Raw genomic sequence first — 57,671 nt, forward strand, 5'->3', positions numbered from 1 at the left:
GGTTAATTTTTAGAAAAAATTAGATAAAGATAGGTTCGAATCCGGATGATATCTCTAAGACCTTCAAAGCATTTTGAGGGTTTTTTTTATGATTAATTTTTAGAAAAATTAGATAAAGATTCACGTTCGAATCCGGACGATTTCTCTAAACCTTTAAAGCAATTTGAAGGTTTTTTTATGGTTAATTTTTAGAAAAAATTAGATAAAGATAGGTTCGAATCCGGATGATATCTCTAAGACCTTCAAAGCATTTTGAAGGTTTTTTTTTATGATTAATTTTTAGAAAAAATTAGATAAAGCTTCACGTTCGACTCCGGACGATTTCTCAAGACCTTTTCTAATAATTTTTAGATATTACAATTTCAAACATAGCCCGAGGTTTCAACCGTGGGGACGCACAGAATATGGCAATTCGTAACCCACGGTTGAAACCTTGGCTATGTTTTCTACAATAATTATCCCCATTTTTGTCATTTCGACGAAGGAGAAATCTCCACGAGCAGCTCTACAATCTGAATCAAACTTTGCAGAGTTTCTTGCGGGGATTTCTCCTTCGTCGAAATGACAAAATATACGTAAAACTGCACGTTAACTTTGTCAAAGTTTCAAACTTTGACAAAGTTCGATAATCAATAAACACAAAAAAACCTCTGAAATTCAAAGGTTTAATTTTATATTTTCAAGTTTTTAACAACTACTTCTTTTCAATTCTTTCAAAAGCATTTTTCATCATTTCTTTTTCTTTAGGAAACCATCCCTGAGTTATTAACACCAACCCAAAAATCATTAAAACAATACTAATAGCTTTTTTAATTTTGATAATATTAGTGGGTGTCATTTTTGATTTTAATTGTTTGGCTAAAACTATTTTAATGCAGTCGACTAATAAATAAGCAATGATAACAGAAGTAAAAAAAGTGAACATTCTGCTATTCTGCATTTCTAATTTTGGTCCGACAGAAATGATTACTGCAAGCCAGAAACCTAAAACTCCAATGTTAATAACATTGAGCAGGAAACCTTTTATAAATAAGCTTCCGTAATTTCTTTTAATAATATCCCGGTCTATTTCTTCATCATCCATTTTTTCATTATTCTTTAATTTTAAAAAAGAGATAATGCCGTAAGCGAGCATAATAATACCGCCAAAAATAAATAATGCCGGTTTATCTTTTAAACTCTGGATAAGTCTGTAACTGCCTAAGTATGCTATTCCTATAAAAAAAATATCACCTAATACTACACCAAAATCAAAAGCCATTGCAGCTCTGAATCCTTTTGTAATACTGGTTTCTATTAGTATAAAAAATACTGGTCCTACCATGAAACTTAAAAAAAGTCCCCATGGCAGTCCAGCTAGAATATCATTTATCATTCAAAATCATTATTTATTTAACCTGTTCGATTTTACCTCCAAAAACTTTCTTCTCATTAATCTGTTTCGGATTACCATAGATGTAAATAGAGCCTCCTGCGTTAACTTTTGCATCTACAAGGGTTGATGCATTCACATCGGCTTTTCCTCCCGCAGAAACGCTTACATTCGTTTGAGACGTTGCTAATTTACTTCCAAGGAAATATCCTCCGGCTCCTAAACCTGCATCCAGATTTGTTGCAGTTCCTGTTGCAGTAATTTCTCCTCCGGAAACTGAACTTACTTTTAGTTTATCAACATTCAAATCTACTTTTATTTTTCCACCTTCCTGCGCACTAACTTTAAAAGATGTTGCTTTTACGGTTTCTTTACTTGTAACTTCAGCACCTTCATTAACATCTATAAGTTCTAAATGCTTGTAATATAAAGTTATATCCAAATCATTTCCCGACAAAAGTTTCGGAAAAGGCATTCTCAATTTTAAAATACCATTTTTATTTACAGCTTCAACTTCTGCTTCTCTGGTACCTTTTATTACAATTTTATTTTCTGTCGACTGTACTAATTTTACACTCAGTTTATCGAATACTTTTACCGAATCAAAATCTCCTAATTGTTTGGTTACCTGACCAAAAGATAATTGTGCTACTAATATTGCAGCGCCTATAATTAATTTTTTCATGTTTCTTTTTTTATTTATTAACCTATTCAGCTCTTCGTAAAAAATGAAAATCTAATTGTTTTTTAACTAAATCTGCATTTTTTACTTTAACGTAAATTTCATCTCCTAATTGTAAAATACTGTCTGATGTAGCACCAACTAAGGCATATTGCTTTTCATCAAAAGTATAATAATCGTCTTTTATATCTCTGATTCTAACCATACCTTCGCATTTGTTAGAAACAATTTCTACATAAATTCCCCATTCGGTAACACCAGAAATAACACCCAGGAATTCTTCGTCCTGATGATCCTGCATGTATTTAACCTGCATGTATTTGATACTGTCACGTTCGGCGTTTGTTGCCAGACTTTCCATGTTAGAACAATGCTGGGATTTGGTTTCGTAGGTTTCTTCGTCAACAGATTTGCCTCCATCCAAGTAAAATTGTAACAAACGATGTACCATAACATCCGGATAACGACGGATTGGCGAAGTAAAATGACTGTAATAATCAAAAGCTAAACCATAATGACCAATATTTTCTGTCGAATATTTGGCTTTACTCATACTTCTAATCGCAAGAGTATCTATTAAGTTTTGCTCTTTTTTACCATTTACTTCTTCCATCAAAGCATTTAAAGATTTGGAAATATTTCCTTTTTCTCTAAAATCAATTTTATAACCAAATTTTGCAATTACTTGCTGCATTGCAATAAGTTTATCTTCATTTGGTTCGTCGTGAATCCTGTAAATAAAGGTTTTCTTTTGTTTTCCGATGTATTCGGCTACTTTTCTGTTGGCTAAAAGCATGAATTCTTCAATAAGATGATTGGCATCTTTAGAGACTTTAAAATAAACACCTTCAGGTTCTCCTTCTGCATCCAAATTGAACTTTACTTCTACTTTATCAAAAGAAATCGCACCATTCTGCATTCTTTTCTTTCTCAAAATTTTAGCTAATTCATCGAGTTTTAAAGTCGCTTCTACAATTTCATCCGGCACAACATACGATTCTCCGGTAATTGAAATATCGACGGGAATAGTATTGTCTTTTGTTTCAATAATATATTGCGCTTCTTCATAAGCAAAACGCTGATCCGAATAGATTACTGTTCTTCCAAACCATTGATTGATAACCTGTGCTGTCGGAGATACTTCAAAAACAGCAGAGAAAGTATATTTTTCTTCGTGTGGACGCAGCGAACAAGCAAAATTAGACAAAACTTCCGGAAGCATCGGCACTACTCTATCTACTAAATAAACCGAGGTAGCACGCTGATAGGCCTCATCATCCAGAATAGTTCCTTCTTCCAGATAATACGAAACATCGGCAATGTGAATACCGATTTCGTAATTTCCATTTTCTAACTTTTTGAAAGACAGTGCATCATCAAAATCTTTTGCATCTTTTGGATCTATCGTATACGTAAGTGTATCACGCATATCACGTCGATTTGCAATTTCAGATTCCTGTATTGAAGTATCTATTTTTTGTGCATATACCTCTACTTCTACCGGAAAATCTGATGGTAAACCATATTCTGCAAGAATAGCATGAATTTCTGTATTGTGTTCTCCGGGTTTTCCTAAAACTTTAATTACAGAACCAAACGGACTATCGGCTCTTTTTGGCCAGTCTTCAATGTTGACCAGAACCACATCGCCGTTTTCTGCTTCTCCCATTTTTTCTTTCGGAATAAAAATATCCGTATACATTTTGGGATTCGCAGTAGAAACGAAAGCAAAATTGGGCTGAATATCAATAACCCCAACAAACTCGGTTTTGTTTCTTTCTACAACTTCAATGACTTCACCCTCAGGTCTTTTACCTTTTCTTCTGTTATAAACATAAACTTTTACTTTGTCTTTGTCCAAAGCCCTGTTCAAGTTATTTGTCGGGATAAAAACATCTTCTGTAAAATCCGGACAGATAAAATAAGCGGTTTTACGGCTTGTCATATCTATGGTTCCTTCGTAATAATCCTGACTTTCGGCTTTAACTAAATATTTTCCAGGTTCCGATTCAATAATTTTTTTTGAACCTGCCATTATCTTTAAATCCTTAATAATCTGATTTCTGCTTTTTGTATCGTCAAGTTCTAGTTTGTCTGCTATCTGTTTGTAATTAAATCCTTTATTAGGATTTTGCGATAAAATCTTCAATATTTTTCCGGAGAAATCCTTGTCGTTTTTTATCGGCTTTCTAATTTTCTTACTCATATATCTTTTCTTATAAAGTTTAAAATTACAAATAAGATATCGAATAACAGATTTTAACAAATAGATTTATTAAAATTATAACTTTCAAATACTGATTTTCAATCCTTTTAAACAATAAAAAAACAATTCACCCATTTTAAATATTGCTTTTTCAACTTAAATGCGGGCCATTTCGTATCTTTATAAAAACACCCTTATGGAAAGCTTCAAGACGATCGCCATATTCAACTATGACTACGAAACAGTCATTCTCAAACACTTATTAGAGCAGGAAGGAATACCCTATTTTTTTGAAAACGAAATCACACTATCAGTCGTTCCAATGTATTCTGCAGCGCTGGGTGGCATCAGACTCAAAATTCACCCTGGCGATTTCGAACAAGTTCAGGAGATTCTCGACAATCTTAACAATCCGCTTAAAATTGTCTGAAACAAATTCAAATTCAAAATAGATTCGATTCAAAACTAAAATTTTTCAATTTTAAACTTTAATAGTTTTCAACATATATTAAATACAACAAAAAAGATTTTTTAAAATTTAAATAAAATTGTTGGTTATTATAGTGTGTTAATATGTCGAACAAATTTATTTTTAAAAGTATTGAAATGAAGTTTCTTTTAGTTATTCGGAGTTATCAACATACTTATTTTGGGTTAAAAGTTTAGTTTTGAAGCTTTTTTCAATTTTAATTAACAACGGTTGACAACCAAAATTGAATTGAAATTGTAGATAAGTTGATATGTTGATTTCTGTTGAAAATAGCATTTTTGATATTGATAACTTTTCTAAAAATTCCTGAAACTTTATTAGGATTTTTAATTCCGGTTTTGGATTAAGCATTTTTATCAAACAACCAAAAAAAACTTCTAATTTTCTTTTCTAACTTATTAACAGTTTTTGTTAATTTAAGGTTAACTGAATATCAATGAATTACGATATGCTATTAACAGCTCTAAAATTTAACAAATTTATTGCTTTTTATTTATTGAAAATCAGTTAGTTATAGAGTTATTAAAATTGTTAATAAGTGATAAGAGTTTGAACGTAAGAGAGTTGTAGTTTTATATTTTTAGACATGAATTACGCCAATTTTGAAAATATCATTTATAATATAGAAATTTTGAAAACTGTTTATCAAAAAATAAATTGGCATCTTGCAGTGTAATTTTAGGGACAGCTTCCCAATTATAAATAGGCTCCTGTTTATTATTTCAAATAATGAATGTTTAAAACTAAAGTATTAAAAAGAAATTAGTGAAAATTGCTGTAAATCGTGGCCAAAAGGTAATAATTAAGTAAATTTGTAGTAGCACAACTTAATAGTATTTAAAATGAAAATTTCGATAGGAAACGACCACGCGGGACCAGAATATAAAAAAGCAATTGTAAAAATGCTGGAAGAAAAAGGATATGAAGTAACCAATTACGGAACAGATACAGATGCCTCTGTAGATTATCCGGATTTTGGACATCCGGTAGCTAATGATGTTTCGGAAGGAAAAGCAGATTTTGGAATTGTTATCTGCGGAAGCGGAAATGGAATCGCGATGACGGTTAACAAACATCCAAAAGTAAGAGCCGGATTATGCTGGACCAAAGAAATCGCATATTTAACACGTTTACATAATGATGCAAACATTGTAAGTATTCCGGCGCGTTTTACGTCAATTCATCAGGCGGTAGAAATTGTGGAAACTTTTTTAACAACTGCTTTTGAAGGTGGAAGACATCAGACAAGAGTCAATAAAATTGCCTGTTCTTAAAATGTAAAAAAAAAATCGGTGCTTCGCACCATATAAATACAAAACAAACCGGCGGATTCTATAATTTCTAGCGGTTTTTTTATTTTAAATAATTGATTTTAATAGTATTATATACTTTTTTACAGTTATTAACAATGTGGATAACTATCATTTATAAGTATAAATCAGGTAGCCAATTCCTCCCTGAATCAAAATTATTCCGGCAAATTTTGCAATAAAGGAAAATTTACTCGTTTTGTGAGTAAATAGAAACATGGCCGATAATAAACCAATTGTTCCGCCAATAAAGGCGAGAAAAAATAAGGTGTTTTCCGGAATTCGGCGTTTTTGTTTAATTGCCAGTGATTTATCATAACCGGCAATACTAAACTCAAGAACATTTACAACTAAAAAATATATTAATAAAACTTCCATTGGCTAAAATTAGCAACAAATATAGTATTTTAGCTACATATTTAAAATAGAAATAATCTAACTTACATTATAAGATGAGTCCAGTCCAATTATTTGAACAGAAAAAAGTAAGAAGTTATTATGATGCTGAAAATGAAGTTTGGTATTTTTCGGTTATTGATGTGATCGAAATTTTAACAGGAAGTACAATCCCTAAAAGGTATTGGACCGATTTAAAAAAGAAGCTAAAAGCTGAAGGCAGTGAAGCGTACGATAAAATCGTACAGTTGAAAATGCTTGCTGACGACGGGAAAAATAGACTTACAGATACCGCAGATACCGAAACTCTTCTACGTTTAATTCAATCTATTCCTTCTCCAAAGGCAGAACCTTTTAAACAATGGCTGGCTAAAGTAGGTTACGAAAGAATTCAGGAGCTGGCAGATCCCTCTCAAAGTTTAGACAGGGCTCGTGAAAATTGGCAAAATTTGGGACGAAGTGAGAAATGGATTCAGCAACGAATGACGGGGCAGGAAACACGAAATAAGTTAACAGATTATTGGAAAGATTCCGGAGTTGAAAAACAGGATGAATTTGCAATGCTGACCAATATTATTCATCAGGAATGGACTGGTTTGTCTGTAAAAGAACATAAAGAAGCAAAAGGATTGGAATCTCATAATTTGAGGGATCATATGTCTGAAGCAGAATTAATTTTTACTGCTCTCGCTGAACTTTCCACACGACAAATTGCAGAAAGTGTGGAAGCAAAAGGATTGGCAGAAAATGCGGACTCTGGTAAAAAAGGCGGCGCAATTGCAAAAAATGCAAGAACAGCTTTGGAAGAAAAAACAGGAAAAAGTGTAGTAACAGGAGAAAATTTTCTACCTCCAGATAAAAAGAAATTACTTTAAATCAAAAAAATAATATACTGAAATCTTTTCAATTTTAGCAAAACACTTTGCATCTTTGTGATCAAAATAAATAAGAATGACTAATATTCAATTCATTGCCAAAACTGTACAAACAGCGGCGGTTAACATTCAAAACACAGTTAAACTTTTAGAAGAAGATTGTACAATACCGTTTATTTCCCGTTACCGAAAAGATTCGACCGGAAATCTTGATGAAGTTGTAATTGAACAGATTGCAAAGCTTCATAAAGAGTATGAGGTAATTGTAAAACGTAAGGAAGCGGTTCTAAAATCTATTGAAGAACAAAAAGCACTTACTCCCGAATTGAAGAAAAAAATAGAAGATAGTTTTGATTTGCAGGAAATTGAAGATTTCTATCTTCCATACAAAAAGAAGAAAAAAACAAAAGCAGATGTTGCCCGCGAATTTGGTCTTGAACCTTTGGCAAAATTAATTATGTCTGAAAGTGATGTCGACTTTGATTTTATTTCAACACAGTATTTAAATGATAATGTTATAAATGAAGAATCGGCAATTCAGGGCGCCAGAGATATTGTAGCCGAATGGATCAACGAAAATATTTACGTGCGTAAACAACTTAGAAGATTGTATCAGCGTAAAGCGACAATTGCGACTAAAGTGGTAAAAAAGAAATCGGAAGAAGAAGGAGCACAGAAATTTAGCCAGTATTTTGACTGGGAAGAAAATCTGGCGAAAGCACCTTCGCACCGTTTACTGGCAATGCTTCGTGCCGAAAATGAAGGTTTTGTAAAAATGAAAATTGATGTAGATCTCGATGAAGCGTATGACGTTATTGACGAAATTATTATAAAAAAACAAAATAATTCGACAGCGCATTTACAGCTGGCGATTGAAGACAGTTTTAAAAGATTACTAAATCCGGCGATTGGGAATGAGACTTTGCAGGAAGCCAAAGCAAAGGCCGACGCCAACTCAATTCAGGTTTTTGCTAATAATCTCGGACAGCTATTATTGGCGCCGCCGTTGGGAGAAAAAAGAATTTTGGCTATAGATCCGGGTTTCAGAAGCGGCTGTAAAGTAGTTTGCCTGGACGAAAAAGGTGATTTACTATACAACGAAACTATTTATCCGCATGCGCCTCAAAATGAGGAAACAATGGCAATTAAAAAAATCCGTTCGATGGTGAATGCGTATCAGATTGATGCCATTTCTATCGGAAACGGAACAGCGTCTAGGGAAACTGAATTTTTCATTAAAAAAATTGCGTTCGACAAGCCAATTCAGGTTTTTATCGTTTCTGAGGCTGGAGCTTCGGTATACTCTGCATCAAAAATTGCGCGAGAGGAATTTCCTAATTATGATGTAACAGTTCGTGGTTCGGTTTCGATTGGACGACGACTTTCAGATCCGTTGGCCGAATTGGTAAAAATCGATCCGAAAGCCATTGGAGTAGGGCAGTACCAACACGATGTGGATCAGAATAAATTAAAAGAAGAATTGGACAATACCGTAATTCGCTGCGTAAACTCGGTTGGAATTAACATTAACACCGCAAGTAAACATTTGCTAAGTTATGTAAGTGGAATAGGGGAGAAACTTGCCGAAAACATTGTACAATATCGTTCTGAAAATGGTCCGTTTGAAGACAGAAAGCAATTGAAAAAGGTGCCTCGTTTAGGAGATAAGGCCTACCAGCAGGGGGCAGCATTTATCAGAATTTCGAATGCGAAGAATCCGCTGGATAATTCAGCAGTACATCCGGAGGCGTATCCGGTTGTAGAAAAGATGGCAAAGGATCTGAAAATTTCTGTAAATGATCTAATTGCGAATAAAGAAAAAACAGCGCTTATTAAAGCCGAAAATTATATAACACCTGAAATTGGTTTACTTACGCTGAAAGACATCATTAAAGAGCTGGAAAAACCCGGATTAGATCCAAGGAAATCGGCGAAGGTTTTTGAGTTTGACGCCAACGTAAAATCGATTAAAGATTTAAAAACGGGAATGATTTTGCCGGGAATTGTAAACAACATTACCAACTTCGGTTGTTTTGTTGACATCGGAATCAAAGAAAGTGGTTTAGTACATATCTCGCAGCTTAAAGCAGGATTTGTAAGTGATGTGAACGAAGTGGTAAAATTACATCAGCATGTTGATGTAAAGGTTACTGAGGTTGATGAAGACAGAAAGAGAATTCAGTTAACGATGATTCTTTAAATTCAGAAAGTTGAAAATATTTTTTTAAAAAAACTCCCAAATTACAATTGTAGTTTGGGAGTTTTTTATTTTGAAATTTTAGTATATCAATAAAAGCCCCAAATTGTCTTTACAATTTGAGGCTTTTGGAGAACTTAAGGAAGTTATTTTTTTAGAATGAATTTCTGAGTCTTAATTGATTGATTATTGGTATTCTTAATTAAATAAACGCCATCTGCGAGATCTTCTATATGAATTGTATTGAGAACATCTGCGTTTAGATTCACTGATTTTACAAGTTTTCCTGCTGAATCTACAATGATGTATTTTCCATCATATTTGGTAAGGATATTTAAAATTCCTTTACTTGGAACAGGATACATTTTAAAATTAGAAACTTTAAAATCATCGACGCCCAAATTAGTTACAGTAATACAATCTGAAACAACTGTACATTCGCCAACAGTAATAGCAACTTTGTAATCTCCTGGTAATGTAGGCGTAAAAGATTGATTAGTTTCATTGCTCAATGCTGTATCAGGACACTTGTACCACTGATAAGAAGCTCCTGAATAATCTGCTGTTACTATTCCTGAATTTAAGCTTACTGTTTTCTGAATTGCTGAAGGATCATTAATTGTTAATATTAATGTTTTAGTATCACAACCGACAGTATGACTATAAACTCCTGAAGTTGAAAAAGTTGTTCCATTTACCGGCCACACATACATTTTGCAGGCTGTTACTGTCTCTGTAGTAGTAGTAGAATCAGTAATTATTAAACTTAAAGTTTTGGTCTCACATCCTAAAGTATGAGTAAATGTTCCAGATGATGTATACGTTATTCCATTTACCGGCCAGGTATAACTATCACATGCATTTTGTACCTCTGTATTAGTAGAAGTATTAGTAATTGTTAATACTAAATTTTTAGTATCACATCCGTTAGTATGTGTGTATGTTCCGGAAGAGGTATACGTAACTCCATTTACTGGCCAGGTATAGCTGCTACAAGCATTTTCTGTTTGTGTAGAATTTGTTGAGTTCGTAATTGTCAATACTAAAAGTTTAGTATCACAATCAGCTGTATATGTATAGGTACCAGATGTTGTATACGTTATTCCATTTACCGGCCAGGTATAACTATCACATGCATTTTGTACCTCTGTATTAGTAGAAGTATTAGTAATTGTTAATATTAAATTTTTAGTATCACATCCGTCAGTATATGTGTATGTTCCGGAAGAGGTATACGTAACTCCATTTACTGACCAGGTATAGCTGCTACAAGCAGTTTCTGTTTGTGTAGAATTTGTTGAGTTTGTAATTGTTAATACTAAAGTTTTAGTATCACAACCAACTGTATGTGTATAGGTTCCAGATGTTGTGTATCGGGTTCCATTTACGGACCAGATATAGCTGCTACAAGCATTTTCTGTTTGTGACGAACTGGTGTAAGGAGTGATTGTAAGTTTCAACGTTCTGGTCACGCACCCAACTTTGTTGGTATATGTTCCGGAGCTGGTATATTGAGTTCCATTCGCGGTCCAGATATACGAATCGCAAGCTTCTACCACTTCATCCGGCAGAGAAGTAGAAGGAGTTATGGTAAGTTTTAAAGTCCTTGTTTGACAATCAACAACAGTTGTATAAGTTCCCGAGGTGGTATATTTAATACCATTAGCAGCCCAGGTATAAGAATCACATGCGTTCACCACTTCATCAGCAGCGATAGTAGAAGGTGTTACAGTAAGTTTCAACGTTCTGGTCACGCATCCAACTTTGTTGGTATAAGTACCAGAGCTGGTATATTTAGTTCCATTTGCAATCCAGGTGTACGAATCGCAGGCTTCTACCACTTCATCCGGCAGGGAAGTAGATGGAGTGATGGTAAGTTTTAAAGTCCTTGTCTGACAATTAACAACAGTTGTATATGTTCCGGAACTGGTATATTGAGTTCCATTCGCAGTCCAGATATATGAATCGCAGGCTTCTACCACTTCATCCGGCAGGGAAGTAGAAGGAGTGATGGTAAGTTTTAAAGTTCTTGTCTGACAATTAACAACAGTTGTATACGTTCCGGAGCTGGTGTATTTAGTACCATTCGCAGCCCAGATGTAAGAATCACATGCTTTCACCACTTCATCTGCAGCGCTATCAGAAGGAGTGATGGTAAGTTTTAATGTTTTAGTCTCACATCCGACGACAACACTATAAGTTCCGGAGCTGGTATATTTTGTACCATTTACCGACCAGGTATACGAATCACATGCTGTTACCACTTGATCAGGAGCGATAGTGGAAGGTGTACCGGTTACAGTTTTTACCAACACTCTGTCACTTGAACAGTAAGCAGCTTCGCAAGCTACACAATAAGTTGTATTATTTGCAACAGGAGTTGCTGAAACAGAAGCCCCAGTTGCAAAACTTGTTCCTCCCGTCAAGGAAGTATACCAAGTTGCAGTGGTAGCCAAAGGACAAGTAGCATTTAAAGTAACAGCCGTACTACCTAGACAAGTAATATTTTGTGTATCTGTTGTAACGGTAGCGTTTGTTGGTTTTATTGATGTTGTAGTAATATTTGAATTTACAGTTGCAAAATTTGAACCACTTACAGTTGCCTGGTTTGTTACAGCACAGGTGTTTTGAGGCAATGTTCCTGCAGCGTTAATTGTTGCACTAAAGGTTATTACAGTACTTTTTCCGGCTGGTAAAGTAAATGGACCTGCAGAAAGTGTTGTTGCTGTGGTGGCTTGTACCGAATTATTTTTTGCAGTCTGAGTACTTTCAGGTTGTATATTTTTCGTTGATTCTTCTTGTACGGCCGCACTTTGGAGATCTTCTTGTACTGTAACCATTTTAGAAGCTGAGATATTTGAAGGTGGTGTAACATTACCTGATATAATTGTCCCAGTACCATTTTGTCCCGCCATTTCATCTATTGCAGTACCCGGAGTTGGATTATTAGCATCCCAAAATAATTTTAATGCAGCAGATCTGTCGCCGACGCCAGAGTTTAAAGCCGTTGCACCTTGTAAAATTACCTGAGAGCTTGCCCCGTAAGAAAGAACATCAAAGTTTACCAGTATACCACTAGGATTATTAATCGTATTTCCGCCAATATTCGCGGCATTTTTAATGCTGCTTGAAGCAGTTGCTACTGCTACAATTCCAACATTTGCATATGAGTTCGCGACAGCATTAACTGTGTTATTTTTAATAGTAGCATCCATTCTAGCTGTACCAGCCAAGTTATTATCATTTACTTCAGATTGAATACCGTAATTAGAAGCGTTGTTAATGGTGTTGTTTAAGATTTCTGTAATATGTTTGCTGTTTCCTAAAGCGGCTACAGAAATTCCATTAGAAACTGTTCCTATACCTGATCCTTCGACAATATTATTGTTGATTCTTCCGGTCATTGATCCATTATCCTGATGTCCTACATTGCAAGCAAAGGATCCGTTAAAACTTGATTTTAAAGTATTATAAATAATATTATAATTTACCACAGCAGATCCCACAGCCTGCAAAGACAAACCATTACCTCCTGGACTTACTGAAGGTGCATTTATGATATTTCCATCAGTTGGAACTGGTCCGCCAACCTGAACACTGTTAGTAGAAGTACCTCCAAAATTTAAGGTTAAGCCATCGGTTTTAGAATTAGAGAAATCATTTTTCTTTAGTATTAAAGTATTATTTGAAGATCCATAACCTTCAAAAGCAAAATTACTACCACCATTTGCTCTATTAAATGAGTTTTTAAATTGTGAAGAGGTCACAGTTAAAACAACGCTGGGGTTTTGAGAAAGAATACCATTATAACCATAAAAACCACGACCCCAGGAATCATTTACATTGGTATTAGTTATAGAACATGTTCCTTTTAAGTTAAGAGCCATAATCCCGCCAACTTCCGAATTTCCGCCATTAAAACTTCCGCAACCAGTTAATGTACTGTTTGTAAGGGATAAGTTGTTAACGTCATTAATATTAATACCAACTGAATTTGTAATTCCGGTAATAGAGATATTATCTAGATCTACTTTTGTCGAAATTCCTTTAAGATGTATCGCACCATTGCATCCGGAATTATCATTTACTGCATTGTTGCAAATTGCCGATGAAGTATTGGCATTAATAAAGGTCATGTTTTTTAACGATACAACGGTGCAAGAAATAAATTCGGCACCTCTGTTTTGTATATTCTGAATTGTACCTCCCGATCCAGCAGTTGTTCCTGTTCCCGTAACGTAAATACTACCTGTCGCATTAACAGATATTCCCTTTACTCCTCCGTTTGCAGAAATAGTTTTAAAAATACAATCGACAATTCCTCCTGAAATAATATTTAATGCAGTTGCTGTACCTCCCAAAATACTTGCATCGCGAACTTTCAAGGCGCCAACATTGCTACCCGTCATTGTTGCTGATGAACCGCTTAGTATAATTCCCTGAATATCATTATTTGTGTTAAGATTCAGAACAGAAAATGTTGGACTTGTTCCACCTGTAGCAGGAAGTGCATTGCTGTAAGATGGTGGTGTTAAATTTAGAATGGATACTAAAGAACTTGTAGCACCCTGTCCAATAACTTTTTGGTTATTACCTAATGTAAGCGCGTTTCCACTAGCACCTGAATAAATAAAAATTGGATTTGATCCAGTTCCTGTCGCATTATCAACTGTTTTAAAAGGACTTGCAAGGGTCCCGTTTCCATTTACAGTGGCAGCGCTATTTACAAAAAAGATTGGGGTTGTAACATTTATGTTTACAGTTCCAGTACTTGTTTTTCCACTTGCTGTGGTCAGAGTATAAGTAAAACTGTCTAAACCCGAATATCCTGCTGCAGAATTGTAAGTAAAAGATCCGTTAGAAGACAAATTAACAGTACCATGAGAAGGATTTACTAATACAGTAGATGTTAACAATGTTCCGTCGGGACTTATGTCATTAGCCAAAACTCCCTGAGCAGCATTTAATACAATACCAACATTACCAATACAATTATAGGTATCATCTACGGAAATTGGCGTAGCTTTTAATGAACCCGGAACTAATGTTAAGTTAGAGTCTAATATATCCTGAAAAGCAGTTCCTAAGGCAGAATCAATTCCATTATTTGTAATCGTAATTGTAAAATCAAGTTGTGAACCTGGTACGGCTGTGCCTCCACCATTGACAGCTACAGAATTAAGAACAGAAATACTTGGTGCAAACGCAGCTTTTTTATGCATTTGACCTCTACTAGTAATAACCTTTTGATCTTTACCTTTTTTGTTCACAAAGCTTTCTTCTACTTTATGAATCTTCTTGATTATTGATCCGACAATATTTTCCTTAATGACATTATTGTAAGACATTCCAAAGGTTAGGAAACCAAACAGTATTAGTATGATTAATAGTTTGTTATTTTTCATATTTTCACTTTAAAAGTTTATAAATCAAGAAAACACAGCTTCGTATTTCATTCCAACATTATCAAAACCTAATGGAGAAAGAAATAAGTCAAAGTTTCCTTTTTGAGGGTGTATTACAGTAAAAATTCCTTGTTCATAATATTCGTTTTTCTGTTCTGTACGAAAAACAACAGAAAAAGGAGTTCGTGCCATTTGAGAATAGTTTTTTAACTCAGTTACTTCAATCAATTGAGCATTTAACTGAAGTTCTGGCGAAATCTGAATTTTAAAAAATTGATTAAGTTGTGATTCAAAATCTTTTATAGAAAGTAAAGTTATATCCATGCATTAATTTTTAATTTTATACCTATTTAGGGCTCCATTCCATTAAATGGTAAATACCATTTGTTTCACTTATTTTTATAAATCCCAATCTTTTGTATAATTCCTTAGCAGGATTAAAACTTTCAACATGAATGGTCACTTTTAAGTTTGTATTTCTTGCTTTATTTATAATTTCTTTGAAAATTAAACTTCCGATGCCTTTGTTTCTCCATTCGGGAAGTATTGTGATGTCAATAATCCTGATTTCTTTATTTTCGAAAAAATAGTCTATATATAATCTACCTATAGCTATATCTTGTTTCTCAATTAAATAAAAGTCAGCTCCCAGAAACTTTTTTTGATAATAATCGTGCTGAGCAAAAAACTGATGTTCTATAAATTTTTTTTTCTGTTCATTATCCCAATTTGTTCCATTATCTAACTCTTCTGTTCGCGTACTGCCATATATTTTACACAATATTGGCAAATCAATGTTTTGAATCTTTCGAAGATTAAGATCTGTTAATTCTAATTTCAATGACAATTAAGTTTTAAGGTCTTTGAGGAAAAATTCCCTGAAGTGCTATACAAAAATTGACCGTCAAGTAAGGCATCATGTTATTATGCGGATTGTTTCCACCAGTAGATGCAATTGAATTTTCATCCATAAAAGCTGAAGTTCCTGTAGTGGTATAGATTTTCACGGGATTTCCGCGTCCAAAACTATTTCCTGCAGGAGAAGTAACCTGAGCATTAAAGCTGGCGGCTAACAACGTATGGTTATGAGCTGGAATTTCAGATTCTAATAATGTCACCGTTTCAGTTCCACTCATTTCTCCTAAATCATGTAATGATAAGCCTTGACCTTGCCTCGGTTGCATCGGTGATCTTCCTTGTAAATCTGGTAAAGCAAAAGTAGTTTTTCCATCACCACCATATGTTGTCCCAAGCAAAGAGAAAAGGGCGGTGTTTTGAGAAATAGGCAAAAGCTGTCCATTACAAAATGCCCAGCCTGTAGGTGCAAAATTGAATGGAAATATGCGTATTTCAGCCACAAATTGGTCCATAATATTTTTATTTTTAAAAAAAGGTTACTATCTAATTTAGGCACTAGCTAACAGGTGGATAGATGCCATACAAGGATATAATAAAGTTTACGCACAAATAAGGTTGCATATTTGTATGAGGCTGACTACCGCCCGTAATTGTAATTGTTTGAGAATTTAGAGCTACCGATGGAGCTGTTGGAGAATAAATCTTATTACCTGTTGCAGTGGCACTTGCATATGCACCAGCTGGACTTGCAGTATCTGCTGTATTGCTGGTTGCGATTACACTATGATTATGATTTGGAATCTGCCCTGTTATAAGGGTTACTTCCTCGACGCCGGCACTTTCTGCGAAATTGATATTATTTCCGTAATGAACAGGAAGGCGACCTCGCATATCGGGCAATGCAAATGTTTCCTGGCCATCTCCGCCATAGGTAGTGCCAATTAATTGAAATAAAACTTCATTTTCTGAAATTGACATCATTTGTCCATCACAAAACATCCATCCGTTAGGAGCAAAATTTCCTGCAAAAATTCTTATTTCACCAACACATACCATATATAATATACTTTTTAATTTAATTAATTTTGAGATGGAAACACACCTTGTAGAGCTATACAAAAATTTAAAGCAAGGTAGGGTTGCATATTTAAATGTGCCTGACTTCCTCCAATACTGGATAAGGAAGTATTATTCATTGAAACTAGATTTTCTCCAGTCCCATTGTATACCTGATTGGGTGCAGTATTACCAAATATAGTTTGATTGGAAGGAATATTTGTACTTACTGCATCAGTTTTAACCTGAACTAAATGCCTGTGTTGAGGCAGTTCGCTAATGTTTATAGTGTGAGCCTGCTCTCCTGCTCTTTCGCCTATATTATGACCATTTCCAAAATGTATTGGAGTCCGTGCCCTAAAATCGGGTAACGCAAAGTTAGTCTGCCCATTACCTCCATATGTCGTTCCTAATAAAGCAAACAACGCCTGATTTTGATTAATAGGGATAAACTGTCCATTACAAAGAGCCCATCCTTTTGGGGCAAAATTAAAAGAGAAAATTTTTATTTCGGCTAAAAATGGTTCCATATGCGAATTTTTTAAACTACTAAAGAAGTAATGGAAAGGGTATGTGAAGAAATAATTTTTCTGTCGTATACAATTCTATTTCCTTCTGTAATAATAATTTTTGTTATAGTTTGATTGGAAGATAAGATTGTGGCAAGCTGAACATTTCCTTTTTCTGTTGCAAAACCGTAAGGATTAAAGGGCTGTTCAGCTGCCGGAAATAAATATTTTGATAAATCAACATTTGTATTATTTTTTCTAAGCTCATTAACAGCAACAGTAATAGCTTCAATATCAAATCCAGAGAGTGATTTTATAGATTGCCATTTACCATTTGAATTTTTTCCTAAACACAATAAAACATTGTCAATTTTTCCAGTTGTTTCGGTATGAAGATGCATTGGAAACATTTTTAAAAGTCCGTCTGCAGAACTATAACAGTTATCTGAAGAAGCTTCATATCCATTTTTTTGCCAGGTTTTGATGGCATTATTATAGCATTCTTGCAAAGAGCTATCCGATTTGAAAGCATTTGTAGCAATTGATTTTGAAAATTTTGATAAAATATTTTCCTCATCTGCATGGTTTAAATCCCAAAAATCGTTTAGGGAATTTTGAGCAATTAACGAACTGCTAAATAAGGTTGCAGCTCCAGCTATACTCACGTTTTTAATAAAACTTCTACGTGTAGAATCAATCATAATTCCCTGCTTTTCAGTTAAAATTCGGAGTAAAAATAATGAAAGGAAGTATTAAATGATAATATTTTGTTAAAAGATACAATAAATACCGTATAACTACGTTATTTTTATTTTTTTTTGAGAAAACACTTATAAGAATGAACTGGTGTTTTTTAAAGCTTAGTGTAAGGCAAAAAAAATCCCAAACTACAATTATTATAATTGTAATTTGGGATTTAATAAAGAAGTTAAAAAATTATAATTTTGACTCTTCCTCTTGTTTTTTAGCAGCAGGTTGATCGTCTTTAGCAGCGTTTTTAAATTCCTTTATTCCGCTTCCTAAACCTTTCATTAATTCTGGAATTTTTTTACCTCCAAAAAGTAAAATCACAATACCTACTATTACAAGGATTTCTGTAAGACCTAATCTTCCCATGATTGTATATTTAATGCCGAAGCAAGTTGTTTTTCTTAATTATCCCGCAAAGGTATATAGAAATATACGAAGAAGAAGTGTTTTTGGTTTAAAATATTTGTAATAGACCACGTTAAATATTTTATAAAATCGTAAATTAAGTAAATTCATAAAACTTTTCCGCACATTATCCTTACGATTTATTACTATATTTGCTCGTTTAAAGAACTAAAATGTCTGGTAAAAAGAAAAGAAATCTGCGTAAAAAATTATTCATCAAAAACCGTCTGGTTATTTTGAATGAGAATACTTTTGAGGAAATCTTTTCTCTCAGATTAACATTAATGAATGTTTTTGTAACATTTACTTTAGGAGGTATTTTTCTAATTTTGGTTACTACGTTCATAATTGCATTTACACCGCTTCGCGAATTTATTCCGGGATATTCTTCGACAGAATTAAAAAGAAATGCTACCAGACTGGCCATTAAATCTGATTCGCTGGAAACTGCTTTGAGAAAAAACGAGCTTTATATTAAAGGTATCCAAAAAGTTTTAAAAGGAGAATTAGAATATGCAAAATTCAACAAAGATTCTATCTTAACAGAGACAGCCGAAGATGCTTCAGCTTTAAACATGAAAGCATCAGATGCCGAAATAAAATTGAGAGAAGAAGTATCTAAAACCGAAAAAGAGCAGTTAAAATCTCAGGGCAAAAAGAAAAGCGACAAAAAAAATACCACAAAAAATGTCAATTAAGTCAATTGCGGCAAAAATATTCGCCAGAAAAATATACAAGCAAACTCTTAAATGGTCTCAAAAACCCGTTGAGACTCAAAACGCAGTTTTTAAAAATCTGATTAAAAATGCAGAAAAAACACAATTTGGAAAAGACCATAATTTTGATTCTGTAAACTCGGTTTCAGATTTTCAGAAAAAAGTTCCTGTAAGAGATTATGAAGATTTAAAACCCTATATCGAAAAAGTAGTAAAGGGAGAAGAGAACATTCTCTGGAAAGGAAAGCCAATTTATTTTGCCAAAACTTCTGGAACTACTTCGGGTGCAAAATATATTCCACTTACAAAAGAATCTATGCCTTCGCATATTAATGCGGCGAGAAATGCTATTTTACATTATGTACACGAAACCGGCAATGCCGATTTTGTTGACGGAAAAATGATCTTTTTGCAGGGAAGTCCCATTTTAACAGAAAAATATGGAATTAAATTCGGCCGTCTCTCCGGAATTGTAGCGCACTTTGTTCCTAAATATTTGCAAAGAAACCGAATGCCTTCCTGGGAAACCAACTGCATTGAAGACTGGGAAACCAAAGTAGATGCCATTGTACACGAAACTATTAGCGAAGATATGTCGGTAATTTCAGGAATTCCGTCCTGGGTTCAGATGTATTTTGAACGTCTTGTACAAAAAAGCGGCGGAAAAAAGATTGGAGATATTTTCAAAAATTTCAATCTCTTTATTTACGGAGGGGTTAATTATGAACCGTACAGAGCCAAATTTGAAAACATGATTGGCAGAAAAGTAGACAGCATTGAATTGTTTCCTGCTTCTGAAGGTTTTTTTGCTTACCAGGATTCACAAAAAGAAAAAGGAATGCTCTTATTATTAAATTCAGGTATTTTCTATGAATTTATAAAAGCAGAAGAATTTTTTACCGAAAACCCAAAAGCGCTGACAATTGGCGAAGTTGAGGTTGGCGTAAATTACGTGTTGATTATTTCTACGAATGCAGGACTTTGGCGTTATAATATTGGAGATACAGTTCAGTTTACTTCTACAGCTCCATATCGTGTAATCGTTTCAGGTCGTATCAAACATTATATTTCGGCATTTGGAGAACATGTAATTGCCAATGAAGTCGAAAATGCTATGAAAGAAGCTCTTGCAGAAACCAATATCGTAATCAACGAATTTACGGTGGCGCCTCAGATTAATCCGTCAAGCGGATTGCCGTTTCACGAATGGTTTATAGAATTTGAAAAAGAACCCGAAAACATGGAAGTTTTTGCCGAAACAATTGATAATTCGATGCGAAAACAAAACATTTATTACGATGATTTAATCACAGGAAATGTTTTAAGAAAAGTAGTTGTAACTAAAGTTTCCAAAAACGGTTTTCAGGATTATATGAAATCTCAGGGAAAACTGGGTGGTCAGAATAAAATTCCGAGATTGTCAAATGACAGGAAAATTGCTGATAATTTGATAAAATTATAGATAATATTTCTAAGATTAAACAGTATTTGTCCATATAAATTAGATGGATAAATAAATGAAAATGAATGAGTAAAGAAAGGTGTCAGAATAAATACCGTATTTCTTCAGTAAGAGCTCAATGGTGGGATTATGGTTGGAGCGGAGCATATTTTATAACAATTTGTACACAGGACAGAGAACATTATTTTGGAGAAATTCAAAATAATAAAATGGTTTTATCCAAAGTTGGAATAATTGCTGATTTATTGTGGTATCAAATTCCTATACATCATAAAAATATTGAATTGGGGGATTTTGTGGTTATGCCAAATCATATTCACGGAATTTTGATTATTGATAAACAATTGAATAATAATGTGAATATTGCGAATGACGCGAATTACACGAATGATGTAGAGACAGGGCATGCCCTGTCTCTACCGGCGACATCACCCTCGTCAACATCACCATTATTATCAACCGTCAAATCGCAAAACCCAGGTTCACAACGTTTTCAAAACATTGGAAAAAATACCATTTCGTCTATTGTTGGATCCTATAAATCTGCTGTAACAAAACATGCCAATAGATTAGGATATCCACATCAATTGCAAAAATTGTTTTATGATAATATCATTAGAGACAATAATCAATATCAAAAAATTTCTGATTATATTGTTTCAAATCCGGAAAATTGGGCAAAAGGATAAATTTAAAATCGAAGATAAATCAAAATAAAACAGAATTTGGATCGTCACATACCGTATGAACAAGTTAGACAGAGAGACTGTGATTTTATAGTCCAATATCGTTTTTATTCTCCTGAAGAAGGAGGAAGAAAAATAGGAAATCCGATGCAGGGATATCGTTCAGATTTTATGTATTCTGGTGATGAAAATAAAAAGCAGTTATGGATGATTTGGCCTGAATTTTTAGATGAAGAAAATAATATTATTTTAGATAAATCACTTAGAGTTCCTGATTTTGGAAAAGCCCAAATGTGGTTAGTAAATGAATATCTTTTGGAACTTCATAGAGGACGAATTAAAATTGGATTAAAAGCTTTTTTCATGGAAGGCCCACATAAAATTGCAGAATGTGAAGTCATTCAAATTGTCAATCCTAATTTGAAATAAACATTATAAATTAACTCACATTTTTAGTTTTCAATTGAAATAATAGTAATATTTCCTAATTTCGTTTATCGAAACACTCGAATCATCTTCCCTTATAGAAGATTATTAAAATAAAAATACATGAAAGAAACCAAACATATATCAAGATCAAGAGCGCAGGAATCTTCTGCGGCGATAGAAAAAATGTACATTACCATGCGCCATTTATTCAACCGTGGTTTTTATAAACCAATGGGAGTTTCGGGCGATAGTTTAAGAGAATCATTATTGGCATTGCGTCCGGAAATTTACGGGAATATTGCCGAAGAAAAAGTAGAACTAAACGGACTTTTGTATGTTATAGAACGTCTTCCAATCGGAATTGAGCAGTGCCGTTTTATCAATTTAACATCCGATGAAGGTTATTCGAGATCTCATTTCCAGGCGATTGTTCCTCCAAAAAGAAGAAGAAACTGTTATAGAATCGACGAAGAACAAATGAACGTGGAAATCACACGTGGTCGTTCGGACATTTATGATATCCTGACCCATTTGACATTCATTTTCATTGAATCTCATAAAATCAAAAACAGAGTTTTAATTGATGATGGAGGAGAAGTTTCCCGCGATTGGCTGAAGCTGGAACAAGCTGTAACAAGCACCAAAAAATTAAGTCAGATCGAGAAAGAAAAAGCGATTTCTCATGTTGCCAATATCGTAGCGAGAACATTTGAGGAGGTTTTGGACATTTACGATGCCTTTGGCTCTGAAAATGCTCCAGATCGATTTCTGCATGTAATTTACTGGTTGGGAAAACTGGCTATTGAAGAGATTGTAGAAAACAATAAACGTACAATTACTTTTAGTCCGGTTTTGCGCGAACGTTTAGGACACCACATTCACGGAGAAGTCTGGGCAACAAATATCAAGGAAGTCTTAAAAGCCAACGATTTATTAAAACGGCCAATTCATGTCATTAGTGCCAATATGCACAGTGTAATGAATTCGATTTTTGCAACGCCTTTACTAAAAAACAAATTTAAAGGGAAATCAGATTTCTTTATTTACGAAGAACTAAGCAGTTCAGGATCTAAAGAAATCAGAGCACAGGTTGAAGAACTGGCACAAAAAAACGGAATGATTTCGTTACCGGATACATCGGGAACTAATATTGATGTTCAGATTTTTGATACGGCGAAAATTGACTGGTCAAAAACGGCATTTTCATACGCAAATATCGACGAAGAAAAACCGGTGATCATCGTAATGGATTATGCTTTTGGAGAACAGGCGTACGAAACAATTGATGAACTTTTGAAACCTTATAAAAAAGAAACCTTACTAAATGTAAAATCGGTTTCTATAATGGGTAAAGCCGGAATTCTGGAAGGCGGAAAAGGCGATATCATGATTCCAACAGCGCATATTAATGAAGGAACGGCCGATAATTATTTTTTCGAAAATGAATTGACAGGCGCCATGTTCGAAGGAAACGACATAGATATTTATGAAGGTGCAATGGTTACCGTTTTAGGAACTTCGTTGCAGAACCGTGATTTATTAAAGTTTTTCCACGAATCTACCTGGGGCGTAATTGGTCTGGAAATGGAAGGTTCCTATTATCAGAAAGCCATTCAGTCAGCGTCAAAAATCAGAAAAAGCGTTCCCCATGATATTAAAGTAAGATATGCGTATTATGCTTCAGATAATCCATTAGAAACCGGAAGCACCTTAGCTTCAGGCGGACTGGGAACAACAGGCGTAAAACCTACTTATCTGATTACCATTAAAATTTTAGAACAAATTTTCAACATAAAAGAACCTGTATAAATGAGTACAAAATTACCCCATAATTCAGAAGATCAGGAGATTGATTTAGTTCAGATTTCAAAAAAGATAGGTAATTTTTTTGATAGAGTAAATACTTCTATTTTTAGAAGTATTCAGTTCTTTATGAAGAATTGGGTTGTAGTTTTGGTTTTAGTTGTGGCCGGGTTTGCAATAGGCTGGTATATGGACGCTACAAGAAAAGTCTATAATAATCAAATCATTGTTCAGCCCAATTTTGAAAGTGTTGATTATCTGTATTCTAAAATCAATTTACTGCAGTCAAAGGTAAATTCGAAAGACACTGTTTTTTTAAAGGATGTGGTTGGAATTAAAAAGCCGAACCTTATTAAACGCATTCAAATCAGACCTGTTGTAGAAGCGTATAAATTTGTTGACACAAAGGAGCGAAATTTTCAGTTATTAGAACTAATGGCTGAGAATGGCGATATCAACAAAATTTTGTTAGATACCATAACAAGCAAAAATTACAGATACCACACTATTTCTTTTACAGCAAGTAAGGTATTAACAGATAAGGATCTTGTGACTCCAATTTTAAATTTTTTAAATTCATCGGAATATTTTAATACAATTCAGAAAATAGAATTAAAAAACCTGCAAATTAATATAGCTCAAAATGATTCGATTGTAAAACAGATTAATAATGTTTTGAGTAGTTTTTCAAATGCTACAAAAGGAGCTCAGAAAAACGATAAATTGGTGTATTATAATGAAAATACCCAGCTAAACGATATTATAAAGACAAAACAATCCCTGATTGATGAACAAGGCAGAAACAGATTGAAAGTAATAGATTTCGAAAAAACTATTAAAGAGATTACTTTTACTATAAATATTGAGAACAGGACAACTATAATTGGAAAGTGGAAAATACTACTTCCTGTTTTATTTGTATTCTTTTTTATCATCTTGCATCGATTTAAGATTTTTTATAAAAAACAAAGTTTAATAGCAGAAAAACAAAACAATTAAAAATATTAAAAAAATGAAGTTAAAGGTCATTTCTATCTGTCTCCTTTTTAGCTTATTTATAGCTTCCTGTGACAAAAAAGAAAATGTAAAAAAGAGGGATTTTTTTGAAATCACAATTGAAGGGGTTTTCGCAAAAAATGATAAAATACAGGTTTTTTACTTAGTTGAAGGACAGGAGTGGAAAGATGAAAATTCGATTTTAAGACCGGTTTATGCATCTGAGGAAATGCAGAAAATTGTATTAAATGTTCCAGATAACGTTTTTCCGGAAAATATCAGAGTAGATTTAGGAATTAATACAACCCAGCAGTACGTTACAATAAAAAACATTTCTGTAAAACATAATGCAAAAATTATTAACGGAGATTTGGAAGCTTATAAAAAGTACTTTTATGGCAATGAATTTGTAAGCTGGGATCCCAATTATTTTGGATATAAATTAAGTACCGTAAATGATAATTATGATCCTTTTCTAATGGGTAATAATGAATTGATGGATGAACTCCAGAGAATTAAATACTAATTTTAAAGCTATTACCAAAAATAAAATAAAAGATGCGTTTTAATTTTAAACTTATTTTAAGTAACAAAAAAATTAGAGAGTATCTTTTTTTTATTGGATTACTATTTTTGGTTTATTTACCAAAGGGAGGGTTCAAAATTATAGGAATACCATTTACATGGGGATATTTATATTTAGGATTTCTATTTGTTTTGTCTGTATTTATCTTATTTGAAAAAAGGGCATTTTTGATTCAGACAAAGCATTTTATTTGCTATTTGGCCACATTGCCATTTGTGGTTTATTTTTCTCTGAATATTTTTTTTAGAGGCTATGATGGCTCGTTGGGAAATCTTGTTGCTTTTTATGTAAGTTTTGTATTTCTGCCCTTATTATTTTACCTCTTTTTAAGTCCTTTTTTTAAGAAAATGGATTTTGTATATCTTGAGAAAAGAATTGCTCAGGCTGTTTTTTTGGTTTCGCTGTACGGAATTATACTTTTTGCTTTTAAGCAGCTGACAGGACATTATATCGAAATTCCTTATGTTACTGTAAATGCAGGAGATTTGGGGACTTTAGAAGGAAAATATAACATGCGCGGATCACTCTATAAGCTAATTTCTACTTATAACAATGGAAATATTTTTGGAGTTTGTATCTTGATGTTGTTTCCAATTTTTCATAAAAAAAACATTTCAAAAATAAAGCTCGGTATAGTAATCCTGGCATTAATCCTTACTTTGTCAAGAACGGTATGGCTGGGCTTATTGTTTTATTTCATACTTATTTATAAAGACAGCATTTTTAGGTTAATCAAAATTTACGCCCTTTTAGGGTTAATTTTGATCCTGATTGGAGCGTTTTTAATGAATCGTTATTTCCAGTACGGGTCGCTGTCCGGTTTTATTTTAGATTCAAATCTTGGTGGAAGAATACATCAAATAAGGCAATTAAGTGGTTTAAGTTTTTTTGGAAACCAAACTTTTAAATTTATTGAAGAAATAGTGTATCTCTCCATTTTTAAACAACTTGGACTTATCGGACTCATTTTATTTTGCTTCTCTTTTTTTATGCCGGTTTACATCGCAATTACAACTAAAAAAAACAATTACCTATATTTAGTGGGTTGTATGGTCTACTTATTCGTATGTTGCAGTGACGGTTGCATGTTATATATTCCAACATTAGTCTTTTTCTACTTCGTCTCCACGATGATTTTTATTTTCAAAAATAACACCCAGGAACAGAATATCGCATAAAAAATAACTGTACACTCCGTATTGTCTAACAAGAATATTTTCGGTTAAAAAGGCAATTATAAAAAGTATAGTTATAGAAAGATATAAGTAATGATGGTTTTTGATGGAATATTTTATTTTGATAAATAACGTCCACACAAAAGTTAGCAATAATAAAATCCCCCCTTTCAGTAAGTAATCTAAATATTGGTTATGAGAATTAATTCTGAATTTGGTCAATTCAAAATTATTAAACGGCTGATAACACTGGTCCAATTTTTCCTGAATCAGATTAAAATCCATTCCTAAAAAGTTTGATTCATAAATAAGTTTTGCACTACACGACCAACTGGCATAACGCGTGGAATTTTTAAAAGAATCATAAAATAAAAAATGAATATCATCTACGTAACGTCTTGACAGTAGAATCACGCCGGCAACAATAAATAAGGCCAGGAAAACTACTTTTTTAGAAATTGATTTTTTCTGTTTTTTTAGTAAGACAAAACGAACCGCAAAAATGATTATAAGTCCAACAATGATATTTCGTGAATTATAGATAATTAAGCCTGCAAACAGAAGCGCAAACAGGATAAAAAACAATGTTTTTTTATAAACAGAAAACAGCTTAAAATCTGCTGTAAGGTCTACTAAAAATAAAATGGCAACAGCAATCCACAAGCAAATATAAGTACCATGAATTTTGTTGTAAAACTCCAAATTATATCTTGCCACATACCAATCAAAATGATGATTGTGGATATCATTTAGATAAAAACCCAAAAAATATAAACACAATAAACTTAACGAAATACAATAAGCAAATTGAATGTTTTTAAGATTTTTGACAAAAGAATCTATCTGATATAAATAAAAACTAAACAGCGGAATAACAAATAATAATAAACTTTCACCCACAAGCTTTAAGCTTTTGGAACTAAAATAAAACAGATAATAGAAAGTCAAAATAATAAAACACAGTAAAAAAGGGGTATTCTTTTTTGAAATTCTGAAATCTTGGAATTTACCTAAACGTAACAATAATAATGCAGTAACAATCATTAAAACAGATTGAAAAGCTTCTTTAAAATATACTAAAACGGAGAATATAAGCAAGTAAAGTACGGGTCCTATAAGTTTTTTGGTTAAATTCATTCTAATTAATTTTAGTCTTGAAAAAATTTAATTCAGAATCTTTAATTACGGCAAAATTCAGACAAAGCGTTATAAACAATTCAGTTAAAATTAAAGAAATAATAACGCCGTAAATTTTCAGGAAATAACACAATACAAAGGATAGTACAATATTAATAATCAAACCGAAAAGATGAGCATAGAAATAAATACTCTTTTTATGATGCAATAATAAAGAAATATATGCCGACTGATTTAAGGCTGAAATAAGCGGAATAGGCGCAAGATAAAGTAAGTAAAGAGCAGAATTCAAAGTGTATTCAGAACTTAAAATACTAATAATCAAATTTGGGAAAATAACTAAAATGATACCTCCCAAACCGTACATAAAAAGATAGGACCAGAATAAAGACTTCAAAAAATGATTGAGCTGAATAATTTTTGATGTTCCAATTTCGCATGCTTTAAAATAAACTCCCTGAAATAAAACGCTGATAGATTGTTTGCAAAGCATTATTATTTTCTCTGCAACATTATAAATTCCTACTGCCTTATTATCAAAAAAGACATTTAAAACCAGAGTGCTTGAATTCATAAGAGCGCAGATAGTCAGGTTTGTTAAAAATAACTTGTAGCCAAATTTAAGTTCTTCACAAATTTCTGAAAATGAAGAAATTGAGTATTTAAATTTATTTTTTATCATTAAGTAAAGTGTCGAAAATATGAAAATAACAATATCAGATATTCCTAAATAATAAAAAACAAAAACATAATCATTTTTTTCTGTTAGCGTAATGAAAATGAGTGCAATGCAAGATATTTTAATTAAAGAATTAATAATAAAATAAGGAAGTACTTTATCAAGGCCAATAAAAAAACAAAGATTATTTTGAGATCTTGAAAATAAAAACACCAGCAATGACAAAGCATATAAGATGTTGTGCTTTATATCAGAACATACAACAAAAATAAGCAGCAAAATTGTCGAGGGAAGGAAAATAACAATTTTACAACTAATAATTTTTGAAATATAGTGGTTAATTAATTTTGAATTATTTTTTAGTTTTTGAAGTTCTAATGGCGCAAAAGCATACCACGAGTAATCGTATAATACAGATACAATATTAATAAATGCCAGAGACACCGCAATCAAGCCGTAAATGTCAATACCAAACGTTTTAATGTAAAACGGAATTAGTAAGAGTGGAAATAATAAATTGACAAAATTTATTCCAAAGCTCAATGATATGTTTTTAAGCACTATATAATTTGTTATTGAAGTTTAAAAGAAACTTGACTTATTATTTCAAACAAATACAAATTAAAATTATATTTTTGATAAAATCAGAAAACGCAAGTTTTTTTAATGTAAAAATGACAAAAGGATATAGTATTGCAATTCCCGCCTACGGGAGACCAAACGAATTTGAAGAGTTGCTGGGATCTATTTATGAAATGGACATGATGCCGGATGAGGTCATAATTTGTGAAGACTTTTCCAGAGAAAGAGATGAAATTCGTTTTATAGCAGAAAAGTATCTCACCATTTTTAAATCTAAAAATGTAACTCTTTCTTATATAGAAAATCAGCAAAATCTGGGTTATGATGCTAATATTAGAAAACTAATTGATTTAGCAAGTGGTAAATGGGTAATACTTATTGGTAACGATGATTTGTTTTTGAGGAACGGTTTAACGGAAATTGATGCTTTTTGTAAAAGAAATGAATCCATAGCAATGATTTCCAGACCCTTTATCAGGTTTGAAAAAGATATTAATAAACCACTAGGAATTTCCAGAATTTTACAAAATGAGACAATTATTGATAAAAAGGATTCTGCAAAACTAATTTTCAGAATGTGCGGTTTTGTCGGAGGATTGGTTATTAATAAAGAATGGGCAAAAAACCTGGCAACTGACAAATACGATGGAACGCTTTTTTATCAAATATATCTTGCTGCACATGCATTTTGCACAACGGGAATCGGATATTTGGCCAATCCGTCTGTTGGTGGACGAGCAGGAAATCCTCCATTATTTGGAAATTCTGAAAAGCATGGAAATGTACATGTTCCGGGATCTTATTCGGCAAAAGGAAGGGCTTTAATGTGGAAAGGTGTTCTTGATATAGGAAAAGATGTGGGCGATCACTATAATATTAAACTACATGAAGAACTGCAAAGAGAATTAATGGTAAGACAATCTTTTCATGTTTTTGAAATGAATGTCGGAGTTACAAAACAAACTTTAAAAGAACTTAGATCTGAATTACGAGAGTTAAATTTGTTTGATCACTGGATTCCGAAAACATTATATTTTTTAAACAATAATTTTGGCAAAAATGCCTATTACGTTTATTATCTTACAAGAAAAATAATGCAATAAATGAAAAAAGCCCTAATCAGCGATTGGTATTATGTGAACGGAGGAGCCGAAAAAGTCATTCATTCTATAAATTCCATCTGGAATGATTTTGATCATTTTGCGCTTATTGATTTTTTGAATGATGAAGACCGAAAATTCATTTTAAACGGAAAAAAAGCCAAGACCAGCTTTATTCAGAAACTACCGACAGTCAAAAAAAACCATCGTAAATTTTTACAGTTATTTCCAATTGCAATAGAACAATTTGATTTAAGTGATTATGATTTAATAATCAGTTCTTCTTCTGCCGTTGCAAAAGGAATTAAAGTGGGTAAAAATCAGCTTCACATCTGCTATTGTCATTCACCAATGCGTTATGCCTGGGATTTAAGAGAACAGTATCTAAAAGATGCCGGATTAACAAAAGGCTTAAAGGGTTTATACGCAAAATCGGTTTTAGATAAAATACAGAAATGGGATCTTTCTAATTCTGAAAATGTAGATTATTTCATAGCCAATTCAGAGCATATTGCGCAAAGAATCAAAAAGACTTATAACAAAGAATCAGTTGTTATTTATCCCCCGGTCGACGTCGATTTTTTTACTTTAGAAGAACAAAAAGAAGATTATTATCTGACCGCTTCGCGAATGGTTCCTTATAAAAAGACGCAATTAATAGTCGAAGCTTTTAATGAATTGCCCGATCTTAAGTTAATAGTTGCGGGAGAAGGACCAGAGTTGGAAAAACTTCAAAAAATAGCCAATAGCAACATAGAATTTGTTGGCTTTGTAGAGAATAAAAAACTCCGAAGTTTAATGCAAAAAGCAAAAGCGTTTGTTTTTGCTGCAGAAGAAGATTTTGGAATTATTCCGGTCGAAGCACAAGCTTGCGGAACGCCGGTTATTGCATTAAAAAAAGGCGGAACACTTGAAACGGTTCTTGAAAAAGAAACCGGAATTTTCTTTGAAGAGCAAACTGCAGAAAAAATAAAAGAAGCCATAATCACTTTTGGAACAAAAAAATTTGATTCTAAAATAGTTCGGGAACATGCTGTGAAATTCTCTAAAAACAGATTTGAAAAAGAACTGAAAGAGTTTGTAGAAACAAAATTTAAAGAACATACTCAGTTTCTGGAAAGAAGATTAAGTGATATATAAGTTAAAATATTTTTCAAATCAACTACATTTGCGTGACTAAACAATTAGCATGAAAAGAATACTTATTACCGGAGCGGCAGGATTTTTAGGATCCCATTTATGTGACAGATTTATCAAAGAAGGTTATTTTGTAATCGGAATGGATAATTTGATTACGGGAGATCTTAAAAATATTGAACATTTATTCAAACTGGAAAACTTCGAATTTTATCATCATGATATTACGAAATTTGTTCATGTTCCGGGAGATTTAGATTATATATTGCATTTTGCATCACCGGCAAGTCCGATAGATTATTTGAAAATTCCGATTCAGACTTTAAAAGTAGGATCTTTAGGAACTCATAATTTATTAGGTTTAGCAAGAGTTAAAAAAGCCCGAATTCTAATTGCTTCCACTTCAGAAGTTTACGGAGATCCGTTGGTTCATCCACAAACAGAAGAATATTACGGAAATGTAAATACAATTGGTCCGCGTGGGGTGTATGATGAAGCAAAGCGTTTTCAGGAATCCATAACCATGGCATATCATACTTTTCATGGCGTAGAAACCAGAATTGTTCGTATTTTTAATACTTACGGGCCAAGAATGCGACTAAATGACGGACGTGTGATTCCGGCGTTTATCGGTCAGGCATTACGTGGCGAAGATTTAACCATTTTTGGTGACGGAATGCAGACCCGCTCTTTTTGTTACGTAGACGATCAGGTTGAAGGAATTTTTAGATTGCTGCATTCAGATTATGTATATCCGGTAAATATCGGTAACCCGGACGAAATTACAATTAAAGATTTTGCTGAGGAAATTATAAAACTGACAGGAACTAACCAGAAAGTCGTATATCATCCGCTGCCAATAAACGATCCTTTACAACGCCAGCCAGATACTACAAAAGCAAAAGAATTATTAGGTTGGGAAGCAAAAGTTAGCCGTTCTGAAGGAATGAAAATTACATATGATTATTTCAGATCATTATCTCCGGAAGAACTTTCTAAAGAAGAACACAAAGATTTTTCGAGCTATATTAAATAATAGAAAAAGGGAAATATAGTACTATTTCCCTTTTTTATTGTTCAATGCAAATGTAATTAAAAGGCATCATTTTCAATTAATTGTTTCATTTGCTCATCCAGATTAAAATGCTTTTTGGCGTGAATATAAATGTCTTTTTTCATCGTTTGGATTTCTTTTTTTCCAATTTCTGAAATTTGTTTTAAAGTGTTGTTTAAACCTTTAAAATCTTCAACCGGAACAACCCAGCCCAGCTTATTTTCTTCTACAATCGATTCTCCTTCGCCACCGCCAAAATACAGAACAGGAAAGCCTAAAGCAGTGTATTCGAATATTTTGGAAGGAACAGAACCATAAATTCTTGTTTTGAGAGGAACAAGCGCTATATCCAGATTTTGTAAAGTTTCATGAAGAAGATTTCGTTCTAACATTCCATGAAAAATAATTTTACTGTTTTGCTTTCCATTAAGATAATTAAGGATTTGTGTTTTTTCAGCGCCATCACCAAAAATATGGAGTTCTATATTTAGATTTTCTAAGTGCAGGTTCTGAATAAGTTCGTAAACTCCTTGGGCAACGCCCAATAAACCTGCATAAAATAGTTTAATCGGTTCATTAGAATGCGGCTCTTTTTCTATATTATTTTCAATAAAATGATCCGGATAATTACGATATAAAAAGCATTTCTTTTCCGGAAAAACAGAATGAATATGCGTGATAATTTCGTTGGACTGACCAAAAATATGAGAAGCCTTTTTATAGATAAAACGCTCCAAAAAACACAGGAATTTATGCGAAATACTATTTTCCTTCAAAACACCAAGTTCAATAGCTGCAATTGGCCAAAGATCTGAAACATTTAATAGTATCTTTTTTCTCTTTATCCATAGAGCCAAAACAGCTGTAAAGGATAACAATAACGGCGGAGACTGAACAATAACTTTCTTAGGCGTTCGGACAAACAATAAATAAAAGAATAAAGTGGTCGAAAAGGAAAAAGTTGAAACGATTCTTTTAAAAATATTGGAGCTGTTACTCGGATAAATCCAAAGACGTTTTAAAGTGATATTCTGAATTTTCTCAGTTATAGAAAATTTCCCTTTATATTCCGGAAAAAGTTCTCCTTTTGGATAGTTGGGCAGCGGGGAAATTACCGAAACTTGATATCCGTTCTGATTTAATTTTAAAGCTAATTGTTCAATTCTATTAGCAGCAGCGCCTTTTTCCGGTGGATAATAATTCGATATGATTAAGATATCTTTCATTATTTTTTCTCCAGTAAAATTGAAACAATTCTTTCAGACGCCTTTCCGTCCCATAAATCCGGAATACTGCTTTTTCGGGCTCCATTTTGTATAAACGATCCAAAAACTTTTTTTAGATTTTCTAATGAAGTTCCAACAATTGTGTTAGTTCCAATGGTTTCTGTTTCAGGTCTTTCGGTATTATCGCGCATCGTAAAACATGGAATTCCGAGAACGGTTGTTTCTTCAGAAATACCGCCACTGTCGGTAATTACGGCAAAACTGTTTTTAATTAGAAACATGAAATTCAGATATCCCTGAGGAGAAACAAAAATGATATTTTTAAAATCGGTATTACTTTCTCTTAGAATGGCCTGAGTTCTTGGATGTATAGGAAAAATGATTTTTTTATCACTTGCCAACAAATCTATTCCATGAAGTAGTTGAATAAGTGAGGAAACTTCGTCAACATTTGCCGGACGATGCAAAGTCAGAACAATATAATTTTTCTCGTTTAGCTGGTATTCGTTCCAAAAATCCGGAGCTAAAGTTCTATTAATATTTTGATACAATGTGTCGATCATGACATTGCCCACAAAATGAACATTTTCTGGATCTGAACCCAGTTTTAATAAATTTTCTGAGGCTGAGGTTGAGGTGGTAAAAAAATAATCCGTAATACTGTCCGTCAGCATTCTGTTAATTTCTTCGGGCATTGTTAAGTCACCAGATCGTATTCCTGCTTCAACGTGGGCAACCTTTATGTTACATTTTTTAGCTACGATAGAACAAGCCATTGTTGAGTTTACGTCGCCGACAACCAAAACCAAATCAGTAGGATTTTGAATGAGTTCTTTTTCGAAAGCAACCATTATAGCAGCGGTTTGCTCAGCCTGGGAACCGCTTTTTACTTCGAGATTTATATCCGGCTTCGGAATATTTAATTCCTCAAAAAAGGTGTCACTTAAATTTTTATCATAATGCTGCCCCGTATGCACCAAACGAAATGAAATATCAAAACCTTCATTTTGTTTCTTTTGTATAGCGTTAATAATAGGTGCTATTTTAATAAAATTAGGTCTTGCGCCCGCAATTATGGTAATTTTCATAGATTGGCTTCAATAAATAGGACAAACTTTTTTGTAAAGCAAAAGTAAAGTTTAAATTGGATTTTGAATAGATTGAAGCGCCTTCTTAATGTTTTTATTTTAAGAATTGAAGATCGCAATTTGCAACCTCTAATTTCAAGGTCACAATTTGTGACCTTGATTAATTATTTTTTACATCCAATTTTAATTCTTCTGTTTCATTGTCTTTCTTATCCGTTGATTCATCTAAATAAGAGAATACCAATTCTATGTTTTGTAAAGATAAGTAGTCGATGAGTTTTAATTACAAAAACAAATGTAAGATTTTGTTTATATTTATAAATTAGATTGAAACTGTTTTAGTTTACCGCGATTCGTTCGTTCTAAAACTGTTTTTCTGGTAAAAATGAAATTTAAATTGGGTTCTAAATACAAATCGATAGCTTGTTGTATTTTTTGAATTTGATCTATATCTAATTCTTTATCAGATACATATTCTATTTCAAAAGAATCTAATTTGATTTGTTTGATGATAAATTCTTTTACATTTCCGTCATCTTCAATGATGCTTTTAGTTACATAATAAAAAGTCAAACCAGGCGATTTTTTACCACTTGGAAGAATGGCGATGTCATTTGTTCTTCCAATAAGCTTTTTCAGAATTGGTTTTTGCAAAGTGCTTTTTTCATCCAAAATTCCAATATCACCAATTTCATATCTGATGAATGGATTTGCTTTGTTGAATAAAGATGTTATTACAATTTTTCCTTCGGTTCCATTTGGGACAGGATTATTATTTTCATCCAGAATTTCAACAAAAAGGGTTTCGGCATTTACCTGCCATTCACCGTTTGGATTTTCAAAAGCAATTAAATCTAATTCAGAAGCACCATATTCATTAATGACCGGAATACCGAATTGCTTTTTTAAAAGGTTTTTATCCGATTCAAAAAGCATTTCAGATGTTACGAAGCAAGCCTTTAAAGTTGGACAGATTTCTTTTAGGATAATATTTTTCCTTTCTAAATATTTAGCAAACAAAACGATAGAACTTGTGTATCCGTTGAGGTAATCAAATTTCTTTGTTTTGAATTTCTTTAGAAATTTCTCCAAAACAACATCAGATAAATCAAAAACCGGAAAACGGAAACGATTTGTCAAAAAGTCTTTAAAACGTTCTTTTTGGTGTCCGATAAAATCCATTGGAATTCCGTAAAAACGAGCTTGGTAAGAATGATTAAAATTAATGCCAAACCATCCAAAACGCATAATAATAGAGGACCAGGTTAATGCGTGAGCGTATTTATCTTTAGCAAAAACAAACGGAGTTCCGCTCGATCCGGAAGTCTTATTGACATAAACATTTTTTAAAGTATACCCTTTTGAAAGTCTTTCTACCAGAGGTTTTTGTAAATTTTGTTTAGTCAAAACAGGTAGATTTTCCCAATTTTCAGCAGTGGTATTCCCAGCTAATGCTGCATAAAACGAATTGTTTTTGAGATGAAAATCAACAATTTCTTTTTTTTTATTTTGAAGGAAAGCAGCGTATTCTTCTTCAGAAAAATGAATAATTTTATCCAATTCGGTTTTGGCTTTCTTTATTGGAAAACCATTTAATCGAAGCGAAATATTGAATAAAGAAATCATTCAGGAGAAATTTTTCATCAAAAATAATATTATCCGGTTACTAACACCGAAGAATCAACAACTTTTTAAGATTAAATTATTTTTTACGTCCAAAAGCAATTATTTTTGCACCACAACTAAATACAACTACACATGACAATTTTATTATTGGGTTCGGGCGGAAGAGAACATGCATTTGCATGGAAAATGACTCAGAGTCCGCTTTGCGAAAAACTTTTTGTTGCACCGGGAAATGCAGGAACTGCTGCAATTGCTGAAAATATCGTAATTTCTCCAACCGATTTTGAAGCCGTAAAAGCGCTTGTGCTTAAAGAAAATATAAGTTTAGTAGTCGTAGGACCAGAAGATCCATTGGTAAAAGGTATTTACGATTATTTTAAAAACGACGAAAGTTTAAAAAATATTCCGGTTATCGGCCCATCAAAACTAGGAGCGCAATTAGAAGGAAGTAAGGAATTTGCAAAAGAATTCCTGATGAAACATAATATTCCGACCGCAGCTTACGATAGTTTTACTGCAGAAACGGTTGAAAAAGGATGTGAGTTCTTAGAAACTTTACAGCCTCCTTATGTTTTAAAAGCAGATGGTTTGGCAGCAGGAAAAGGAGTTTTGATTATTCAGGATCTGGAAGAAGCCAAAACGGAATTGAGAAACATGTTGGTTCATGCAAAATTTGGAACTGCAAGTTCTAAAGTGGTGATCGAAGAATTTTTGGACGGAATTGAATTAAGCTGTTTTGTTCTTACTGACGGAAAAAGCTATAAAATTCTTCCAACAGCAAAAGATTACAAAAGAATTGGCGAAGGAGATGCAGGTTTAAACACAGGCGGAATGGGAGCGGTTTCTCCCGTGCCTTATGTGGATGCTGTTTTAATGGAAAAAATTGAAACCCGTATTGTAAAACCAACAATCGAAGGTTTTCAGAAAGACGGAATCGAATATAAAGGTTTTGTATTTATAGGTCTGATCAACGTGAAAAATGAACCAATTGTAATTGAATACAACGTAAGAATGGGAGATCCGGAAACAGAGGTAGTGGTTCCGAGATTAAAATCAGATTTAGTGGAGTTATTTTTGGCAGTTGCAGATCAGCAACTAGGAGATTTCAATTTAGAAATTGATCCAAGAAGTGCGACAACTGTAATGGTGGTTTCCGGCGGATATCCTGAAGATTTTGAAAAAGGAAAAGAAATTACAGGTTTAGAAAAAATTACAGATTCTATTGTTTTCCACGCAGGAACAAAATTAGAAGATGGAAAAGTTTTAAGTAACGGAGGCCGTGTATTAACGGTTACTTCTTACGGAGATGATTTTCAACAAGCCATAAAAAAATCTTACCAAAACATAGATAAACTAAGCTTTGATAAGATGTATTTTAGAAAAGATATCGGCTTCGATTTAATTTAAAAATAAATTAGACCAGCCCTTTTTAAATAAAGGGTTTGGTTTTTTATTTTAAAAATGAATGAGCTGTAGTATCTTGGTTTTCTGTTCCTGCATCATCAAAAATGCGTAATTGCTTAATCCAGTAAACGATTGCACAAGCACAGATGATCATAAAAATCCAGTTAATTGTGTTTGCACCAAACCACGTAATTAGTTCTAAACGACGTAAAAAGTCAAGTGGAGCAAATAAAATGTTCACAAATAAGTATTGTATTCCTTCGAAAAAAGATGTCATAATTTTAAAAATTATATGTTATTTATTATTGTGTAACGCATTGATCGAAAATTCAGCCAGCTAAATCTTTTTTCAACTTGTTGGGTTTTTCCTTTTAAACAAGTATTATATTTACAATCACAAAAGTATAAAATATCCTTATGATAACAAGTGTTTTTAAAAAATCTACGCCATTAAATTATTCATTGGTTGTAATTTTGATACTGGTTTTCTTTTTTATGTTCCAAATCAAGGACCCAAGCTGGGTAACATCTTATTTTTTGGCTTTTCAAAAAGTAAGCTTGCTTTGCTTTATTGTGGCTTCTTTTTTTATGATTAATTTCGTTGTAAAAAAGAACGGACTCAGTAAAGACAACGGATACGCGATACTTTTTTATCTGTTGTTTATTTTATTTTTCCCGACTTTATTTAATAACACAAATGTTATTTACGCCAATTTTTTTGTTTTATTGGCCCTTCGAAGACTGATTTCGCTCCAATCTCTTAAAGCATCCAAAGAAAAAATATTCGACGCTTCATTTTGGATCTTTGTAGCCTCTTTATTTCAATTTTGGAGTATTTTATTTATAATATTGGTTTTCATTTCGATTGTTTTTCACGTTTCCAGAGATTACAGAAACTGGGTTTTGCCGTTTGTGGCACTTTTAGCGGTAGCAATATTGTTTTATATGACCACTTTAATTTTTAATATCGATATCTTTTCGTTTTTTCAGGAAAGGGCATTAATCGATTTTAGAATTAATTATTTTAAGGATAATGTCGAAAATGCAGCGCTTTCAATATATACCGCAGTGGCATTATTTTTTGTCACTTCGATGTTAATGACAATATCAAACAGACCACAAATCGTACATTCTTCCTATAAGAAAATTGTGGCTTACTTTTTTATAGCCGTTTTTGTTTTTATCATTTCTCCCAATAAAAGCAACGATTTATTATTGTTTAGTATTGCTCCACTGGCCATTATGGCAACTGCACATGTTGAATATATGCAACAGAAACTTAATAACGAAATTGTTTATTATACACTGATTGTGTGTAGTTTGATTCTGTTTTTCTCTCAATTATAGTTTCCTTCCGTAAGCAAGATCACCGGCATCACCAAGTCCGGGAACAATATAATTTTTCTCGTTTAGTTTCTCATCCAGAGAAGCAACCCATAAATGACAGTTTTCAGGAAGATTTTCTTCGAGAAAAGCAATTCCTTCCGGTGCGGCAATAACAACAACGATATGAAACTCTGCCGGAGTTGCGTTTTCTATTAATTTTTTATGAACCGCAACAATGGATTGCCCTGTGGCCAGCATTGGATCCAGAAGCAAAACTGTTTTATTATTTAAATTCGAAATAGCCTGATATTCGACTAAAATTTCGAACTCATCATCATTATTCGGATGATGCCTGCAGGCAGAAACAAAGCTGTTTTCGGCATGATCAAAGTAATTTAAAAATCCGTTATGCAAAGGCAGACCGGCTCTTAAAATAGGGCATAGAACCAAATCGGTTTCAATTTCAGTAGTTTTTTTAATGCCAAGCGGAGTTTGAATTTCGACATTTTTGTAAGGCAGAATTTTGCTTAATTCGTACGCCATAACTTCCCCGATACGTTCTATATTTCTGCGAAAACGCATGCTGTCGTTCTGAACATTTACATTTCGAATTTGTCCCAGAAAATGATTTAGTACGCTATTGTTATCAGATATATAATGAATTTTCATAATTGTTTTTTAAAATATCAACTGTTTTATAAGAAAAATGAAAAATTAACCGTTTTTTTCAAACTATAAAAGTATAAAAAGTATCTTTGTTTTATAAAAAAATAAAAACATGTTTTCAAAATTAGCATATTCTGTTTTCGAGCAAAGCATTAAAGATTATCATCAATTTGATAATGTAGATCAGCCAATAAACAATCCTTATCCAAAAGATCAGTTTGAGCATTTGTTATATCTAAAAAACTGGATCGATACTGTACAGTGGCATTTTGAAGATATTATTCGTGATCCGCAGATTGATCCTGTTGCTGCCCTTACTTTAAAAAGAAGAATTGATGCGTCCAATCAGGAACGTACTGATATGGTGGAATATATAGATGGATATTTTTTACAAAAGTACAGTAATGTAAAAGTAAAAGATGGTGCAAAAATCAACTCAGAAAGTCCGGCATGGGCGTTTGACAGATTGTCAATTTTAGCCTTAAAGATTTATCACATGCATGAAGAAGCAAATCGCGCAGAAGCTTCTCAGGAACACAGAGATAAATGTCAGGAAAAACTAAACGTGCTTCTAGAACAAAGAACAGATTTGTCTACTGCAATTGAAGAATTACTGACAGATATCGAAAACGGCGATAAATTCATGAAAGTGTACAAACAAATGAAAATGTACAACGACGATGAACTGAACCCTGTTTTGTATCAGAATAAAAAATAATTTGGCCGACTTGTCCAGCAAAATTAAGCATATAGCCGTCATGAGACTATCCGCAATGGGAGATGTCGCCATGACGGTTCCTGTTTTACGCGCTTTTGTAACACAATATCCAGAGGTAAAACTGACGGTTATTTCACGACCGTTTTTTAAACCTTTTTTTGACGGAATTCCGAATCTTACATTTTTTGCTTTTGATGAAAAAGAAAGGCACAAAGGTTTTAAAGGGCTTTTGAAGTTGTACTCAGATGTAAAAAAGCTGAAAATTGATGCTTTTGCAGATCTTCATAACGTATTAAGATCTAAAATTGTAAGTCTGCTTTTCGCTTTAAGCGGAAAAAAAAGAGCCACTGTAGATAAAGGCAGAGAAGGAAAAAAAGAATTAACGCGTAGTGAAAATAAGATTTTTAAACCTTTGCCCACAATGTTTGACAGACACTCAAAAGTGTTTGAAGAACTTGGTTTTCCTTTAGATTTATCTCATCCTGAATTTCCTGAAAAAGCAATTCTGAGTTCTGAAATTTTGGAAATTATCGGAAACACAAATTCAAAATTAATCGGAATCGCTCCTTTTGCGCAATATACCTCTAAAGTTTATCCTTTAGATTTAATGAAAGAAGTGATTGAAAAATTAGCCCAAAATTCAACAAATAAAATTTTACTTTTTGGAGGAGGAAAGAACGAAATCGAAATTTTAGATTCTCTTTCTCAGCCTTTTGGAAATGTTATAAATGTTGCCGGAAAAATAAAATTTCAACAGGAATTGCAATTAATAAGTAATCTGGATATCATGATTTCTATGGATTCCGGAAATGCTCATATTGCGGCGATGCTGGGTGTAAAAGTAGTTACACTTTGGGGCGCAACTCATCCTTACGCCGGATTTTTACCATTCAATCAGAGCTTAGAAAATGCGCTGACTTCCGACAGAAATCAATATCCAAAACTACCAACGTCGGTTTACGGAAATAAAATTGTAGAAGGTTATGAAGATGCAATGAGAACGATTTCTCCTGAAGAAGTAGTTTCTAAAATTGAAAAACAATTTTAAATTATCCGATCCAAATTTTCTCGTCTTTGCATCGGCTGTAAATATATCTTTTTAAACTTGAAATGGTAGACTCATAATCAGGAGCATCGTAACCAAAACGTTCGTGTTCCATCTGTTCTTTTTCCATTGCTTCACATCCTTTTATCACTTCTTTAATCATGTCAATTAAAGCGAGTTCTTTATTATCTGTTTTCTGAAATTTTAATTCAACAATTTCATCTTGCAGTTCTTCGCAATAAGCAACAAGATTTTGCACTTCTTTTTCTTCTAAGAGGGTTTCGTTGTTTCTAAATATTTCACGGATTGATTTCATAATGATAAAATAAATTCCCAGGCTAATCCTGTCAAGTTTTAATGTTGACAAAGATGCGAATAGCAAAAAAAAATTCCAAACCAATCGGAAAGTTCAAATTTGGTTTGGAATAAATTTTTTGAAGTATATGTTATTTAGACATCATCATAATCGACATAAATCGTATCTGATGTTGGATGTGCCTGACAGGTTAAAATTAAACCTTCTACAATTTCACCATCTGTCAAAATAGAATTTTTCGTCATTTCTGCCGTACCAGTTGTAACACGTCCTAAACAGCTGCTGCAAATTCCGCCCTGACAAGAGTACGGAGCGTCAACGCCTTGTTTTAAAGCTGCATCAAGAATAGTTTGTTTTTTCGACATTTCGAAAGTTGTTTCTTCATCATCAACCAAAACAGTAATTTTTGTATGACCTTCCTGAGAACCCTGAATTACATTTTCTTCGGTAGAAGAAGTAAAAAGTTCAAATTTAATTGCAGATTCTTTTACATTTTTTTCTTTCAGTACGTCAGAAACAGTATTGATCATTTCTTCCGGTCCGCAAAGGAAAAACTTGTCAAATTCCAGTTCTTTATGTTTATTGTTGAGAACAAAATTCACAGTCGATTTTTCAATTCTTCCAAACAGTGCATTTTCAGCTTTTGCCTGACTAAATACATAATGTACAAAAAGTCTGCCTACATATTGCAGTTGAAGGTCATGAAGCTCCTGATGAAAAATAGTGTTTTCCGGAGTTTTATTTCCGTAAACCAATACAAAAGAACTTTTTGGTTCGTTTTTTAAAACCGATTTAATAATGGATAAAACAGGTGTAATTCCGCTTCCTGCAACAAATGCAGCGTAATTTTTTTGTCTCTCGGCATCGGGCTCAAATGTAAATTTACCTTCCGGCTGACCAACTTCCAGAACATCGCCAGCTTTTAATGTCGTATTTGCAAACTGAGAAAAAAGACCACTTTTTACAGCTTTAACAGCGATTCTTAATTCGCCGCTGTCTGGTGCAGAGCAAATAGAATAAGCACGTCTTATTTCCTGATTGTCAAGAGTTAATTTTAAGTTTATATATTGACCCGCTATAAATTTATAGTCCGGTTTTAGTTCTTCAGGAACATTAAAAAGAATCGATACGGCATCTGCAGTCTCGCGTTTAACCTCTTTAATTATAAGTTTTAAGAATGAAGGCATGATAAAATTTTTATGCAAAAATAGCAAACCACTATTAAAAGTTTAGTACTAAATTATTTTTTTTAACTTTTTTTGTAACGTTTTCCTACATTTGATCTCTTACTATCAAAATACTAAAATCAAAAACCATGATTAAGAAGTTTATTTACCTGGAATGGAAAGCTTTCACCCGATCCGCATCTTTTGGTAAGAACCTGGCAATGAAAATCGTAATAGGATTTTTAATGATCTATTTTTCCTTAATTTTTATAGGTATGGGAGTTGGAGCATTTTATATTCTTAAGGATATGAAACTAGAGCCATTAGTAACCATCAACAAATTTTTAATTTACTATTTTCTGGCCGATTTAATGATTCGGTTGTTACTGCAATCTATTCCGGTTTTAAATATTAAGCCTTTATTGGTTTTACCATTTAAGAAACCCACAATTGTTCATTTTTCTTTAGGTAAAACCGCTTTATCTTTTTTTAATTGGGTGCATGCGTTGTTTTTTATACCTTTTTCGGTTGTATTAATTTTAAATGGATATGATGTTATACAGATCATTTTCTGTCATTTAGGAATTATAGCATTGGTTTACATCAATAATTTTCTCAATATTATTTTAAGTAATATCGATAAATTATTATTTGTATTTGTTCTGTTGACTTTAGCTCTGGCTGCAGGTCAGTATTATAAAATATTTGATGTCACGATATTTACAACACCATTTTTTCAGGGTTTTTATGATATTGATGGCTTATTTTTAATTCCGGTTCTTGTATTAGTAGGATTATATGCTTTTACCTTCAAATATTTCAAAAATAATTTATATCTCGATGCCGGACTTTCTGTAAAGCAGGATATTGCTTCTACAGAAAATCTTTCCTGGCTAAATCAGTTTGGAACTTTGGGAACATTTCTTAAAAACGATATTAAACTCATCAAAAGAAATAAACGATCTAAAACTACAATTATCATGAGCGTGGTATTTCTGTTTTACGGTTTGATTTTTTTCGGAAATTCTCATCATCCTGCGGTCATGCATATTTTTGCTGGAATTTTTGTTTCCGGCGGATTTCTGTTTGTTTTCGGACAATTTGTACCAAGCTGGGACAGTTCGTATTACCAGTTAATGATGACACAAAACATTCCGTATCGCGGATACATTACGGCTAAATGGTGGCTAATCGTTATTGCAACTTTTATTTCGACCATACTGGCTTCATTTTATCTGTTTTTTGGTTGGGAAATCTATCTGACAATTGTTGTGGGAGCGATTTATAATATTGGGGTAAATTCACATTTGGTACTTTTAGGCGGCGCATTTACAAAAACACCAATCGATTTAAGTAATGCCGGCGGCGCATTTGGCGATAAAAAAGCATTTAATGTGAATGCTATGCTATTATCATTACCAAAAATTTTACTTCCATTGGCTTTGTACGCATTAGGGATTTATTTTGGAAATAAAATGATGGGACTGGCATTTGTTGCCGGAGCGGGAGTTATCGGATTTGTATTTAAGGAAAAGGTATTTTCATTAATCGAAAAAAGATACAAGATCGAAAAATACAGTACAATAAGTGCTTATAAACAAAAGAGCTAATAGATAATTTAGTCCATTAGAAAATCAATCTTAACCTACAATCTTAAATTTAAAATAAACATGATACAAGTAAATCAACTTTCAAAAACATATAATAATACAACAGTTTTAAGCATCAGCAACCTTGAAATTCCAAAAGGACAAAGCTTCGGATTGGTTGGAAATAACGGAGCAGGAAAAACAACTTTTTTCAGTTTGCTTTTAGATCTTATCCAGCCTTCAACAGGATATATAAAAAACAATGATATTCAGGTAAATACAAATGAAAGCTGGAAATCGTTTACCGGATCTTTTTTAGATGAAAATTTCCTTATCGGTTATTTAACTCCGGAAGAATATTTCTATTTTATCGGCGATTTGCGCAATCAGAACAAAGCAGATATTGACGCGCTGTTAGCGAAGCATGAAGAATTTTTTAACGGAGAAATCTTGAATAACAAAAAATACCTTCGTGATTTATCAAAAGGAAATCAGAAAAAAGTGGGAATCATTGCAACACTTATAGGAAATCCCGAAGTTGTAATTCTCGATGAACCTTTTGCTAATCTTGATCCGACGACAGTAAGCCGATTAAAAAAAATCATTAAAGAATTGGCCGATAATCCTAATGTAACAGTGTTGGTTTCGAGCCACGATTTACAGCATACAGTAGAAGTTTGTAACCGAATAGTTGCCCTAAATAAGGGAGAAATCGTAAAAGATATTCAAACTTCAGAAGAGACGTTGCAGGAGCTGGAATCGTTTTTTGCTGTATAACGGTTTAAATTACAAAAAGAAGCTTATTTTTACAAGTAATTATACTAAAATTGATTTTTAGTAGTTATCTGTTTTAAACTCTTTTCTATTGAAAAAGATTACTCTTAAATATAGTTTTACTTTCGTTTTCATATTCTTTTTGATAGCTTGTTCTACCAAAAAAAATACTTTTTTGTCCAGGAATTCCCATGCTTTAAGTACAAAATATAATATTTTGTATAATGGCGAAATTGGTTTAGACAAGGGATTACAAGCTATTCAGGCCAATAATCAGGATAATTTTTGGGAGATGCTGCCTATTGAAAAAATGCAGTTTGACGAAAATTTTACGGAAGGTGAAAAAGCTAAAAACCCTGATTTTGAACTGGCAGAAACGAAGGCAACAAAAGCCATTCAGAAACACTCGATGAATATTGGCGGAAGAGAAAAAAATTCGCAAATGGACGAAGCTTATCTTATGTTAGGAAAAGCAAGATATTACGACCAGCGTTTTATTCCCGCAATTGAGGCTTTTAATTATATTTTGTATAAATACCCGAACAGCAGTAATATTTACACTGCTAAAATTTGGCGTGAGAAAACGAATATGCGTTTAGGTAATGATGCTATTGTATTAAAAAATATCCGTTTATTACTTAAAAAAACAGATTTAGACAAACAGACTTACGCTGACGCCAATGCACTTTTATCTGAAGCTTTTTTAAATCTCGAAGAAAAAGACAGTGCGGTAGCCAAACTTAGAATAGCAGAACAATTTACAAGAAAGAATGAAGAGCGCGCCAGATATCGTTTTATTTTGGGACAGATGTATCAGGCAGAAGGCAAACGTGACAGTGCAATCTATTTCTACGATGGAGTAATTGATTTAAATCGAAAAGCAGATCGTAAATATATGATGCATGCTTACGCGAAAAAAGCGCAGCTGTTTGATTATGAAGGCGGAAACGATACACTTTTTCTTAAAACATATAATAAATTGGTTGCCGACCGGGAGAATCGCCCTTATTATGATGTCCTTTTTTATGAAATGGGAAGTTATTATGATAAAAAGAAAGATAACGATAATGCACTAAAATTCTACAATAAATCTTTGGGCAGAAAGTCAAAAGATCCCTACTTAGCGGCATCGGCATACCGAAATATTGGCAACATGTATTTTAAAAATACAGATTATACAATGGCTGCCAAATATTACGATAGTACTTTGGTAAAACTCGATTCTAAAACACGCGAGTATGCTTTTATAGAAAAAAACAGAAAAAATCTTAACGAGGTAATTAAATATGAGGCAATTGCAAAACGTAACGATAGTATTATCAAAGTATTCAATATGCCACCAAATGAAAAGAAAGATTATTTTGAAAGTTACATCACAGAATTAAAAAAGAAAGATGAGGCAAAACGACTTTTCGAAGAAAAAGAAAAAGAACGATTAGCTAATATCGATTTAAATAATCTGGCACAAAATCCGGTAAACGGAGCAGTTGATCCGCAGTCTTTAGGTAAACCGACTGAATCTGAAGGAATAGGAATGCCTCCCGGAGGCAGCGATGCAGCAAGTTCATTTTATTTCTATAATCCGACTACCGTAGCTTATGGCAAACTACAATTTAAAAAAATGTGGGGCAACAGAACCTTAGGCGGAAACTGGAGAATGGGAGGAGTTAGACAGGCAAGTGCCGCAATAAACGACAGTATTGATACCAAAGAATCTGCAAACGTGCTGAATGATACTGTTGTACCAGAAAAATATACAGTTGCATTTTACGTAAAACAGCTTCCGACAACACAAGCGTCTATAGACAGTATTGGAAAAGAACGTAACTTTTCCTATTATCAGCTGGGACTTATCTACAAGGAAAAATTTAAAGAATATAAACTGGCGAGTGATAAACTCGAAGCATTATTACGCAACAATCCGGAAGAAAAATATGTGCTTCCTTCCATGTATAATTTGTACAAAATATATCAGATAACGAATCCGGAAAAAGCGATTGCAATTAAAGCAGAAATTTCGTCAAAATATCCAAATTCGAGATATGCGCAGATTTTAAACAATAAAGAAGAAGATTCAAATTTGAGTCCGGACAAGGAATATCAAAAATGGTATAAACTTTTTGAAGAAGAACATTTTGAAGAAGTCTTGGCGAATATCGATAATCTGATCAATCAATATTCCGGAGATGATATTGTTTCTAAGTATGAACTTTTAAAAGCCAATACTTTAGGAAAGGCAGACGGTTTAGAAGCTTATAAAAAAGGTCTTGAAAATGTGGCAGATAATTATCCGAATAGTGAGGAAGGAAAAAACGCAAGGGAGATTCTGGAGAAACAAGTTCCGGTTTTAGAAAAACTTGCTTTTACTACTACAGACAGTAATAGTTGGAAAATTATATATCCAATAAAGAAAGACGACACCAAAAGTCTTAAGCAGATTGAAGAAGCGATCCGGGTATTTTTGCTTGTCGAAAATTTTGAAAGATTGACAACATCTTATGATAAATACAATAGAACAGAAAATTTTGTCGTTATACATGGTTTAAAGTCAGAGGCATATGCAAAAGATGTTTCCGGAGTTTTGAGAGATGATAAAAAGTATAAAATTGCAAATCAACCTATTATTATATCGACTGATAATTATAAAGTAGTTCAGATCAAAAAAAATCTGGATGCCTATTTGACGCCCAAAATCCCATAATCTGCCATGTTTGAAAAAGTAAAGAAAAACGCAACTGAACAATTAGGAAAAACCAACAGAATTGTAGAAGGAACCTCTATAATAGGAGATATAGTTTCCAAAGCCGATTTTAGATTAGACGGCGAACTGATTGGAAATTTTACTTCGCAAGGCAAAATTGTTATTGGTGCTAAAGGAGTGGTTAAAGGAGAAATTATTTGTAATAATGCCGATATTGAAGGAGAATTTCACGGGAAAATAAAAGTTCTTGAAATTCTTAATATTAAATCTACCGCTCAAATTCACGGAGAAGTAGCAGTAGGAAAACTTTCTATAGAACCAGGTGCAGATTTCACGGCAACCTGTACGATGCTTGCACATTCAAATCAGGTTATAATGTTAGAAGATGGAAAAGGAACCGAATAACAGTAAAAGAAATAAATGGCTGGCATTTATTAATATTCCATTTCAAATGGGGGTTATTATTTTTTTGTTTTCCTATTTTGGAACATGGCTCGACGAAAATCATCCAAGTCCAAAAGTGTATTATAATACAATTTTTGTAATGCTTGGTGTTGGATTGGCATTATATAATGTGATTCGTCAAGTAACGGATATCAATAAAACAAAATAGGTTTAAATCGCTTGGGATAAAAGTTGCATCTTTGCGCAAAAATATTTCAAATGCTTTCAGCCAATTACAAACCTGTTTTTTATTTATTTTGTCTTTCAATGGCAATTTATATTTTACACAAAGCCGTTTTTTACTTTTGCAATATAGATGTAGAAAACTTCCATTACAGCTTAGAATTACTGTATTTGTCATTCTTTGCAGTCTCTGCTTTGCTATACATTATATTATTACTGGTAAAAAAGAGAAATTTTGATGTCGTTGGAATGACTTTTTTATTTGGAACTTTTACACAAATGTTATTAGCGTATTTAGTATTACAGCCAATTCTAAAAAGCAATACTGAAGACGTGAATACTGAAAAATTTAGTTTTTTTATAACATTTGTACTGTTTTTGTTATTTCAGACCCTTTTAACTGTCCGATTATTAAATGAAAGCGTTAAAATAACAATTCTTTAAAACAAGGTTTAAAAATAATTTTTCATATCCTTTTGAATATTAATAAAAAATGTACCTTTGCACCAAATTTTAGAAACGTAAAAAAATAAGATTTTCCACGATATGGTGATTTCAAACAAACCACTCAGCTTTATTCTTGCCGCTTTTGTAGCTTCTCTACCAATAATGGGTTTCGCAAATCCGGAGAATGACTCAACGCATGTTCAAACTGAAACAGCTCATGAAGAAAAAGTAGTTTCGCATAATGCTCATGAAGAAGGAGAACACGCAGCTCTTGATCCAAAGGCAAAGGTGGATGCTTTTATTGGTCACCACTTACAAGACTCTCACGACTTTATTTTCTTTTCAGACGAAAAAGAAAATAAAAACTACGGTTTTTCGTTGCCAGTTATTCTTATCGATGGAGGTTTAAAAGTTTTCTCTTCTTCAAAATTACACCATGGAGAAACAGTTGCAGAGGTTGATGGCAATTACTATAAATTAGTTCATGGTAAAATTTACAAAACAGATGCAGCCGGAACAATTACTTTAGATGAGCATGGTCATCCGTCAAACGAGAAGCCTTTAGACTTTTCAATTACAAAAAATGTTGTTTCAATGCTTTTCGTATCAGTTTTATTATTTTTAATGTTTACTGGTTTAGCAAAGTCTTATAAAAAAGGACCAATCCCAACTGGATTTGGCAGAGTATTAGAACCGCTTATAATTTTCATCAGAGATGAAATTGCAGTTCCTAATATTGGAGAGAAAAAATACCGTAAATTTATGGGTTACCTATTAACTGTATTTTTCTTCGTATGGTTGCTAAACTTATTAGGAATGACTCCTCTGGGAATTAACGTTACAGGTAATATTGCTATCACCGTTTGTTTAGCATTATTTACATTCATAATTACACAATTTAGTGCTAACAAAGATTATTGGGGACACATTTTCTGGATGCCGGGTGTGCCGGTTCCAATGAAAATTATATTGGCTCCAATAGAAGTTTTAGGAACACTAACAAAACCATTTGCATTATTAATTCGTTTGTACGCAAATATTACTGCGGGTCACGTAGTAATCATGAGTTTAATAGCAATGATTTTTGTTGGTAAAAATTTAGCCGCAGATTTACCAATCTCACTAGGGTTGACATTGTTTATTTCGGTTATCGAAGTTTTAGTTGCATTTCTACAAGCCTTTATCTTTACAATGTTATCATCATTGTTTATAGGAATGGCGGTTCAGGATCACCATCATGATGAGCATGGACATGCACATGAAGAAGAAAATGCAATTATTTAATTTAGAAGTTTAATTTTATATATAAATACTTATGGGAACAATTCCAACTTTAGTAGGTGCTGGTTTAGTAGTAATCGGTGCAGGTTTAGGTTTAGGTAAAATCGGTGGATCTGCTATGGACGCTATTGCTCGTCAGCCAGAAGCTGCTGGTAAAATCCAAACTGCGATGATTATTATCGCTGCTTTATTAGAAGGTTTAGCATTTGCTGCTTTAATCTTAGGAAAATAATAAAGAATAAATAACAGCATCTTTAACGGTTGGTTAGAGATGTTGTTACTTTTAAAAAAGAAATTAAATATTTAATATAGTTATAAAATGGATAAGTTAATTAACGATTTTTCATTCGGTTTATTCTTTTGGCAAGCTTTAATCTTGGTAATATTAATTTTGCTTTTGGTAAAATTTGCTTGGAAACCAATTATGGAATCTATTACTGCAAGAGAAGAGGGTATTAAAAATGCATTGCTTTCTGCTGAAAACGCAAAAAGAGAAATGGAAAACTTGCAAGCAGATAATCAAAGAATCTTGAATGAAGCTCGTGCAGAACGTGACGCGATGTTAAAAGAAGCTCGCGAGATGAGAGAGAAGATGATTGCTGATTCTAAAAACGAGGCGCAGGAAGCTGGTCAAAAAATGATTGAGCAGGCTAAAGCGGCTATCGAAAGCGAAAAAAATGCTGCAATGGCTGAGGTAAAAGCGCAAGTTTCAACCTTATCACTTAATATTGCTGAAAAATTACTGAAAGAAGAATTATCTAACAAAGAATCTCAGACTAAACTAGTAGAGAAAATGTTAGGTGACGTAAAGTTAAACTAAGATATTATGGCAAGTACAAGAGCAGCAATTCGTTATGCAAAAGCAATTCTAGACTTAGCAAACTCTAAAGGTGTTGCCGAAGCTGTCAATAACGATATGAAATCAATTGCAAATGCAATTGGAACAAATTTAGAATTGAGTACCTTTATTGAAAACCCAACTACAAAAGTTGAAGTTAAAGAAAGTGCTCTTCTGGAAGTTTTTGCAGATGTAAATGGAGTAACAAAAGGCTTGTTTCATTTATTGTTTGAAAACAAAAGATTTGAAATTCTGAATGCAATTGCATTAGAATATAATAAATTATTTGATGAGAATAATGGTGTTGAAGTAGCAAAAGTTACAACTGCAATCCCGATGGATGCTGATTTAGAAGCTAAAGTTTTAGCAAAAGTCGCGACATTATCAGATAAAAAAATTACGATTGAAAATATAGTAGATCCTTCAATCATCGGAGGATTTATTTTGAGAATAGGAGATAATCAATACAACGCTTCTGTTGCAAATAGATTACAAGTATTAAAAAGAGAGTTAAGTAATTAGTTTTATTACACATAAAAAGTGTCTAAATTATAAATTAAGATGGCGGAAATCAAACCTGCTGAAATTTCAGCAATATTAAGAAAGCAAGTAGAAGGTTTTGAATCTGGTGCTACGCTAGAGGAAGTAGGAACAATACTTCAGGTTGGAGACGGTATTGCTCGTGTTTACGGGCTGTCTAATGTACAATATGGTGAGTTAGTAGAATTTGATAACGGTATGGAAGGTATCGTATTGAATCTTGAAGAGGATAATGTTGGGGTTGTACTTTTAGGACCATCAACAGGACTTAAAGAAGGATCTACTGCAAAAAGAACTCAACGTATTGCTTCTCTTAAAGTAGGTGAGCAAATGGTAGGACGTGTAGTAAACACTCTTGGTTTTCCAATTGATGGAAAAGGACCAATTGGTGGAGATTTATACGAAATGCCATTAGAAAGAAAAGCACCTGGTGTTATCTTCCGTCAGCCAGTAACTGAACCATTACAAACAGGTATCAAAGCAGTAGATGCAATGATTCCGGTTGGTCGTGGACAACGTGAGCTTGTGATTGGTGACCGTCAGACAGGAAAATCTACTGTTTGTATCGATACAATCTTAAATCAGAAAGAATTTTATGATGCAGGAAAACCTGTATTCTGTATATATGTTGCAATTGGACAAAAAGCTTCAACTGTAGCAGGAATCGCTAAAATGTTAGAAGAAAAAGGAGCAATGGCTTATACAGTTATCGTTGCTGCTAATGCTTCTGATCCAGCTCCTATGCAAGTTTACGCTCCATTCGCTGGTGCTGCAATTGGGGAATATTTCAGAGATTCTGGTCGTCCGGCTTTAATTGTTTATGATGATTTATCTAAACAAGCCGTTGCTTACCGTGAGGTTTCTCTTTTATTAAGAAGACCACCGGGACGTGAGGCATATCCTGGAGACGTTTTCTACTTACACTCTCGTTTATTAGAGCGAGCTTGTAAAGTAATCGCTGATGATGGTATCGCTAAAAACATGAACGATTTACCAGATTCTATTAAGTCTATCGTAAAAGGTGGTGGTTCTTTAACTGCTTTACCAATTATCGAAACTCAGGCTGGTGACGTTTCTGCATATATCCCAACAAACGTAATTTCGATTACAGATGGTCAGATTTTCCTTGATGGAGATTTGTTCAACTCTGGAGTACGTCCTGCAATTAACGTAGGTATCTCTGTATCTCGTGTTGGAGGTAATGCTCAGATTAAATCGATGAAAAAAGTTTCAGGAACTTTAAAATTAGATCAGGCTCAATTCCGTGAATTAGAAGCTTTCGCTAAATTTGGTTCTGACTTAGATTCTGTTACTTTAAACGTAATTGAAAAAGGAAAAAGAAACGTTGAAATTCTGAAACAGGGTTTAAATGATCCTTATACAGTTGAAAACCAAGTAGCTATTATCTACGCTGGTTCTAAAAACTTATTAAGAAATGTTCCTGTTGAAAAAGTAAAAGAATTCGAAGCTGATTTCTTAGCTTACTTAAACAATAAACATAGAGATACATTAAATGCTTTGAAAGCTGGTAAATTAGATGACAGCATTACAGATGTTATCGAGAAAGCAGCAAAAGAAATTTCAGCAAAATATAACTAATTAGATAATTGTAAATTAGATAATTAGAAAATGTTTTATCATTATTCTAATTATCTAATTTTCTGATTGTCACATTTTCTAATTAATAGATGGCAAATTTAAAAGAAATCCGTAATAGAATTACTTCCGTTTCATCGACGATGCAGATTACATCAGCGATGAAAATGGTTTCTGCTGCAAAGCTTAAGAAAGCACAAGATGCAATCACTGCAATGCGACCTTATGCCGAAAAATTAACAGAATTATTGCAAAACCTTTCCGCATCACTTGAAGGTGAAATTGGAGGAGATTATACTACACAACGCGAAGTAAAAAAAGTTTTGCTTGTTGCAATTACGTCAAACAGAGGATTGTGTGGAGCTTTTAATTCTAATGTGATTAAAGAAATTAAAAACCGTACTGCGTTTTATGCAGGAAGACAGGTTGATGTTTTTGCTATTGGTAAAAAAGGAAATGACGCTTTAAGCAAATCGCATAAAGTTCACGGTCACCATAATGCAATTTTTGATCATTTAACTTTCGAAAATGTAGCTGGAATTGCGGATAATTTAACTGAGAAGTTTTTATCCGGAGAGTACGACAGAATCGAATTGATTTACAATCAGTTTAAAAATGCTGCAACTCAAATCGTTCAGACTGAACAATTTTTACCGTTAGCTCCTATTAAAACTAATGAAACAGTTACTAATACTGCTGGAGATTATATTTATGAGCCTTCAAAAGAAGAAATTGTGTTAACACTGATTCCTAAATCTTTAAAAACACAATTGTATAAAGGTATTCGTGATTCATTTGCTTCAGAGCACGGAGCACGTATGACAGCAATGCATAAAGCAACAGATAATGCTACTGAATTAAGAAACCAATTAAAATTAACTTATAATAAAGCGCGTCAGGCTGCTATTACTAGTGAGATTTTAGAAATTGTTGGTGGAGCAGAAGCTTTAAATGGATAATTTATTTTGATACTATACAAAAAAAAGCCAGCAAATGCTGGCTTTTTTGTTTCTTATAAAAAGATTTTCATTTTCGTAAAAAAAAAATTTTATAAAATGGTGATTCTCAAATTATCTAAAAATTGAGAATCACTACCATTTTATAAAAATAGACAGATAACTCTGTGTGCTTTGTCTTTCTTGGGAACAAACTAGCTTTATTAGTCCCACGGCTCTGTTTTTTTAAGGGTTACATTTCAGCAGAATCAATCCCTTTGCTTTGTCTTTCATGGGAACAAACTAGCTATATTAGTCCCAATGCTTAGTTTTTTTGTAAGGGTTACATTTTAGCTATCTTCAATCCCTTTGTGCTTTGTCTTTTATGGGAACAAACAAGCTTTATCAGTCCCAGTGCTTCCTTTTTTATAAGGGTTGTATTTAGCTTTCTCAATCCCTGTGGACAAATTTAAGAAAGCTTTAGGAAAAAAATCTTACACAATTTCCATGTGATCTTTATATATTTCACATGTTTGGTTATGCTAAACATAATATATTGATAATCAGAATTGTGAAGCGATACAATTATTTAGATAAGAAGATTATAGTACCTAAAAGTTATATTACTATTTAATTATGGTTTTTAGATACTATTGATTCTTAATCATCATCTAAGTTTTTTATCTTGGGCATCTTAATCATAAATTTAAGATGAAATAATTTGTACTATTATTTAATAAAATTAATAGATGATAATCCTATTTGAATAAGTTAACTATTTGACAGTAAAAATACTTACATTTATTTACTTTTTTTAGTAACTTTTTAACATTCTGTACGTATAACATTTAACAACCAAAGAAGTATTAAAAAATAGATCAACTAAACAATGGCAAAAGAAAGTTTTAATTGGAAGAGCCTTTTTATTAATGATGAAGCTGCTAAGAACGAAGGATCAGCTCCGGCTCAGCCTGCAGCACCAATTGTATCAACACCTGATAATAAATTCCCAACGCAAGCTACAGAAACATTTCCGGCAAACGCAGTGACAAATCCTTTTTTAAACGAAATTTTTGAAGTTTATAATAAAGGTTTTGATTCATTAAATGCTGATGGTTTTGATTTTTTTGAATTGTACAAATCTGTGATGGCTGTAGGAGTTACAAATCCGCAGAGTTATCAGATGGCTTTTACGATGGGAAAAACGATAAAATCGGATTTGACAAAAGAGTTTCTTTTGGAGAAATCAGGTTTTTATATTAGCGAAATTGAAAAGGTATACGCCAAATACGATGCTGTTGGTAAAACTAAAAAATCTGAATTAGATAATAGTATTACAAAAGAAAAATACAATTTGTCTAAAAATATTTCTGATTTAGAAGCCAAAATTATTGAACTTCAAAAAGAATTGGAAACTAAGAAAATGGAGCTTCAAAAAATTGATCCAAAAAATATGGAACAGCTTTCGGAAATTCAATTAAAAATGGAAGCCAACGATTTAGCAAAACAAAAAATATTATCATCAATCAACACTGTAATCACAGGAATTAATCAATATCTATAATGGACAAATTCGAACAAGAGAAAAGCACTCTTTTATCATTACCAATCTTAAAACACTTTGATGAATCTAAAGGTGAAATTGCTTTAAAATCAGGAGTACTTAAAAAAGGCGAAAAGTCATTGTTTTGGGCTTTAGCATTAGGATTGTTAGGAGTTGGAGGATATTTAGTCTGGACTTATATTATTCCGCCATTATTTACAATGCTTGGGCAGGCAATCGCATTATCTGCAACAGGAGTGTTCTTAGTTTTCTTAGTGATGATGTTTCCTGTTATTATGAAAGGACTTCGTTTTGCAACAAAAAATCTTCATAAAGCATTGATTCAAAGTAATCCTTTTAATGAGTTAGAAGAGCAGAAACAAAAGATGATTAAAAACCGTGAAGTTTTTAAAAATACAAAAGCTAAGCTAAAAGGACTAAAAGGCGAAATGGAAATTGAAGCCAATAAGGCCGAAAAAGAAGCCAAGTCATTTCAGGAACAGGTTTTAAGTTTACAACGTCAGTCAGAAAGATTAAAATCTGCCATGGATGAAATGGTAAAAGCGAATGGGGTTGCGGCAAGAGATACAGACGAGTATGTAGCCCTGCAAAGTGAATTAGCTAGAAAACTAAGCGATTCGCAAAGAATCTCAACTCAATATGAGCAAAGTAAAAGTTTTATCCAGAAATATGGCGTTCGTGCGAATGTTTTAGGAAAAATGGATAGAAAATTAACTTTGGCCGGAACAGCAATCGATATTAAAATTGCCGATTTTGATGCCACTGTTACAATGCTTCAAAAAGAATATGAGTTTGCAAGAAATGCCAAAGAAGCTACAGAAAGTGCAAAAAGCGCCATGATGTTTACTAAAGACTGGGAACTGGAATACGCACTTGAAGTAGTAACTTCTACAATTGCTCAGGATATTGCCAAAACATCTGAAAACTTAATTGACATTGATGCTTTAACTTCTAAATATTCTGTTGATAATGACGAATTGTATTCTAGATTAGATTCATTGGCTGATGAAATTAAAACCGGAGACAACACGATTCCAGACTCAACAAAATATACAAGTCCGAATTATAAAATGACTAAAGAAGATAAATTATCAAGCGGCGGTTTTGGGGATATTTTTTAATACATAAATTTAAATTTTAAATATAAAATGGGAAAAATTTTAAGAACAGAAAAATTAACTACGTTTTCTGAATTATTAATTGTGATCGTTGCAATTGGAGCAATTTTAGCCGGAGTCTATTACATCTCTCCTGGAATTAAAACCGCCGTTTCGAAGCAATTAGACGGGATGGAACTTAACTCTACAGATGTTAATAACGTTACAAATGCTCAAAAAATACCATTGCCAAGTACTGAAATTTCTTCAGAAGTTGCCAACAAACCTTTAGTAAGAATTGCTGCATATGCATGGAATGCACAATCTGGAATTATTGTTTCTAACGGTGGACCTAAAACAACAAAAGGTTCTTTGATGGAAAAAAACGGAGTTAATCTTGAAATTATCCGTCAGGACTGGCTTTCAGAATTGCGTAATATGCAAATGAAATTTATTGAAGAATTTGATAAAGGCGAAGCTTTTCCAAGTTCAGATAAAAGTGCTTTTGCGGTGATAATTATGGGAGACGGAGCACCGTTTTACATTAGTTCTGTTCAGAAATCTTTAAACGAAAAATACGGAAAAGACAAATACCACGTACAAGTTATGGGTGCTGTAGGTATGAGTTACGGAGAAGATAAATTAATCGGACCTCCAAACTGGAAATCGGATCCAAAATCTATGAAAGGGTCTGTAATTTCTGCAGTTCTTGGAGACGGTGACTGGGTTACTACAGTAAACTACTGTTTTGCAAACGGTTTAAAAGTAAATCCTGATCCTGCAACTTACGATGCAGATGCAGTAAACATTTATCCATCTGAAAATGATGACTATATCAAATCTGCAGAAGAATTGATTAAATCGCAAACTACAGGTTGGACAGTTACATTAAAAGAAGTTGTTGACGGAAAATTAACTGGAAAAACAGTAAACAGAAAAATCGACGGTTGTGCAACTTGGACTCCAGGTGATAAAACAGTTTTTGATAAATTGACTGGTTTTGTTGATATCGTTTCTACAAAAGAATTTAACAACCAGATGCCAACAA

The 57,671-nt window shown here is 33.0% G+C and carries 54 protein-coding genes (1 of these 54 only partly in view); 33 read left to right on the top strand and 21 right to left on the bottom strand.

Going from position 1 to position 57,671, the window contains the following annotated elements; all coding sequences use genetic code 11:
* Positions 1-694: 694 nt before the first annotated feature.
* From ABEB31_RS09885 to rnr, 3 genes are read right to left on the bottom strand one after another with little or no spacing between them, the layout of a single operon-like run.
* Positions 695-1,375 carry a LysE family translocator gene (locus tag ABEB31_RS09885; RefSeq protein WP_347051402.1) on the bottom strand — a complete coding sequence of 227 codons (681 nt, stop codon included), beginning with the start codon at positions 1,373-1,375 and terminating at the stop codon, positions 695-697.
* A gap of 13 nt (positions 1,376-1,388) precedes the next feature.
* Complete coding sequence (locus ABEB31_RS09890; protein WP_347051404.1) at positions 1,389-2,057, bottom strand: head GIN domain-containing protein; 669 nt, start codon at positions 2,055-2,057, stop codon at positions 1,389-1,391.
* Positions 2,058-2,079: 22 nt separating this feature from the next.
* Positions 2,080-4,260: a ribonuclease R gene (rnr, locus tag ABEB31_RS09895; protein ID WP_347051406.1), complete on the bottom strand. Its 2,181-nt coding sequence runs from the start codon at positions 4,258-4,260 to the stop codon at positions 2,080-2,082.
* A gap of 196 nt (positions 4,261-4,456) precedes the next feature.
* Here rnr and ABEB31_RS09900 point away from each other — a divergent pair, with 196 nt between their 5' ends.
* Both ABEB31_RS09900 and rpiB read left to right on the top strand, forming a co-directional pair.
* Positions 4,457-4,690, top strand: a complete 234-nt coding sequence (locus ABEB31_RS09900; protein ID WP_347051407.1) for a putative signal transducing protein — start codon at positions 4,457-4,459, stop codon at positions 4,688-4,690.
* Positions 4,691-5,592: 902 nt separating this feature from the next.
* Positions 5,593-6,024 (top strand): ribose 5-phosphate isomerase B, encoded by a 432-nt coding sequence (gene rpiB / locus ABEB31_RS09905; RefSeq protein WP_347051409.1) that lies wholly within the window; start codon positions 5,593-5,595, stop codon positions 6,022-6,024.
* A 147-nt stretch (positions 6,025-6,171) separates the two neighbouring features.
* Here rpiB and ABEB31_RS09910 read toward each other — a convergent pair whose 3' ends face one another.
* Positions 6,172-6,438, bottom strand: a complete 267-nt coding sequence (locus ABEB31_RS09910) for a DUF1294 domain-containing protein (RefSeq protein WP_347051410.1) — start codon at positions 6,436-6,438, stop codon at positions 6,172-6,174.
* A 74-nt stretch (positions 6,439-6,512) separates the two neighbouring features.
* On the opposite strand from ABEB31_RS09910, the gene ABEB31_RS09915 reads away from it, so the two are divergent.
* Together ABEB31_RS09915 and ABEB31_RS09920 are read left to right on the top strand one after the other, a co-directional pair.
* A complete protein-coding gene (locus tag ABEB31_RS09915; protein ID WP_347051412.1) occupies positions 6,513-7,331 on the top strand; it encodes a BRO-N domain-containing protein in 819 nt (272 codons plus the stop codon).
* 76 nt (positions 7,332-7,407) lie between these two features.
* Positions 7,408-9,531: a Tex family protein gene (locus ABEB31_RS09920; RefSeq protein WP_347051414.1), complete on the top strand. Its 2,124-nt coding sequence runs from the start codon at positions 7,408-7,410 to the stop codon at positions 9,529-9,531.
* A gap of 143 nt (positions 9,532-9,674) precedes the next feature.
* On the opposite strand, the gene ABEB31_RS09925 is transcribed toward ABEB31_RS09920, so the two are convergent.
* From ABEB31_RS09925 to ABEB31_RS09960, 8 genes are all read right to left on the bottom strand, one after another.
* Positions 9,675-14,933: an Ig-like domain-containing protein gene (locus ABEB31_RS09925; protein WP_347051416.1), complete on the bottom strand. Its 5,259-nt coding sequence runs from the start codon at positions 14,931-14,933 to the stop codon at positions 9,675-9,677.
* A 24-nt stretch (positions 14,934-14,957) separates the two neighbouring features.
* The gene (locus ABEB31_RS09930; protein WP_347051418.1) at positions 14,958-15,257 is read right to left on the bottom strand and encodes a DUF6916 family protein; all 300 of its coding nucleotides are present in this window, start codon (positions 15,255-15,257) and stop codon (positions 14,958-14,960) included.
* 22 nt (positions 15,258-15,279) lie between these two features.
* Complete coding sequence (locus ABEB31_RS09935) at positions 15,280-15,774, bottom strand: GNAT family N-acetyltransferase (RefSeq protein ID WP_347051420.1); 495 nt, start codon at positions 15,772-15,774, stop codon at positions 15,280-15,282.
* Positions 15,775-15,787: 13 nt separating this feature from the next.
* Entirely contained in the window at positions 15,788-16,303 is a 516-nt protein-coding gene (locus ABEB31_RS09940) for a phage tail protein (protein ID WP_347051422.1), read from the bottom strand.
* Positions 16,304-16,346: 43 nt separating this feature from the next.
* Positions 16,347-16,847: a phage tail protein gene (locus tag ABEB31_RS09945; RefSeq protein WP_347051424.1), complete on the bottom strand. Its 501-nt coding sequence runs from the start codon at positions 16,845-16,847 to the stop codon at positions 16,347-16,349.
* 23 nt (positions 16,848-16,870) lie between these two features.
* Positions 16,871-17,377, bottom strand: coding sequence for a phage tail protein (locus ABEB31_RS09950; protein ID WP_347051426.1), 507 nt, complete (start codon positions 17,375-17,377; stop codon positions 16,871-16,873).
* 11 nt (positions 17,378-17,388) lie between these two features.
* Positions 17,389-18,057 carry a twin-arginine translocation signal domain-containing protein gene (locus ABEB31_RS09955; RefSeq protein WP_347051427.1) on the bottom strand — a complete coding sequence of 223 codons (669 nt, stop codon included), beginning with the start codon at positions 18,055-18,057 and terminating at the stop codon, positions 17,389-17,391.
* Between the two features lie 235 nt (positions 18,058-18,292).
* Positions 18,293-18,472 (bottom strand): Sec-independent protein translocase subunit TatA/TatB, encoded by a 180-nt coding sequence (locus ABEB31_RS09960; RefSeq protein ID WP_347051429.1) that lies wholly within the window; start codon positions 18,470-18,472, stop codon positions 18,293-18,295.
* Positions 18,473-18,684: 212 nt separating this feature from the next.
* Here ABEB31_RS09960 and ABEB31_RS09965 point away from each other — a divergent pair, with 212 nt between their 5' ends.
* The 8 genes from ABEB31_RS09965 (at position 18,685) to ABEB31_RS10000 (ending at position 26,367) form a co-directional block, all read left to right on the top strand.
* Positions 18,685-19,209: a peptidase gene (locus tag ABEB31_RS09965; RefSeq protein WP_347051431.1), complete on the top strand. Its 525-nt coding sequence runs from the start codon at positions 18,685-18,687 to the stop codon at positions 19,207-19,209.
* Positions 19,199-20,689 carry a GH3 auxin-responsive promoter family protein gene (locus tag ABEB31_RS09970; protein ID WP_347051433.1) on the top strand — a complete coding sequence of 497 codons (1,491 nt, stop codon included), beginning with the start codon at positions 19,199-19,201 and terminating at the stop codon, positions 20,687-20,689. The genes ABEB31_RS09965 and ABEB31_RS09970 overlap by 11 nt, the downstream gene beginning before the upstream one ends.
* A gap of 65 nt (positions 20,690-20,754) precedes the next feature.
* Positions 20,755-21,378, top strand: a complete 624-nt coding sequence (locus tag ABEB31_RS09975) for a transposase (RefSeq protein ID WP_347051434.1) — start codon at positions 20,755-20,757, stop codon at positions 21,376-21,378.
* Between the two features lie 36 nt (positions 21,379-21,414).
* A complete protein-coding gene (locus ABEB31_RS09980) occupies positions 21,415-21,804 on the top strand; it encodes a hypothetical protein (RefSeq protein ID WP_347051436.1) in 390 nt (129 codons plus the stop codon).
* Positions 21,805-21,924: 120 nt separating this feature from the next.
* Positions 21,925-23,613, top strand: a complete 1,689-nt coding sequence (locus tag ABEB31_RS09985) for a DUF6909 family protein (RefSeq protein ID WP_347051438.1) — start codon at positions 21,925-21,927, stop codon at positions 23,611-23,613.
* Positions 23,614-24,606 (top strand): hypothetical protein, encoded by a 993-nt coding sequence (locus ABEB31_RS09990; protein WP_347051440.1) that lies wholly within the window; start codon positions 23,614-23,616, stop codon positions 24,604-24,606.
* Between the two features lie 13 nt (positions 24,607-24,619).
* Positions 24,620-25,129, top strand: coding sequence for a hypothetical protein (locus tag ABEB31_RS09995; protein ID WP_347051441.1), 510 nt, complete (start codon positions 24,620-24,622; stop codon positions 25,127-25,129).
* Between the two features lie 407 nt (positions 25,130-25,536).
* Complete coding sequence (locus ABEB31_RS10000) at positions 25,537-26,367, top strand: hypothetical protein (RefSeq protein WP_347051443.1); 831 nt, start codon at positions 25,537-25,539, stop codon at positions 26,365-26,367.
* Here the strand turns inward: ABEB31_RS10000 and ABEB31_RS10005 are convergent.
* Positions 26,293-27,501 (bottom strand): O-antigen ligase family protein, encoded by a 1,209-nt coding sequence (locus ABEB31_RS10005; RefSeq protein ID WP_347051445.1) that lies wholly within the window; start codon positions 27,499-27,501, stop codon positions 26,293-26,295. The genes ABEB31_RS10000 and ABEB31_RS10005 overlap by 75 nt on opposite strands.
* Before the next feature lies 1 nt (position 27,502).
* Positions 27,503-28,741: an oligosaccharide flippase family protein gene (locus ABEB31_RS10010; protein ID WP_347051447.1), complete on the bottom strand. Its 1,239-nt coding sequence runs from the start codon at positions 28,739-28,741 to the stop codon at positions 27,503-27,505.
* A gap of 74 nt (positions 28,742-28,815) precedes the next feature.
* Between ABEB31_RS10010 and ABEB31_RS10015 the strand changes: the two genes are divergently transcribed.
* The 3 genes from ABEB31_RS10015 to ABEB31_RS10025 are packed head-to-tail and all read left to right on the top strand — an operon-like array spanning position 28,816 to position 32,035.
* A complete protein-coding gene (locus ABEB31_RS10015; protein WP_347051449.1) occupies positions 28,816-29,865 on the top strand; it encodes a glycosyltransferase family 2 protein in 1,050 nt (349 codons plus the stop codon).
* On the top strand, positions 29,866-31,002 hold the full coding sequence (locus ABEB31_RS10020; RefSeq protein WP_347051451.1) for a glycosyltransferase: 1,137 nt from the start codon (positions 29,866-29,868) through the stop codon (positions 31,000-31,002). It begins immediately after the preceding gene.
* A 49-nt stretch (positions 31,003-31,051) separates the two neighbouring features.
* On the top strand, positions 31,052-32,035 hold the full coding sequence (locus ABEB31_RS10025; RefSeq protein WP_347051453.1) for a UDP-glucuronic acid decarboxylase family protein: 984 nt from the start codon (positions 31,052-31,054) through the stop codon (positions 32,033-32,035).
* Positions 32,036-32,091: 56 nt separating this feature from the next.
* On the opposite strand, the gene ABEB31_RS10030 is transcribed toward ABEB31_RS10025, so the two are convergent.
* From ABEB31_RS10030 to ABEB31_RS10040, 3 genes are all read right to left on the bottom strand, one after another.
* Positions 32,092-33,279, bottom strand: a complete 1,188-nt coding sequence (locus ABEB31_RS10030) for a glycosyltransferase family 4 protein (protein ID WP_347051455.1) — start codon at positions 33,277-33,279, stop codon at positions 32,092-32,094.
* On the bottom strand, positions 33,279-34,367 hold the full coding sequence (wecB, locus tag ABEB31_RS10035) for a non-hydrolyzing UDP-N-acetylglucosamine 2-epimerase (RefSeq protein ID WP_347051457.1): 1,089 nt from the start codon (positions 34,365-34,367) through the stop codon (positions 33,279-33,281). The genes ABEB31_RS10030 and wecB overlap by 1 nt, the downstream gene beginning before the upstream one ends.
* Positions 34,368-34,682: 315 nt before the next feature.
* On the bottom strand, positions 34,683-35,993 hold the full coding sequence (locus tag ABEB31_RS10040; RefSeq protein WP_347051459.1) for a phenylacetate--CoA ligase family protein: 1,311 nt from the start codon (positions 35,991-35,993) through the stop codon (positions 34,683-34,685).
* Between the two features lie 132 nt (positions 35,994-36,125).
* On the opposite strand from ABEB31_RS10040, the gene purD reads away from it, so the two are divergent.
* A complete protein-coding gene (gene purD, locus ABEB31_RS10045; protein ID WP_347051461.1) occupies positions 36,126-37,400 on the top strand; it encodes a phosphoribosylamine--glycine ligase in 1,275 nt (424 codons plus the stop codon).
* A 43-nt stretch (positions 37,401-37,443) separates the two neighbouring features.
* Here purD and ABEB31_RS10050 read toward each other — a convergent pair whose 3' ends face one another.
* Positions 37,444-37,674, bottom strand: a complete 231-nt coding sequence (locus ABEB31_RS10050) for a DUF6341 family protein (RefSeq protein ID WP_347051462.1) — start codon at positions 37,672-37,674, stop codon at positions 37,444-37,446.
* Between the two features lie 140 nt (positions 37,675-37,814).
* On the opposite strand from ABEB31_RS10050, the gene ABEB31_RS10055 reads away from it, so the two are divergent.
* Positions 37,815-38,744, top strand: coding sequence for a DUF6427 family protein (locus ABEB31_RS10055; protein ID WP_347051464.1), 930 nt, complete (start codon positions 37,815-37,817; stop codon positions 38,742-38,744).
* Here ABEB31_RS10055 and upp read toward each other — a convergent pair.
* The gene (gene upp / locus ABEB31_RS10060) at positions 38,739-39,392 is read right to left on the bottom strand and encodes a uracil phosphoribosyltransferase (protein WP_347051466.1); all 654 of its coding nucleotides are present in this window, start codon (positions 39,390-39,392) and stop codon (positions 38,739-38,741) included. The genes ABEB31_RS10055 and upp overlap by 6 nt on opposite strands.
* Positions 39,393-39,501: 109 nt before the next feature.
* Here upp and ABEB31_RS10065 point away from each other — a divergent pair, with 109 nt between their 5' ends.
* Positions 39,502-40,107: a DUF4254 domain-containing protein gene (locus ABEB31_RS10065; RefSeq protein ID WP_347051468.1), complete on the top strand. Its 606-nt coding sequence runs from the start codon at positions 39,502-39,504 to the stop codon at positions 40,105-40,107.
* A 40-nt stretch (positions 40,108-40,147) separates the two neighbouring features.
* Complete coding sequence (locus ABEB31_RS10070; RefSeq protein WP_347051470.1) at positions 40,148-41,155, top strand: glycosyltransferase family 9 protein; 1,008 nt, start codon at positions 40,148-40,150, stop codon at positions 41,153-41,155.
* A gap of 1 nt (position 41,156) precedes the next feature.
* Here the strand turns inward: ABEB31_RS10070 and ABEB31_RS10075 are convergent, their stop codons facing one another.
* Complete coding sequence (locus ABEB31_RS10075) at positions 41,157-41,468, bottom strand: hypothetical protein (protein WP_347051471.1); 312 nt, start codon at positions 41,466-41,468, stop codon at positions 41,157-41,159.
* Between the two features lie 134 nt (positions 41,469-41,602).
* Positions 41,603-42,655, bottom strand: a complete 1,053-nt coding sequence (locus ABEB31_RS10080; RefSeq protein ID WP_347051473.1) for a 2Fe-2S iron-sulfur cluster-binding protein — start codon at positions 42,653-42,655, stop codon at positions 41,603-41,605.
* A 128-nt stretch (positions 42,656-42,783) separates the two neighbouring features.
* Here ABEB31_RS10080 and ABEB31_RS10085 point away from each other — a divergent pair, with 128 nt between their 5' ends.
* From ABEB31_RS10085 to ABEB31_RS10150, 14 genes are all read left to right on the top strand, one after another.
* Positions 42,784-44,244 (top strand): DUF5687 family protein, encoded by a 1,461-nt coding sequence (locus ABEB31_RS10085; protein ID WP_347051475.1) that lies wholly within the window; start codon positions 42,784-42,786, stop codon positions 44,242-44,244.
* Between the two features lie 60 nt (positions 44,245-44,304).
* Positions 44,305-45,000, top strand: coding sequence for an ABC transporter ATP-binding protein (locus ABEB31_RS10090; protein WP_347051477.1), 696 nt, complete (start codon positions 44,305-44,307; stop codon positions 44,998-45,000).
* 88 nt (positions 45,001-45,088) lie between these two features.
* Positions 45,089-47,698, top strand: a complete 2,610-nt coding sequence (gene porW / locus ABEB31_RS10095; RefSeq protein WP_347051479.1) for a type IX secretion system periplasmic lipoprotein PorW/SprE — start codon at positions 45,089-45,091, stop codon at positions 47,696-47,698.
* A gap of 6 nt (positions 47,699-47,704) precedes the next feature.
* Positions 47,705-48,103: a bactofilin family protein gene (locus tag ABEB31_RS10100; protein ID WP_347051481.1), complete on the top strand. Its 399-nt coding sequence runs from the start codon at positions 47,705-47,707 to the stop codon at positions 48,101-48,103.
* The gene (locus tag ABEB31_RS10105; protein WP_347051482.1) at positions 48,084-48,311 is read left to right on the top strand and encodes an AtpZ/AtpI family protein; all 228 of its coding nucleotides are present in this window, start codon (positions 48,084-48,086) and stop codon (positions 48,309-48,311) included. Before ABEB31_RS10100 ends, ABEB31_RS10105 begins: the two co-directional genes overlap by 20 nt.
* Before the next feature lie 560 nt (positions 48,312-48,871).
* Positions 48,872-50,056: a F0F1 ATP synthase subunit A gene (gene atpB, locus ABEB31_RS10110; RefSeq protein ID WP_347051484.1), complete on the top strand. Its 1,185-nt coding sequence runs from the start codon at positions 48,872-48,874 to the stop codon at positions 50,054-50,056.
* Between the two features lie 31 nt (positions 50,057-50,087).
* The gene (gene atpE, locus ABEB31_RS10115; RefSeq protein WP_008465835.1) at positions 50,088-50,285 is read left to right on the top strand and encodes an ATP synthase F0 subunit C; all 198 of its coding nucleotides are present in this window, start codon (positions 50,088-50,090) and stop codon (positions 50,283-50,285) included.
* An 87-nt stretch (positions 50,286-50,372) separates the two neighbouring features.
* Complete coding sequence (locus ABEB31_RS10120) at positions 50,373-50,873, top strand: F0F1 ATP synthase subunit B (RefSeq protein WP_347051486.1); 501 nt, start codon at positions 50,373-50,375, stop codon at positions 50,871-50,873.
* A 6-nt stretch (positions 50,874-50,879) separates the two neighbouring features.
* Positions 50,880-51,413, top strand: coding sequence for an ATP synthase F1 subunit delta (gene atpH, locus ABEB31_RS10125; RefSeq protein ID WP_347051487.1), 534 nt, complete (start codon positions 50,880-50,882; stop codon positions 51,411-51,413).
* A 39-nt stretch (positions 51,414-51,452) separates the two neighbouring features.
* Positions 51,453-53,030 carry a F0F1 ATP synthase subunit alpha gene (atpA, locus tag ABEB31_RS10130; protein ID WP_347051489.1) on the top strand — a complete coding sequence of 526 codons (1,578 nt, stop codon included), beginning with the start codon at positions 51,453-51,455 and terminating at the stop codon, positions 53,028-53,030.
* Positions 53,031-53,119: 89 nt separating this feature from the next.
* Complete coding sequence (gene atpG / locus ABEB31_RS10135; protein ID WP_347051491.1) at positions 53,120-53,986, top strand: ATP synthase F1 subunit gamma; 867 nt, start codon at positions 53,120-53,122, stop codon at positions 53,984-53,986.
* An 865-nt stretch (positions 53,987-54,851) separates the two neighbouring features.
* Positions 54,852-55,526, top strand: coding sequence for a hypothetical protein (locus ABEB31_RS10140; RefSeq protein WP_347051494.1), 675 nt, complete (start codon positions 54,852-54,854; stop codon positions 55,524-55,526).
* A complete protein-coding gene (locus ABEB31_RS10145; RefSeq protein WP_347051496.1) occupies positions 55,526-56,647 on the top strand; it encodes a DNA repair protein RecN in 1,122 nt (373 codons plus the stop codon). The genes ABEB31_RS10140 and ABEB31_RS10145 overlap by 1 nt, the downstream gene beginning before the upstream one ends.
* Before the next feature lie 27 nt (positions 56,648-56,674).
* On the top strand, positions 56,675-57,671 hold the 5' portion of the coding sequence (locus ABEB31_RS10150; protein ID WP_347051498.1) for an OmpA family protein. It continues 818 nt past the right edge of the window; only the first 997 of its 1,815 coding nucleotides appear in the window; the start codon lies at positions 56,675-56,677; its stop codon lies beyond the right edge, outside the window.

Origin of the sequence: Flavobacterium olei, from assembly GCF_039749035.1 — a bacterium.
Taxonomy (GTDB): Bacteria; Bacteroidota; Bacteroidia; order Flavobacteriales; family Flavobacteriaceae; genus Flavobacterium; species Flavobacterium olei.

Excerpts from the sequence above, each read along its gene's own strand:
- rnr (WP_347051406.1), bottom strand. The coding sequence starts at position 4,260 with ATGAGTAAGAAAATTAGAAAGCCGATAAAAAACGACAAGGATTTCTCC.
- atpB (WP_347051484.1), top strand. The coding sequence starts at position 48,872 with ATGGTGATTTCAAACAAACCACTCAGCTTTATTCTTGCCGCTTTTGTA.
- ABEB31_RS10040 (WP_347051459.1), bottom strand. The coding sequence starts at position 35,993 with ATGATTTCTTTATTCAATATTTCGCTTCGATTAAATGGTTTTCCAATA.
- ABEB31_RS10120 (WP_347051486.1), top strand. The coding sequence starts at position 50,373 with ATGGATAAGTTAATTAACGATTTTTCATTCGGTTTATTCTTTTGGCAA.
- ABEB31_RS09910 (WP_347051410.1), bottom strand. The coding sequence starts at position 6,438 with ATGGAAGTTTTATTAATATATTTTTTAGTTGTAAATGTTCTTGAGTTT.
- ABEB31_RS10030 (WP_347051455.1), bottom strand. The coding sequence starts at position 33,279 with ATGAAAGATATCTTAATCATATCGAATTATTATCCACCGGAAAAAGGC.
- ABEB31_RS09890 (WP_347051404.1), bottom strand. The coding sequence starts at position 2,057 with ATGAAAAAATTAATTATAGGCGCTGCAATATTAGTAGCACAATTATCT.
- ABEB31_RS10000 (WP_347051443.1), top strand. The coding sequence starts at position 25,537 with ATGGATTTTGTATATCTTGAGAAAAGAATTGCTCAGGCTGTTTTTTTG.
- ABEB31_RS10070 (WP_347051470.1), top strand. The coding sequence starts at position 40,148 with ATGAGACTATCCGCAATGGGAGATGTCGCCATGACGGTTCCTGTTTTA.
- ABEB31_RS10050 (WP_347051462.1), bottom strand. The coding sequence starts at position 37,674 with ATGACATCTTTTTTCGAAGGAATACAATACTTATTTGTGAACATTTTA.
- ABEB31_RS10055 (WP_347051464.1), top strand. The coding sequence starts at position 37,815 with ATGATAACAAGTGTTTTTAAAAAATCTACGCCATTAAATTATTCATTG.
- ABEB31_RS09995 (WP_347051441.1), top strand. The coding sequence starts at position 24,620 with ATGAAGTTAAAGGTCATTTCTATCTGTCTCCTTTTTAGCTTATTTATA.
- atpE (WP_008465835.1), top strand. The coding sequence starts at position 50,088 with ATGGGAACAATTCCAACTTTAGTAGGTGCTGGTTTAGTAGTAATCGGT.
- ABEB31_RS09985 (WP_347051438.1), top strand. The coding sequence starts at position 21,925 with ATGAAAGAAACCAAACATATATCAAGATCAAGAGCGCAGGAATCTTCT.
- ABEB31_RS09915 (WP_347051412.1), top strand. The coding sequence starts at position 6,513 with ATGAGTCCAGTCCAATTATTTGAACAGAAAAAAGTAAGAAGTTATTAT.
- ABEB31_RS10090 (WP_347051477.1), top strand. The coding sequence starts at position 44,305 with ATGATACAAGTAAATCAACTTTCAAAAACATATAATAATACAACAGTT.
- ABEB31_RS10100 (WP_347051481.1), top strand. The coding sequence starts at position 47,705 with ATGTTTGAAAAAGTAAAGAAAAACGCAACTGAACAATTAGGAAAAACC.
- atpH (WP_347051487.1), top strand. The coding sequence starts at position 50,880 with ATGGCAAGTACAAGAGCAGCAATTCGTTATGCAAAAGCAATTCTAGAC.
- ABEB31_RS09945 (WP_347051424.1), bottom strand. The coding sequence starts at position 16,847 with ATGGTATGTGTTGGTGAAATAAGAATTTTTGCAGGAAATTTTGCTCCT.
- ABEB31_RS09885 (WP_347051402.1), bottom strand. The coding sequence starts at position 1,375 with ATGATAAATGATATTCTAGCTGGACTGCCATGGGGACTTTTTTTAAGT.
- ABEB31_RS09900 (WP_347051407.1), top strand. The coding sequence starts at position 4,457 with ATGGAAAGCTTCAAGACGATCGCCATATTCAACTATGACTACGAAACA.
- wecB (WP_347051457.1), bottom strand. The coding sequence starts at position 34,367 with ATGAAAATTACCATAATTGCGGGCGCAAGACCTAATTTTATTAAAATA.
- ABEB31_RS09925 (WP_347051416.1), bottom strand. The coding sequence starts at position 14,933 with ATGAAAAATAACAAACTATTAATCATACTAATACTGTTTGGTTTCCTA.
- ABEB31_RS10140 (WP_347051494.1), top strand. The coding sequence starts at position 54,852 with ATGGCAAAAGAAAGTTTTAATTGGAAGAGCCTTTTTATTAATGATGAA.
- ABEB31_RS09970 (WP_347051433.1), top strand. The coding sequence starts at position 19,199 with ATGTCAATTAAGTCAATTGCGGCAAAAATATTCGCCAGAAAAATATAC.
- ABEB31_RS10025 (WP_347051453.1), top strand. The coding sequence starts at position 31,052 with ATGAAAAGAATACTTATTACCGGAGCGGCAGGATTTTTAGGATCCCAT.
- ABEB31_RS09975 (WP_347051434.1), top strand. The coding sequence starts at position 20,755 with ATGAGTAAAGAAAGGTGTCAGAATAAATACCGTATTTCTTCAGTAAGA.
- ABEB31_RS10085 (WP_347051475.1), top strand. The coding sequence starts at position 42,784 with ATGATTAAGAAGTTTATTTACCTGGAATGGAAAGCTTTCACCCGATCC.
- ABEB31_RS09990 (WP_347051440.1), top strand. The coding sequence starts at position 23,614 with ATGAGTACAAAATTACCCCATAATTCAGAAGATCAGGAGATTGATTTA.
- rpiB (WP_347051409.1), top strand. The coding sequence starts at position 5,593 with ATGAAAATTTCGATAGGAAACGACCACGCGGGACCAGAATATAAAAAA.
- purD (WP_347051461.1), top strand. The coding sequence starts at position 36,126 with ATGACAATTTTATTATTGGGTTCGGGCGGAAGAGAACATGCATTTGCA.
- ABEB31_RS09950 (WP_347051426.1), bottom strand. The coding sequence starts at position 17,377 with ATGGAACCATTTTTAGCCGAAATAAAAATTTTCTCTTTTAATTTTGCC.
- atpA (WP_347051489.1), top strand. The coding sequence starts at position 51,453 with ATGGCGGAAATCAAACCTGCTGAAATTTCAGCAATATTAAGAAAGCAA.
- ABEB31_RS10145 (WP_347051496.1), top strand. The coding sequence starts at position 55,526 with ATGGACAAATTCGAACAAGAGAAAAGCACTCTTTTATCATTACCAATC.
- ABEB31_RS10080 (WP_347051473.1), bottom strand. The coding sequence starts at position 42,655 with ATGCCTTCATTCTTAAAACTTATAATTAAAGAGGTTAAACGCGAGACT.
- ABEB31_RS09965 (WP_347051431.1), top strand. The coding sequence starts at position 18,685 with ATGTCTGGTAAAAAGAAAAGAAATCTGCGTAAAAAATTATTCATCAAA.
- ABEB31_RS09955 (WP_347051427.1), bottom strand. The coding sequence starts at position 18,057 with ATGATTGATTCTACACGTAGAAGTTTTATTAAAAACGTGAGTATAGCT.
- ABEB31_RS10075 (WP_347051471.1), bottom strand. The coding sequence starts at position 41,468 with ATGAAATCAATCCGTGAAATATTTAGAAACAACGAAACCCTCTTAGAA.
- ABEB31_RS10005 (WP_347051445.1), bottom strand. The coding sequence starts at position 27,501 with ATGAATTTAACCAAAAAACTTATAGGACCCGTACTTTACTTGCTTATA.
- ABEB31_RS09960 (WP_347051429.1), bottom strand. The coding sequence starts at position 18,472 with ATGGGAAGATTAGGTCTTACAGAAATCCTTGTAATAGTAGGTATTGTG.
- atpG (WP_347051491.1), top strand. The coding sequence starts at position 53,120 with ATGGCAAATTTAAAAGAAATCCGTAATAGAATTACTTCCGTTTCATCG.
- upp (WP_347051466.1), bottom strand. The coding sequence starts at position 39,392 with ATGAAAATTCATTATATATCTGATAACAATAGCGTACTAAATCATTTT.
- ABEB31_RS09930 (WP_347051418.1), bottom strand. The coding sequence starts at position 15,257 with ATGGATATAACTTTACTTTCTATAAAAGATTTTGAATCACAACTTAAT.
- ABEB31_RS10105 (WP_347051482.1), top strand. The coding sequence starts at position 48,084 with ATGGAAAAGGAACCGAATAACAGTAAAAGAAATAAATGGCTGGCATTT.
- ABEB31_RS10020 (WP_347051451.1), top strand. The coding sequence starts at position 29,866 with ATGAAAAAAGCCCTAATCAGCGATTGGTATTATGTGAACGGAGGAGCC.
- ABEB31_RS09940 (WP_347051422.1), bottom strand. The coding sequence starts at position 16,303 with ATGGACCAATTTGTGGCTGAAATACGCATATTTCCATTCAATTTTGCA.
- ABEB31_RS09920 (WP_347051414.1), top strand. The coding sequence starts at position 7,408 with ATGACTAATATTCAATTCATTGCCAAAACTGTACAAACAGCGGCGGTT.
- ABEB31_RS10065 (WP_347051468.1), top strand. The coding sequence starts at position 39,502 with ATGTTTTCAAAATTAGCATATTCTGTTTTCGAGCAAAGCATTAAAGAT.